Here is a 55,276-nt window from a genome sequence, read left to right as displayed (position 1 = left end):
TCCTTCATCATTTTTTTCAGAAGTTTTTCGTTTTCCTGCTGCATGCTTTTGGCAAGCCGGCCGGAGAACTCCGGATCGGCTATGATCTCGTTCCAAATCTTTTTCCCCTGCTCCGTAGTCAGCGTTTCGATAATCGTCTTCTTTACGGCAGGCTCATCCAGTACGATGGTGTTTCTCATCTCTTTGTCCTGAAGCAGTTCTTTGACCGTCCGTTTTCCTTCATTTGTCTTGAGCATATCAAGCACCATCTTCTTATTTTCCTGATAAGTCGGCTGTCCAGACTGAGAACCACAGCCTGCCGCAGCGACGAGCAACAGAAGCAGAACAAGCAGGATCGACCCCGTTTTCGCCACACTGATTCCTCCTCGATGACACATTTCTTTATTAATATGTGAGGTTCTGAACGAATTATTCAGTTTGGAAAAGAGCGGGCGGCCAGGGCAATACGACGATTTCTACCTTTGTTTTTACTGATTATACCGCTGGCGCATTTAAATCTTAGTTGGATTGATCTAACCAGCGGCGTTAGTTAAACCCATTTTACAATCATCTCAACAGTCGGAAGTCGTTTTTTTCACCAAATCGTAGAAAAAAGGACTGAAAAAGCTGGCTTCTATGTATTCATCACAGGAACACGCAGCCTGAGAACTGAAAGTAAAAGTGTGAATAATCAGAACTAAATTCGTAATTTTAAGCTGGCACTGCCCGCTAATTTCGGTGAAGCGGTATGATATTCTCTAGTTGTTGATTCGTTGTCAGAAAATCAGAACGCATTTTGCCAACTGCGATGGGTAAAAGGGATAATAAAAACCTCCGCATGATTACGGAGGCTCATCTGAAATCTGCTACCGGTTATTTCTGTAGTTTGTTAATCACTTTCTCTGCAATGCTGTCGTAAATGGCGGCAACCGGATCACCTTCGAAGTAGACACCTGGTGCAAATTCGCCTTCTTGTTCAACCGGCTGTCTGAGCGGCAGCTGTCCAAGCAGGTCGGTTTTCAGGAGGCCGCTCAATTTTTCTCCGCCGCCTTGTCCAAACACATACTCAATTTCTCCGGTTTTTGGGCTTTGATAATAAGCCATATTTTCAATGACACCAAGAATCTCGTGCTCCGTCTTGACGGCCATTTCTCCGGCGCGGGCCGCGACAAACGCGGCCGTCGGATGCGGGGTTGTCACGATAATTTCCTTGGAGTGCGGAATCTTGCCGTGCACATCCATGGCGATATCACCGGTGCCGGGCGGCAGGTCAAGAATCAGACAGTCCAGATTGCCCCAGTCGACATCGCTGAAGAAATTATTCAGCATTTTCCCAAGCATCGGTCCCCGCCAGATAACGGGCGAGTTATTTTCAACAAAAAAGCCCATGGAGATAACCTTGACCCCGAAGCGTTCAACCGGAATGATCCGGTCATTTTTCAACGTCGGTCTGTTCCCGATGCCCATCATATCCGGCACGCTGAACCCGTAAATATCGGCATCCAGAAGGCCGACTTTCTTGCCGAGCCGCGCCATCGCCAGGGCAAGATTGACGGATACAGTCGATTTGCCGACACCGCCTTTCCCGCTTGCCACGGCAATAAAAACGGTTCCGCTTTTCGGTGACAGAAGCGAGGTCTCCTCTTCGGGAAAACCGCCGAGCGCCTTTATTTCATCCGCACTAAGCAATGTAAACCGCATACCGACGGATTCGGCACCTTTTTCTTTCAGTTTTGAGGAAATCTCAACTTGAATCTGCATTTGCTTCACGCTGTCCTGCCTGGACAAAGCGAGTTTAAGGCTGACAAAATCTCCCTGAATTTTAAGGTCCCTGAGGGCGTGCGTTTCCATCAGATTTTTATGTAAAAAAGGATCTTGAACCGTTTTCAAAACTTCCGTCACTTTTCCCTGATCCATCATAACAGGCCTGCCTCTCCTCATATCGTTTTCCATTTTCAGTATAGCAAACCTTTCTGTGAAAAACCTGAAAAATGAATGGATGCAGGGAATGTTTTTCATGTTTGGGGAACTTTTTCATTCGTGAAGTAACGCATAATCCCTTGACTGATCGCGGCTGCCGCCTGTTTTTGATAATTTCTTTCAACCAGCAAAGCCCGTTCCTCGGGATTCGACAAGAAGCCGACTTCGACCAGTGCTGCCGGAGGATCAGCCTTTTTGAGCAGGTAAACATGACCGATTGGCTTTGCGTATCGGTCTGTATTGCCAAGGTTGATTTTCAATGAATCCTGAATAAACCTGGCCAATTTTTGGTTTTCTTCCGATTTCGGGTAATAAAAAGTCTGAGCACCATGCCATTGGGGCGACGGAATCGCATTCAGGTGGATACTGATAAAAGCATCGGGGTGCGTTTTTTTGACCAGATCGGCTCTGCGCAGCAGATCCTGTGCTTTGCGTCTTCCGTTGAAATCGGCATCGGCAAGGTCTTTGTCACTTTCACGAGTCATCACAACCAGCGCGCCGGATTCTTGCAAATAATGGCGAAGATCATCGGCGATCATTAAGGTGATTTTCTTTTCCTCAGTCTGTCCTCCGACAGCCCCGCCATCCGCACCGCCGTGTCCCGCGTCGACTACGATCACACGGCCGGAAAGCGGCAGATGCCAGGGCATACTGGCGTGCCGGCTGACGATTACCCATCGGACGGCGGCGATTGCCGAAAATACCGTAATAATAGCAAGAAAACCGAGCAGCCATTTTCTGATCATTATGTCTCTTCCCCCTAATCGCGAGCCTGTCTCTTGAACATGTATATGGACAGCCGTTTAAATTATGCAGGAAAAGAGAAGCACGTGATCAGTGCAGCTTCATCCTCCAGCGTCTGAGTGATGCTTCGAATCCTTCCTTCCACCACGTATAAAGGTAACGTTCGCAAGCTTCCTGCAGCCCTGTGGCCGCAGCAGGGTCGGATGCCGACCAGAACAGCCAGAAATCAAAAAAATCGCCGTGAAGCGCCTCAAACGGAAGCACGCTCCTTTGAAAAACATTTTCCGTATCCTCGCCATAAAAACCGAATCTGCCCATTGAAGAACCGAGCAGAAAGGCCTCCAGCGCATACTCCGCGCACATGTCCCTTGCCGTCTGTGCCGACGAAGGAACGAGTGCCATATAATGATCAAAGCGGTTGTGGATGGATGCCTCTATTTTCTCAAGCGACAAGTCCTGCAGCACCCGCCGCTCAAAGTCCAGCTGTTTGTGACGCTGCCTCTCCTGAAAGTCCATGACTATTCCCACCATGCTTCCCCCTTTTTCCTTTATCATCCGGCAAACAGACAGGAATCAATCGTAGCAGCTTTTTCCAAATCAGCCTGGATTTTCTCATGATTCGCGTATATAGCGTTGGAACGCAATTTTTATTCTAACCAAAAAGGCTCCCAACCAATAGGTTTGGGAGCCTTGAAACGTTGATAAATCAGCGTTTTGAGAACTGTGGAGCGCGGCGTGCGCCTTTGAGTCCGTATTTCTTACGTTCCTTCATACGCGGATCGCGGGTCAGAAAACCAGCCTGTTTCAGTGCTACGCGATATTCAGGATCAGCTTTCAGCAGTGCCCGGGCAACACCGTGGCGGATTGCACCGGCCTGACCGGTAAATCCGCCGCCGGATACGTTAACGAGGACATCGTAACGTCCTTCTGTCTCCGTAGAAACGAGCGGCTGCTTCAGGATCATGCGGAGCGTTTCGAGATTGAAATATTCATCGGCATTGCGGCCGTTAATGACAACGTTTCCGTCGCCGGGAACGAGCCTGACGCGGGCGATGGAACTTTTGCGGCGGCCGGTGCCGTAATATTGTACTTGTGCCATTCTTATTGTCCCTCCTTAATTATCCGCGGAGCGTGTAAGCTTCCGGTTTTTGTGCGGCATGCGGATGTTCTGCGCCTTCATAAACGTGCAGTTTCGTAAACATGTTACGTCCAAGACTATTGTGAGGTAGCATACCTTTGATCGTCAGTTCAAGCATTTCTCTAGCGCGGGTTTCCCGCATCTCAAGCGCTGAACGGGACTTGATGCCGCCCGGATAGCCGGAGTGATGTGTATATTTTTTATCCAGAAGTTTCTTCCCTGTCAGTTCAATCTTCTTCGCGTTGATGATAATCACGTTATCGCCGACATCGACATGCGGTGTGAAAGTCGGCTTGTTCTTGCCGCGCAGGATTGCAGCTACTTCGCTTGCGAGACGGCCCAGTACCTGGCCTTCGGCGTCAATAACAAGCCATTTGCGGTCAACCGTTTCCGGTTTAGCCATAAAGGTAGTACGCACGATGTTTCCTCCTAGATTCTAGAGTTCTATTTATCTCCGCGACCCACAGCCACTTCGATGTCTTTCGGAAAACGCAAACGATTTCGCCTTCCGATCCGTTTACAATTTCATTTATTTGAGCCAATATCGTTTGGGGCTAATAGTGGTCAAATCAGAAATGCCGAACTATATATTATAACATTGAGGGTCCATTGTCAAGCAGTCAGTAAACTTTGCCGGAACAATCAGAAAGGAGGGCCAGCATGGTGTCACAACAGCCTCGCTTACAGCCGAATCGTATCTGCGTCCGGAAAAAGATGCCGGGCGGAAGTCAGCCCCTAGTAAGTCACCTGCCAGAGCGTCAGTCCGCACGCGGGCGCCGTTTTCGGTGCGGCCTGGCGGTCTCTCCCCGCAATAATTTCGGAAAGTGCCGGCGGTGGAAGCACATGCGTCCCGACAGCGAGCAGCGTGCCGGTAATAATTCGAACCATCTGGTAAAGAAACCCGTTGCCGACAATACAGATGATCGTCTCATCCCCGCCTTCCTGATGGACATCCAGATGATAAACGGTCCTGACTTTGTCTTTGACATCTGTGTTCGCTGCGCAGAAACATGAAAAATCATGGGTTCCGACTATGGATCCGGCAGCTTCGTTCATTTTCTGTAAATCAAGAGGCGTTTTTATGTGGAGCGTGTAGAACCGGCGGAACAGATCCGGTTCCGGACGGGTCAGCAGCCGGTAGCGGTACTCCTTCATTTTCACATCAAAGCGTGCATGGAAGTCCGGGGACACAAGTTCCGTACGACAAATGTAGATATCGTCCGGAAGAAGGCTGTTCAGCGCCTTCGTCCAGTTTACGGGCGGGATACTGAGTGGGCTTTCAAAATGAAATACCTGCCCGGCAGCATGAACGCCTCGGTCCGTCCGTCCCGACGCCGTAATTTTTATTTCCCGGCCGTGATGAATCCTCGCCAGAGCCGTTTCAATTTCTCTCTGTACCGTACGTTTCCCGGGCTGCACCTGATACCCGAAAAAGCGGGAGCCGTCATAGGCCACCGTACATTTCAACTTTGTCATGCTTTCACCTGCAATCAGCTTCTTGTCATGATGAGTAAGGCCGTGAGGAAAGCAAACAGGATCATCAGCAGCGTATCACGCCACGTCCAAACTAGTCTACGCAGCCTCGTGCGCCCAGTATCGCCGTGATACCCTCTTGCTTCCATCGCCATCGCCAGATCTTCAGCACGTTTGAAAGCACCGACAAACAGCGGAACAAGAAGCGGAATAATGGCTTTAACACGGTTTTTCAGCGGCCCGCTTGTAAAATCCGATCCTCTCGCCGCCTGCGCCTTCATGATCTTTTCGGTTTCTTCAAGGAGAGTCGGAATGAATCTCAGTGAAATCGACATCATCAGTGCAAATTCGTGAACCGGCAGTTTAATTTTTTTTAAGGGAGCGAGCAGCGTTTCCATCCCGTCCGTGATTTCGATCGGGGATGTCGTCAACGTAAGCAGAGTCGTGACAACAATGATGACAAGGAGCCGGATTGAAATAAAAATAGATTGAATGAGTCCATTAAGATAAATATGCAGCCAACCCATACTGAAAAGAAGCGGGCCGCCCGCCGTGAAGAACAGGTTCAGAACAAAGGTCACCAGAACAATGAAAAGGACCGACCGAAGCCCTTGATAGACAAAATGAAGCGGTACCTTTGAGAAATAAATACCCGCCAGGCAAAAAATGATCATCAATCCGTAGGTTGGCCAATTGTCTGCCAGAAAAACAACGACAACAAAAAGAAAGACACCCGCAAGTTTTGAACGCGGGTCAAGTTTGTGAACAAAGGATTCGATCGGTACATACTGGCCGATAATCAAGTTAAACATTTTCCAAGCCTCCGTTCAAAAGCCTTATCACAGTGTCAGCCGTTTCCTGAATGGTAAAAACAGGCGATATCTGTCCGGCGCCGAACTTAGCAGTTAACTTGTCCAAAAACATCATGGTCTCCGGCACATCCAGACCAATCTTCCGCAACTCCTCTTCTCTGGCAAAAACTTTCTCCGGTTTGTCAGCCATAACCGGACGGCCGCCAGCCATGACGATGACCTGATCAGAGTACAGGGCTGCATCTCCCATGTTATGGGTCACCATAATCAGTGTTAGATTGAAATTCTTATGCAATTTATCAAATAGGTGAAGAATTTCCCTTTTCCCCTGCGGATCGAGACCCGCCGTCGGTTCATCCAGAATAATCACTTCCGGATGGACGGCGAGAACGCCGGCAATTGCCACACGCCGCATCTGACCGCCGCTCAAGTCAAATGGAGAACGGTGCCAGTATGATGAAGGCAGGCCGACAAGGCGCAAACTTTCTTCCGCCCGGGTTGTCGCCTCTGCAGCAGGCACGCCGAAATTCATCGGCCCGAAGCAAACGTCTTTAATGATCGTTTCTTCGAATAATTGATGCTCTGGATATTGAAAAACAAAACCGACCTTTTCTCTGAGTGCTTTTAAATTCGGCTTTTTTTCATTGGCATCAATCGTAATTTTTCCTGCGGTAACCCGGCCTTTTGATGGTTTCAAAAGCCCGTTAATATGCTGGACCAGCGTTGATTTTCCTGAACCTGTGTGTCCGATTATCGATGTATAAGATCCTGAAGGAATAAACAGATTCACGTCATCAAGGGCGAGCCGTTCGAAAGGCGTTCTTGGATTATAAACATGCGTTACATGTTCGAACGTAATGTCCATAGTTCATTCACCAACTCTTCCTGGGATAAAGCGGCATCGGTCAGAGGAACCCCTTTTTCATACAGAACGTGGCCCAGTTTGACGGCAAAGGGCAAATCAAGTCCTATCTTTTCCAGAAATTCCGGCGACTGAAAAATGTCGCGAGGGGTACCTTCACGGACAATTTCTCCCTGATTCATAACGATCATCCGATCAGCGTAGACAGCTTCACTCAGATCGTGTGTAATGGACAAAACGGTCAGGCGGCGCTCCCTGTTTAAGTAGCGCATCGTCCTGATCATGTCTCTCCGTCCTTCCGGATCAAGCATCGAAGTCGCCTCATCCAGAATAACGATCAAAGGCTGAAGGGCAATAATTCCCGCAATCGCAACACGCTGTTTTTGACCGCCGGAAAGCCGGTGCGGCTCGCTGCCGGCAAATTGCTCCATTTTAACAAACCGAAGCGCCTCCGGAAGCCGCCTGATCATTTCTTCGCGTGGAATGCCGTTATTTTCCATACCAAAGGCAACGTCGTCCCGGACCGTGGCACCGACAAATTGATTGTCCGGATTTTGAAACACCATGCCGACCATCCGGCGAACATCCCATATCGTCTTCTCGTTTTTTGTATCAAATCCACCAATGTGAACCGTACCTTTTTGAGGAAGAATCAGTCCGTTCAGACATTTCGCAAGTGTTGATTTTCCGGAACCGTTGTGCCCAATGATCGCCAGCCATTCGCCCTTGTTTACCGAAAAGCTAAGATCACGGAGCACCCATGGCTGATCTTCATTGTAGCGATAGGACAGTCCGCCGACTTCAATAATTCTCACCATGATTTTCCACCGCTCCTCTCAGGCCCACTCTTTAGCGCTCTCTATGTATACCGGAAAGATCGCTGTTTCCGGTGTCTCTGACGCTCCTTTTTTCCGTTTCGACGCGGAAATGAGTTTTACGAGCAAATTCATCCGTCCATTTTCCATGAATGGCTTTCAAGAATCGCTTTCTGATGCCGCGGGAAGCCCCGTCCGGTCAGACCCGCTGATGATGAAAACCCGCCTGTGTGAAAAAAGGCAGAAAACCGGCTCGTCAGAACCGTGCTTCTGCCCTTCATGAGAGATGCTTATTTTACCAATTCGATGATCGCCATTTCAGAGCCGTCGCCGCGGCGCGGGCCGACTTTCAGCACACGCGTATAACCGCCCTGACGATCTTCGTAGCGTTTAGCTACATCGTCAAACAGTTTTTGCAGTGCCATCTGACCGGACTCCTGATCAGCCACTTCATTGCGGATAAATGCAGCAGCTTGACGACGCGCGTGAAGATCGCCGCGTTTGGCCAGCGTGATCATCTTCTCTACGACAGGCCGAAGTGCCTTCGCTTTGGAATGCGTCGTCTGAATCCGTTCATTAATAATCAAATCGGTTGCCAGATCGCGGAACAGGGCTTTCCTTGCAGCCGAATCCCGACCCAGTTTAACATATGCCATGTACCTGTACCTCCTTTATTCTGTGCTGACTCTTTCTTTTTTGCGCAAAAAAGAAAAATGATCCATGTCCGTTTGCCTGTCTTACTCTTCGAGTCTCAGCCCCAGGCCGAGATCATTCAGCTTTTCTTCCACTTCTTCAAGAGACTTGCGGCCAAGATTTCTGACCTTCATCATGTCTTCTTCACTTTTCTGGGTGAGTTCCTGAACCGTATTGATCCCGGCACGCTTCAGGCAGTTGTAAGAACGAACCGACAGATCCAGTTCCTCAATCGTCATTTCAAGCACTTTTTCTTTCTGATCTTCTTCTTTTTCGATCATAATCTCCGCTTTTTGTGCCTGGTCGGTTAAACCGACAAAAATATTCAGGTGCTCCGTCAGAATCTTGGCACCGAGTGAAACGGCTTCTTCCGGACGAATACTGCCGTCGGTCCAAACGTCAAGTGTCAGTTTATCATAATTGGCCACCTGACCAACCCTCGTTTTCTCAACCTGGTAGTTTACACGGGAGATCGGCGTATAAATTGAGTCAATCGGAATGACACCGATCGGCAGATCATCAGACTTGTTTCCCTCGGCAGGAACGTACCCGCGTCCCTTTTTGGCCAGCATTCTCAGATGAAAATGAGCACCCTTGTCAAGAGTAGCGATTTCCAAATCCGGATTCAGAATATCTACATCGCTATCATGATTTATGTCGGCAGCTGTCACTTTTCCTTCTCTTTGAACGTCGATTTCAAGTGTCTTTTCCTCATCTGAATACAGCTTCAATGCCAGCTTCTTGATATTCAGTATAATCGCCGTTACATCTTCTACAACGCCTTCGATGGTGGAAAATTCATGAAGCACAGTATCAAATTGAACTGTCGTAACAGCCGCGCCTGGGAGGGAAGAAAGCAAAATTCGACGTAAAGAATTACCCAGAGTCGTGCCGTACCCACGTTCGAGCGGTTCAACAACAAACTTTCCGTAACTTCCGTCGTCTGCTAATTCAACCGTATCGATCTTTGGCTTTTCGATCTCAATCATCAAACAAGAACCCTCCTTCAAAACGTCAAAACTCCGGCCGACGCCGGCCAAAGTTTCCTGATTAATGCTCCTTAGGGCTTACGGCGTGCTTCTTGCATCGGTATCATCACGTTTATTAGTAGCATTATAAACAGATTGATTGCGAGCTATACGCACGCAGATCAGACACGACGGCGTTTCGGCGGACGGCAGCCATTATGGGGAACGGGGGTAACGTCACGGATCGTTGTGACTTCCAGCCCCACTGCCTGCAGAGCACGAATAGCAGCTTCACGGCCGGCGCCGGGTCCCTTGACAGAGACTTCGATCGTCTTCATGCCGTTATCCAGGGCGCTTTTCCCGGCTGCTTCAGCCGCAGTCTGTGCAGCAAACGGTGTCGATTTTCTCGAACCTTTAAATCCGAGACCGCCTGCACTCGCCCAGGAAATAGCGTTGCCATGCGGATCGGTAATCGTGACGATTGTATTATTAAATGTCGAACGGATATGAGCCACCCCGCTCTCGACATTTCTCTTGATACGGCGCTTGCGCGTACGTTGTTGTTTTGCCATAAATGCTTAACCCTCCTTACTTATTTCTTTTTATTTGCCATCGTGCGCTTAGGACCTTTACGCGTACGCGAATTATTTTTCGTATTCTGTCCGCGAACCGGCAGACCGCGGCGATGACGGATTCCTCTATATGAACCGATTTCGATAAGTCTCTTGATGTTCAGAGAAACTTCCCGGCGAAGATCTCCTTCTACACGATAGTGGTCGACCACTTCGCGAATACGTGTCTGTTCTTCTTCAGTCAGATCGCGGACACGTGTATCTTCAGAAACTTTTGCTTCCGCAAGGATCTTTTTGGCGGTCGTCAGTCCGATACCATAAATATAGGTCAGGGATATAACGACTCGTTTTTCTCTTGGAATGTCGATACCTGCAATACGGGCCATACGTCAAAACACCTCCTTCAACCTTGTCTCTGTTTATGTTTCGGATTTTCACAAATCACCATGACAACGCCTTTTCGACGGACAATCTTGCATTTTTCGCACATCTTTTTTACTGATGGTCTTACTTTCATTGTTGAACCCTCCTTATACACCGCAGAGCATCTCTTGCTTATTTATGCCTGAAAGTTATACGGCCCCGTGACACATCATACGGCGATAGTTCGACCGTTACTTTATCTCCGGGCAGAATGCGGATAAAGTGCATTCTGATTTTTCCGGACACATGAGCTAAAATTTTATGACCATTTTCCAATTCGACACGAAACATTGCATTCGGCAGTGGTTCGATAACGGTGCCTTCAACTTCAATGACATCTTCCTTAGCCATCGGCTGACTCACCCTTCCTCTTGTTACAGACTTCTTCATCTAAATAATGCGCGATGGCAAAGCGCAGTTTTCCATTCGTCACGCGTCCGGTTTCGCGCAAGCTTTTCTGAACTTCGGCAGACACATACGATTGAAGATCAAGATGGCTGATGTTCTTCTTCTTTGCATTGTCAAACCTGCGTCTGTCTCCATCCGCAATTTCAACGAAACGGCGATCGAGAAGCCGCACAATCACAAAATAAGAGCCGGTTTCTTTCCCTTTCAAAACACGAGCAAGTTGACCGGGGACAGGCAGCGGTGCCTGATCACTTCCCATCAATCATCACCTTCACCTATTGCTTTGTCAAGATCTCATTTCCATTTTCAGTAATCACCAAAGTATGTTCGAAATGAGCACACCTTTTTCCATCCTGTGTCAGAATGGTCCAGCCATCATCCTCGACAATATAGATGTTACGGCTTCCCTCATTGATGAGCGGTTCAATTGCAAGAACCATTCCAGGCCTAAGCATCGGACCGCAGCCGGGAATGCCGTAATTGGGTACATCAGGATCTTCGTGGAGCTCCCGACCGACACCGTGGCCGGTCAGCTCACGTACCACGGAAAATCCGTTCGACTCAGCACAATTTTGAATCGCATGTGAGATGTTCGTCAGACGGGCTTTCGGTCTTGCTTCTGCGATGCCCTGATACAACGCGTCTTTCGTCGCATTGAGCAGCCTGCGGACGGATCCGGATACTTCACCCACCGGATAAGTCCAGGCTGAGTCTGCGTGAAAGCCGTCATACTGTGCACCAATATCAATGCTGATGATGTCTCCGTCCTTCAGAACATAGGAACCGGGAATGCCGTGAGCCAACTGATTGTTAACAGATGTGCAAATACTGTTTGAAAACCCGTCATAGCCTTTAAAAGATGGCTTCGCTCCTGCGTTCCTTATCGAGCGCTCTGCCAGTGCATCGAGTTCAATCGTCGATACGCCCGGTTCAATAACCTGCCGCAGTTTTTCAAGCGTTTGGGCAACTATCTTACCCGCACGTCGAATTTTGGCGATTTCATTCTCGGTTTTCAACCTTATCATTCAGCGAAAGCTCCCAGCACCGCGGAAACATCCTGAAAAACCGTTTCAATCGGCTGATCGCCATTCACCGTTTTCAATAATCCTTTTTCCTGATAAAAATCGATGAGCGGCTGCTGCTGCTTTATATTGACCTGGAGCCGTTCATGCACCGTTTCTTCGCTGTCATCCGCCCGCTGCTTCAACGGACCGCCGCACCGGTCACAAATCCCTTCCTGTTTCGGAGGATTGAACGTCAGATGATAGGTGGCGCCGCAATTCGCGCATATCCGGCGTCCGGTCAGGCGCGCCAGCAATTTTTCCGGATCTACATGAATATAAAGAACAGCATCAATTTTATCTTCGATATCCGCCATTATGGCTTCAAGCGCTTCGGCCTGCTGTACTGTTCTCGGAAAACCGTCTAGTAGAAACCCGTTTTTGCAGTCCGCTTTTGCCAAACGCTCACGAACGATACCGATCGTCACTTCGTCCGGCACAAGTGCGCCTTTATCCATAAAGGCTTTCGCCTGCTTTCCGAGTGCCGTGCCGTCTTTAATCGCCTGACGAAACATGTCTCCCGTTGAGATATGCGGAAATCCGTAATGGTCAACAATACGTTCAGCTTGAGTTCCCTTTCCGGCTCCCGGAAGTCCCATTAAAATTAAATTCATGCTACTCCCTCCAGACTCTTTTGCCGTAATTCGATTATCTCTTAATGAAACCTTGATAATTTTTCTTCACCAACTGGCTTTCAATACGCTTCATAGTATCCAGTGCAACGCCGACAACGATCAGCAGACTGGTTCCGCCGATTCGGGCGCTCGCCGGCAAACCGCCAAGCTGGCCGAAAACAATCGGAAGCAATGAGATAGCTGCCAGAAAAATCGCTCCAAGGAAAGTGAGGCGGTACAAGATCTTGGTGATGTACTTTTCCGTGCTCTTACCGGGACGAATTCCCGGAATATAGCCGCCCTGTTCCCCAAGATTCTTTGCCATTTTTTCCGGATTGACCTGCACGAACGTATAGAAATAGGTGAAAGCGATGATCAGGGCTGCATAGATAATCATTCCATAGACCGTTGAGTAATCAAAAATGCGAACCACCCAATCTGTAAAAGCGTTGCTATGGAAGAAACGGGCAATAGTCGGCGGTGTAATCATAAGCGATATAGCAAAGATGACCGGAATGACTCCGGCCGCATTTACTTTGATTGGTAAATGCGTAGGTTCGACACTGTACGTTTTCGTTCCGATTGTTCTTTTCGCATACTGAATCGGAATTTTCCGCATCCCTTGCTGTACGAAAATCGTTCCAATGACGATCAACAGTACAACAGCAATCATGGCAAGCAAACTGAGAATTTCCATGAACGTGTTGGTTGAGGATGCAAAACGCTGGGCATAGATCTGATTGACCGCCGTCGGGATCCGTGCCACAATGCCGGCGAAAATAATAATTGAAATTCCGTTTCCTACGCCATAAGCCGTAATCTGATCACCGAGCCACATCAGAAACGCTGTGCCAGCGGTCAGTACCGATGCAATAATGAGGTAGGTCCAGATGTTCGGATTAACGACCAGCCCGGGAAAATTTTGATTAAACCCGTATGAGAGACCAATTGCTTCGATGAATCCAAGTACTATCGTTCCATATCGAGTCAGCTGATTCAGCTTCCTTCTTCCCATTTCCCCCTGTTTCGACCATTCGGTCAATTTGGGGACAACATCCATCTGTAAAAGCTGAACGATAATGGATGAAGTGATATAGGGCATGACGCCCATCGAAATGATCGAGAAGTTCTGCAGTGCGCCGCCGCCAAAGGTATTGAACAGGCCAAAAGCGCTGGAATCGCTAATGTTAATCAGACTGCTGTTGATGTCAGGAACGGGAATAAATGTCCCGATCCGAAACACAATAAGCATCAACAGAGTAAATATGATCTTTCGACGTATTTCAGCCTCTCGCCACATGCTGGAAAGTACTTGAAACATCAGATCACCTCAATGTTTCCGCCGGCAGCTTCAATTGCCTCTTTGGCAGAAGCAGAAAATTTTTGTGCCTTAACAATCAGTTTAGCCTCAAGTTTGCCCTCGCCCAGAACCTTGACACCATCATTCAGTTTCCTGATCACGCGTGTTTCAAGCAGGAGTTCCGGTGTAACTTCCGTTCCGTTTTCAAAGCGATTCAATTTATCAAGATTGACAATCGAATAAACTTTACGGGTCGGATTCTTGAATCCTCTTTTAGGCAATGTCTGAAGCAAAGGCAGCTGTCCGCCTTCAAACCCCGGACGGACATTGCCGCCTGAACGGGCCTTCTGTCCTTTTTGTCCTCGGCCGGATGTTTTGCCAAGTCCGGAACCATACCCGCGCCCTACCCTTTTTCTAGTAAAACGGGAACCTTCAGCCGGTTTTAATTCATGGAGTTTCATCTTGGCACCTCCTTATTCTCAGTATTTTTCCATTAATCGTTCAGTTCACGAACCGCCAGCAGATGGGAGACTTTTTGGATCATTCCGCGAATAGCGGGATTGTCTTCCTGGATGACCGTCTGATAGGTTTTTCTAAGACCAAGCGTTCTCACCGTTACCCGCTGTGATTCAGGGTGGCCGATCACGCTGTGTTTGAGGGTAATTTCCAGTTTATTTGCCATTTTGCTCCCTCCTTATCCCAACAGCTCTTCAACAGATTTTCCACGAAGTTTGGCAACATGCTCAACACGTTTCAGGCTTTTCAGGCCCTCAACAGTTGCTCGGACCATGTTGATCGGATTGTTCGATCCGAGTGATTTCGAAAGAATGTCGCCGAGTCCAGACAGTTCAAGCACGGCGCGGACAGGCCCGCCGGCAATTATTCCTGTACCTTCTGAAGCGGGTTTTAAGAGCACGCTTCCTGCTCCGGAATGTCCGACAACCTGATGCGGAATCGTCGTATTGACAATCGGTACGTTAAATACATTTTTCTTCGCGTCTTCAATCGCTTTGCGGATCGCTTCCGGCACTTCGTGAGCCTTTCCCTGTCCGAAACCGACGTTGCCTTTTTTATCACCGACAACGACCAGAGCTGCAAAACGGAAACGGCGTCCGCCTTTCACTACCTTCGCAACGCGGTTGATCGTCACGACGCGTTCTTCAAATTCTGATTTGTTGCGATCATTGTTAGCCATGGATTCCCCTCCTTGTAATTAGAATTTAAGTCCGGCTTCCCGAGCGCCATCGGCAAGAGCCTGAATACGTCCGTGATAAAGGTAGCCGCTCCGATCAAAAACGACAGCTTCAATACCCTTTTCCAGAGCGCGCTGGCCAATCAGTTCGCCGACTTTTTTCGCTGCTTCGATGTTGCTGCCTTTTTCAAGATCAAAAGCCTTGTCGATCGTTGAGGAAGAAACAACCGTAACACCCTTGGTGTCGTCGATCAACTGGGCATATATATTCTTGGATGATCGAAAAACATTTAAACGCGGGCGTTCTGCCGTCCCGACAATACGGTGGCGGACGTGCAGATGCCTTTTCTGACGAATGGCATTTTTATCCTTTTTGGTAATCATGCACTATCGCTCCTTTCTTCTTATCATTTATAGACCATAAAAATTAGCTGCGCGGTAAGCGAAATCAAACAGCTTCCGGAAAACGATGAAACTTACTTACCTGTTTTTCCTTCTTTGCGGCGGACATGTTCGCCTTCATAACGAATACCTTTGCCCTTATAGGGTTCAGGTGAGCGAACCGAGCGGATGTTTGCCGCAACCTCGCCGACGCGCTGCTTGTCAATGCCGCTTACTATTACCTTGTTGTTGCCTTCTACATTGATCTCAATACCCTGTTCCGGAACGATTTCCACAGGATGGGAATAGCCGACATTCAGGATCAGATTTTTGCCTTGTTTGCTTGCCCGATAACCGACACCGACAAGCTCAAGATTCTTTGTGAATCCCTTTGTTACCCCTTCAACCATGTTGCTGATCAGGCTGCTGGTTGTTCCGTGCAGAGCGCGATGCTGATTGGAATCATCAGGTCTGGCAACTCTGATTTCATTATCTTCATGCTTAATGATCATATCCGGGTGAAAGCTGCGTGATAATTCACCTTTAGGTCCTTTGACCGTCACCTTCTGGCCGTCAATCGTAACCGTCACGCTTTCAGGAACGACTGTTGGTCTTAAGCCAATACGAGACATGGGGACACCTCCATTCTTGTTTCCAGATTACCAAACGTAGGCAAGTACTTCTCCGCCAACCTGCTGCTGACGGGCTTCTTTATCCGTAATAATCCCTTTTGATGTCGAGACAATAGCAATTCCCAGACCGCCAAGGACCTTCGGAACTTCATCTGCTTTCGCATAAACCCGAAGCCCTGGTTTGCTGATTCTTTTCAGCCCTGAAATCACACGCTCTTTATTACCACCGTATTTCAGAAACAAACGGAGCACGCCCTGCTTGTTGTCTTCCACATATTCAACATCTTTTATAAACCCTTCACGTTTCAGAATTTCAGCGATTTCTCTTTTGACTCTGGAACCGGGCAGCTCAATTTGTTCGTGCCGAACAATATTTGCGTTACGAATACGGGTCAGCATATCTGCAATAGGATCTGTCATGACCATGCAAATCGACCTCCTTCCCTAATACCTAATATTTTACCAGCTGGATTTTTTAACGCCGGGAATCTGTCCTTTATACGCGAGCTCGCGGAAGCAAATTCTGCATAATTTGAATTTCCTGAGAACCGAATGAGGACGTCCGCAACGTTCACAGCGTGTGTATTCCTGCACTTTGAATTTTTTCGGCCGGTGTGCAGATACAAGCATTGATTTTTTTGCCAAGATTCATATCCTCCTTTTCGATTATTATTTTGCAAACGGCATACCGAGCAGCGTAAGCAGAGCCGCCGCTTCCTCATCGGTCTTCGCCGATGTGACGATCACAATATCCATGCCGCGTACTTTGTCGATTTTATCGTAATCAATTTCCGGAAAAATTAACTGTTCACGGATACCCAGCGTATAGTTTCCGCGACCGTCAAATGCTTTCTTCGAAATACCGCGGAAATCGCGAACCCGAGGCAGAGCAACGGAGATCAGTTTATCCAGAAAATCATACATACGCTCTTTTCTGAGTGTCACTTTTGCACCGATCGCAACACCTTCACGCAGCTTGAAAGCAGCAATTGACTTCTTTGCGCGTGTGATGACCGGCTTCTGCCCGGACAGTGCGGTCAGATCCTCGACTGCGCTGTCCAGAACTTTGGAATTGTGGACGGCCTCTCCAACACCCATGTTAATAACGACTTTCTTGATTTCAGGAACCTGCATTACCGATGTATACTTAAATTTATCAATTAAAGCAGGGACAACTTCTTTTTCATATTTTTCTTTGAAACGGCCCATGCGTTTACCTCCTTTCAGAGACGTTTTTATTTATCTATAACTTCGCCTGTTTTTTTTGAAACGCGTACTTTCTTTCCGTCTACTATTTTGTGGCCTACTCGTGTAGGTTCATTCGTTTTTGGATCAAGCAGCATAACATTTGATACGTGAATCGGCGCTTCGTGTTCAAGAATCCCGCCCTGGGGACTCGCCTGATTCGGTTTTGAGTGTTTCTTTACGATATTGACACCCTCGACAAGCACGCGCTCTTTTGCCGGGTAAGCAGCGAGAATCACGCCTTGCTTGCCTTTGTCCTTACCGGATATTACCTGAACCTTGTCGCCTTTTTTCACATGCAGTTTCGCCATGTTAAGTGCCACCTCCTTTTCCCTGACCATTCAGAATTACAATACTTCCGGTGCAAGAGATACAATTTTCATAAACTGGCCGTCGCGCAGTTCACGGGCAACCGGCCCGAAAATACGCGTCCCGCGTGGGCTCTTGTCCTCACGGATCAGAACAACGGCATTCTCATCGAAGCGGATGTAGGAACCGTCCGAACGCCTGACTCCTTGTCTTGTGCGGACAACGACTGCTTTAACCACTTCGCCTTTCTTAACAACGCCACCTGGTGTTGCTTGTTTGACCGAAGCAACAATGACATCACCGATATTCGCTGTCTTCCGACCGGATCCTCCCAGAACTTTAATGGTCAGGACTTCACGGGCACCTGAATTATCGGCAACTTTCAAACGGCTTTCCTGCTGAATCATTAAAATGCGACCTCCCTTCGATCCCCGGTATTAAGCCGAAAGATCAGATGATAACGGATTCCTCTACGATTTTCACAAGACGAAAACGTTTATCTTTCGAAAGCGGGCGAGTCTCCATGATTTCAACGATATCGCCGACTTTTGCCTGATTCTTTTCATCATGTGTCTTGAACTTTTTCGAATATTTCACGTGTTTGCCATAGAGCCGATGGTTCTTGTACGTTTCAACCAGAACTGTAATGGTTTTGTCCATTTTATCCGAGACTACGCGTCCGACCAGGACTTTGCGGTCATTATTGCGTGTTTCTTCTGCCATTCAGATAACCTCCTTCTCAGCCGTTTTGAACATTCAGTTCACGTTCACGCAAAATTGTTTTCGCACGGGCAATGGATTTCCGAACTTCACGAATGCGAGCGGGGTTTTCCAATTGTCCGGTAGCGAGCTGAAAACGCAGATTAAATAACTCTTCTTTCAAAGACTTAACGTTCTGTTCAACCTCAGCAGTGGTCAAATTACGAATTTCTTCAGCCTTCATTTGCGTCACCACCCACTTCTTCACGTTTCACGATCTTCGTTTTAATCGGCAGTTTATGGCCCGCAAGTCTCAGTGCCTCATTCGCTACTTCTTCAGAAATGCCGCCGACTTCAAACATCACACGTCCCGGTTTTACAACAGCCACCCATCCTTCAGGAGCACCTTTACCGGAACCCATACGGACATCAAGTGGTTTCTTTGTATATGATTTCTGAGGAAAAATGTTGATCCAGACTTTCCCGCCACGTTTCATAAAACGTGTCATGGCGATACGTGCGGCTTCGATCTGGCGGCTCGTAATCCAAGCGGATTCCAGAGCCTGCAATCCGTATTCACCAAAAGTCACCGTAGCGCCGCCCTTTGTCTTACCGCGCATTCTGCCGCGATGCTGTCTGCGATATTTTACACGTTTTGGCATTAACATAATTATTTGCCTCCTTCCTTATTGTTCGTTCCTTTCGTCGGAAGGACCTCTCCGCGATAAATCCATACTTTAACACCGATCTTGCCGTAAGTCGTATCTGCTTCTGCAGTTCCGTAGTCAATATCGGCCCGCAAAGTATGCAGCGGAACAGTGCCCTCGCTGTAGTCTTCCGTCCGGGCCATATCGGCTCCGCCTAAGCGTCCAGCAACCTGGGTCTTGATACCTTTTGCTCCGGCTCTCATTGCTCTCTGCAGCGTCTGTTTCTGAGCGCGTCTCCAGGAGATTCGGCCTTCCAGCTGACGGGCGATGTTTTCTGCCACCAGTTTGGCATCAAGATCGGCCTGTTTAATCTCGAAAATATTGACGTGAACACGTTTTCCGGTCAGGTTGTTCAGTGCTTTTCTCAGTTCCTCTACTTCGGATCCGCCTTTACCGATGACCATGCCCGGTTTTGCCGTCTTTATGGTGATGTTGATCCGATTGGCCGCACGTTCCAGTTCGATGGATGAGACCGCAGCGTCTTTCAGTCTGTTTTCAACATATTTGCGAATCTTGATATCTTCATGAAGATATTCCGCATAGTTTTTATCAGCATACCATTTGGATTCCCAATCCCGAATAATTCCGATCCTGAATCCTATTGGATTAATTTTCTGACCCACGCATTATCCCTCCTTTTTTTCCGATACGATAATCGTTATGTGGCTTGTGCGCTTGTTGATTTTGCTCGCCCGTCCCTGAGCGCGCGGACGGAAACGCTTGAGCGTTGCTCCTTCATCCACGAACGCTTTTTCAACATACAAGTCTTCCGTATCCATATCATAGTTATGTTCCGCATTGGCAATCGCGGATTTCAGTACTTTTTCAATAATCGGAGATGCGGCTCTTTGCGTGTTTTTAAGAACGGCCATCGCGTAGCCGACATCTTTGCCCCTGATAAGATCGATAACAAGACGCGCCTTACGGGGAGCAATACGAATTTGTTTAGCAACAGCTTTTGCTTGCATCATAGTTCCTCCTTTCGTTAGCGGGCGCTTGTTTTCTTATCGGAAGATACATGTCCGCGGTACGTTCTGGTCGGGGCAAATTCCCCAAGCTTATGTCCTACCATGTCTTCCGTAATGTAAACCGGCACGTGCTTGCGGCCGTCATATACGGCAATGGTATGACCGATGAATTCCGGGAAAATAGTTGAACGGCGCGACCAAGTCTTGATGACTCGTTTTTCGTCTTTTTCGTTTAAAGCAACAACTTTTGTCATCAGGTGATCATCGACAAAAGGTCCTTTTTTCAGGCTTCGGCTCATTGGTAGGCCTCCTTCCAAAATAATGTATCTATCCACAATTATTTTTTGCGATGTCTGATAATAAACTGTTCAGAAGCATTCTTCTTCTTGCGTGTTTTGTAGCCCATTGTCGGCTTGCCCCATGGCGACATCGGCGATTTGCGTCCGACAGGTGCCTTTCCTTCGCCACCACCGTGCGGGTGATCGTTCGGGTTCATGACGGATCCGCGGACAGTCGGGCGAACGCCCTTCCAGCGTGTGCGGCCGGCCTTGCCTACAGATACAAGTTCATGTTCCAGGTTGCCAACTTGGCCGATCGTAGCCCGGCACGTTTCCAGAATCATCCGTACTTCACCGGATACAAGGCGGACAAGAACATACTTGCCTTCCTTGCCCAGAATCTGGGCAGAAGTCCCTGCAGAGCGGACCAGCTGACCGCCCTTGCCCGGTTTCAGCTCGATGTTGTGAACCGTGGTACCTACAGGAATATTTTTCAGCGGAAGTGCATTTCCGGTCTTGATATCGGCTTCTGTACCGGACATGATTTCTGTCCCGACCTGAATGCCTTTCGGAGCAATGATGTACCGTTTTTCTCCATCTGCATAATGCACGAGCGCGATGTTTGCCGTACGGTTCGGATCATATTCAATCGTTGCAATCCGGCCCGGAACACCATCCTTGTTGCGCTTGAAATCAATGATACGGTACTGGCGCTTATGACCGCCGCCCTGGTGGCGCACCGTCAGTTTGCCTTGATTGTTGCGGCCGGCTTTTTTCGGCAATGCTTTAAGCAATGATTTTTCCGGCGTGTTTGTTGTAATTTCAGCGAAATCCAGCGAGCTCATATTTCTGCGGCCGTTGGACGTCGGTTTGTACTTTTTAAGTGGCACGGTTATTGACCTCCTTCTTTAATGATGCTCATTCGCCGTCGAAGAAATTAAGTTCTTTGCTTTCAGGCGTCAAAGTGACAATGGCTTTCTTTCGTCTTACGGTGTAGCCTGAATAGCGGCCGTAGCGTTTCGGCTTGCCCTTTACGTTTATCGTATTGACTTTAACGACTTTCACGTCGAAAATGGCTTCAACCGCGCGTCTGATTTCAGACTTGTTGGCCCGAAGATCAACGTCAAACGTATATTTTTTATCGGCCATCTGATCGGTCGTCCGTTCAGTCAGCACGGGGCGCTTAATGATATCGCGTGGATCCTTCATTATCCAAGCACCTCCTCAAGCTTTTCGGCAGCTTCCTTAGTGACAATCAGTTTGCCATGGGCGACAACATCCAGGACGTTAACCTCGGGAACCGTCAGAACTTTCACATCCGGTATATTGCGCGAGGATAAAGCTACCGTTTCGTCATAATCATTTGTAACAATCAATGCTTTTTCTGATACCGAAAGATTCTTTAATACGGAAACAAATTCTTTTGTTTTCGGCGCTTCAAAAGAGAGGCTGTCCAGTACGATCAGATCTTTGTCGCTGACTTTGCCGGACAATGCCGAACGGATTGCCAGACGGCGTACCTTCTTAGGAAGCTTATAGCTGTAGCTGCGCGGAGTCGGGCCGAATACGGTACCGCCGCCGACCCATTGAGGAGAACGTATTGAACCCTGACGGGCACGGCCGGTTCCTTTCTGGCGCCACGGTTTGCGACCGCCGCCGCGTACGGCCGAACGATTTTTTACAGCATGCGTGCCTTGACGCTGTGAAGCTTGCTGCATAACAATTGCCTGGTACAAAACATGTTCATTAGGTTCAATCCCGAAAACGGCATCGGCTAATTCCACATTTCCTACTTCAGCACCCTTTTGATTAAATACAGTTAATTTTGGCATGGAAGTATCCTCCCTTCTTATTTGGCTTCTACTGCTTTTTCAGCAGTTTTTATAGTAATATAGCTTTTCTTTGCGCCCGGCACATTACCCCGGATAAGAATAAGCTTGCGTTCCAAATCAACTTTGGCAATGACAAGATTTTGTACCGTAACCGTTTCTCCGCCCATACGGCCGGCCAAATGCTTACCCTTAAAGGTATGTGCAGGGTCGATAACACCCATTGAACCGGGACGGCGATGATAGCGGGAACCATGAGTCATCGGACCGCGCGACTGATTGTTGCGTTTGATCGGGCCCTGGAATCCTTTACCTTTTGAAGTTCCCGTAACGTCGACGATATCTCCAGATTTGAATGTGTCTGCTGTGATTTCCTGGCCGAGTTCATACTCGTCAAGATTTACATCACGGATTTCCTTAATGAAGCGCTTAGGTTCTGCCTTTGCTTTTTCCGCGTGGCCTTTTGCCGGCTTGGTAATCAGCGATGCTTTCGTGCTGTCAAAGCCAAGCTGTACGGCTTCGTATCCGTCCGTTTCAGCGGTCTTCTTTTGAAGAACAACGTTGCCGGACACGTCGACAACCGTTACAGGGATCACATCGCCATTTTCAGCGAAGATCTGTGTCATGCCGACTTTTTTGCCTAAGATTCCTTTGGTCATCCGTAACACCTCCTAATTGTAATGAATTTGATTTATAGCTTGATTTCAATGTCTACACCTGACGGAAGATCCAGTCTCATCAACGAATCAACCGTCTGCGGTGTTGGCTCAACAATATCAACTAAGCGTTTGTGTGTGCGCATTTCGAATTGTTCACGCGAATCTTTGTATTTGTGTACCGCTCGCAGAATCGTATAAACCGATTTTTCAGTAGGAAGCGGAATCGGTCCGGACACCTTTGCTCCCGAACGTTTTGCCGTTTCCACGATTTTCTCAGCGGACTGATCCAAAATACGGTGATCATATGCTTTTAAACGAATGCGAATCTTTTGCTTTGCCATGTTACATTCCCTCCTTTTTTCGTCCATTTTTCAAAAACAGACTTGCTCCGCGGAAATATCCGTCTAACCCGCCTTGGCAAAGGAGCCGGGTGTATCCGCAACCTTCCGCATCATTGCTGCAAACCAACCTCACTATTATACATGATTGAAAGACACAAGGCAAGGCGCATAACTTTGCTTTTTTATCAACAACTGTTTCATTATAGGAAGTTCCTGCAAAAAAATCAATATTTTACGGTTTTCTGTACTCAAAAAGGGGCGCCCTTTTCAGGACACCCCTTTTTATTACTTTAATCATTCAACGATTTCTGAAACAGATCCGGCACCGACGGTACGTCCGCCTTCGCGGATTGAGAACTTCGTACCTTGTTCAATAGCGATCGGAGCGAGCAGTTCAACGTCCATCGTAACGTTGTCACCAGGCATAACCATTTCAGTGCCTTCCGGCAGCGTGATCGTTCCTGTAACATCGGTTGTTCTGAAATAGAACTGTGGACGGTAGTTGGTGAAGAACGGAGTATGACGGCCGCCTTCTTCTTTCTTCAGAACGTAAACCTGAGCTTTGAATTTTTTGTGTGCAGTAACCGTACCCGGTTTAATCAGTACCTGGCCGCGTTCAACGCCTTCACGGTCAACACCGCGCAGCAGTGCGCCGATGTTGTCGCCTGCTTCAGCATAGTCCAGAGTCTTGCGGAACATTTCAACGCCTGTAACAATGCTTTTCTTAGGTGCATCAGTCAAACCGAGGATTTCAACTTCATCACCGATTTTAACCGTTCCGCGTTCAACACGTCCGGTTGCAACCGTACCACGGCCTGTGATTGAGAAAACGTCTTCGACCGGCATCATGAACGGCTTGTCGTTTTCACGAACAGGAGTCGGAATGTAGTCGTCAACTGCATCCATCAATTCAAGGATATGTTTTTCTTCTTCAGGATCGCCCTGCAATGCCTTCAGTGCCGAACCCTTAATAACCGGTACATCGTCGCCCGGATAATCATATTCAGTGAGAAGATCGCGAACTTCCATTTCAACCAGTTCAAGAAGTTCCGGATCATCCACCTGGTCCGTCTTGTTCAGGAAAACGATGATCGCAGGAACACCAACCTGATGAGCGAGCAGAATGTGTTCGCGTGTCTGAGGCATCGGGCCATCGACTGCAGATACAACAAGAATCGCACCGTCCATTTGAGCAGCGCCGGTGATCATGTTCTTGACATAGTCGGCGTGTCCTGGGCAGTCAACGTGTGCATAGTGACGGGTGTCCGTCTCATATTCAACGTGAGCCGTCGAAATCGTGATTCCGCGTTCCCGCTCTTCCGGAGCGCCGTCGATGGTATCATATGCACGGGCCTGTGCTTTGCCTTGCTTGGCCAGCACGGTTGTAATCGCAGCGGTCAAGGTTGTTTTGCCGTGGTCGACGTGACCAATTGTACCGATGTTAACATGCGGTTTTGTACGTTCATAATGTTCTTTAGCCATGGAATTTATATCCTCCTTTAAATTCAAAGCAAATTTTTTTAATTTATATGCAGTAAGGAATCCGGCAGGTACAAGCCGTCGTCCTTAGCTTACAATAAAACAAAAGTTGTGACAATGTGCCTATCGATGAATACCGGTTGTTATTCACCGGTATTCTTTTTAATAATCTCTTCACTGACGCTCTTCGGAACTTCTTCGTAATGATCGAACTGCATCGTAAATGTTCCACGTCCCTGAGTGGCCGAACGAAGAGTTGTCGCATAGCCGAACATTTCTGCCAGAGGCACATGGGCACTGACAACCTGAGCACCCGCACGCGCTTCCATCCCGTCCACACGTCCGCGCCGACTGGTTATGTCGCCCATAATATCGCCAAGGTATTCTTCAGGCATGCTGACTTCTACTTTCATGATCGGTTCCAGGATAACCGGTGCACAGATATTCTTGGATGCTTTCAGCGCCATCGAAGCAGCGATTTTGAACGCCATTTCACTTGAATCAACATCGTGATAGGATCCGTCAACCAGGCTTGCCTTGACATCGATAAGCTGATATCCGGCAAGAAGTCCGTTCTGCAGGGCTTCTTTCAAACCTGCCTCGACCGCAGGGATGTACTCGCGAGGAACGACGCCGCCGACGATTTTGTTTTCAAAAACAAATCCTTCGCCTTCTTTGAGCGGCTCGAATTCGATCCAGACGTGTCCGTACTGCCCGCGGCCACCGGACTGACGGATGAACTTGCCTTCCGCCCTGCCTGCTTTCGTGAGCGTTTCACGATAAGCAACCTGCGGAGCGCCGACGTTGGCGTCCACTTTGAATTCGCGGCGCAGGCGATCAACGATGATATCGAGGTGAAGCTCGCCCATACCGCCAATAATCGTTTGACCGGTTTCCTCATCCGTCTTCGTTTTGAAGGTTGGATCCTCTTCAGCAAGTTTTGCCAAAGCGATACCCATTTTATCCTGGTCTGCCTTCGACTTTGGTTCGATGGCAACATGAATGACCGGATCCGGAAATTCCATCGATTCGAGGACAATAAGACTGCCTTCATCACAAAGCGTATCACCGGTTGTTGTGTTCTTCAGCCCGACCGCTGCAGCGATATCTCCGGAGTAAACCTTTTTGATTTCGCTACGGTGATTGGCGTGCATCAGCAAAATACGGCCAAGGCGTTCACGTGAATCCTTTGTCGAGTTTTGAACATAAGATCCGGCTTCAGCCGTTCCGGAATAAACACGGAAGAATGTCAGCTTGCCGACAAAAGGATCGGTCATAACTTTGAATGCCAAAGCTGCAAATGGGGCGTTGTCATCTGCGGCGCGTTCAACTTCTTCTCCGGAATCCGGGAGTGTACCCTTAATTGGCGGTACATCGAGCGGAGACGGCAGGTAATCAATAACTGCGTCCAGTACGTGCTGAACGCCTTTATTCTTGAACGCTGTTCCACACAGAACAGGATAAAACTTGACGGCACAAGTTGCTTTGCGGATCGCTGCTTTCAGTTCTTCTTTGGTGATTTCATCGCCGTTAAGATACTTTTCCATGATGTCATCATCAACATCGGCAACCGCTTCAATCAGTTTGTCATGATATTCTTCGGCCTGATCCTTGTATTCATCAGGAATCTCTTCTGCTTCGACAATTGACCCCAGGTCATCTTCATAGATGAATGCCTGCATGCCGACCAGATCGATTTCGCCTTTATAATTGTCTTCAGCCCCCATCGGAAGCTGAATCGGATGGGCGTTTGCCTGCAGACGTTCATGCAACGTTTTGCATGAGTACAGGAAATCCGCACCGATTTTGTCCATTTTATTGACAAACACAATTCTCGGAACACCATAGGTCGTTGCTTGGCGCCAGACGGTTTCTGTCTGAGGTTCAACACCCGACTGAGCATCGAGAACCGTTACGGCTCCGTCAAGTACACGCAGTGAGCGTTCAACTTCAACGGTAAAGTCCACGTGCCCCGGGGTGTCGATAATGTTGATTCGATGATTTTTCCATTGAGCGGTTGTTGCGGCAGATGTGATCGTAATGCCACGCTCTTTTTCCTGATCCATCCAGTCCATTTGCGAAGCCCCTTCATGGGTCTCGCCAATTTTATGGATACGTCCGGAATAAAAAAGAATGCGTTCGGTCGTTGTCGTTTTACCGGCATCAATGTGTGCCATAATTCCGATATTGCGCGTTTTCTCCAAGGAGAAATCCCTCGCCATGGTTTTCACTCCTTCCTGCTATTTGTTGGTGTTACCAACGATAATGAGCAAAAGCCTTATTGGCTTCCGCCATCTTATGCATATCTTCGCGCTTCTTCACAGACGCGCCGGTGTTATTGGAAGCATCGATGATTTCATTGGCTAATCTTTCAATCATCGTTTTTTCGCCGCGCAGTCTTGAATAATTGACAAGATAACGCAGACCTAAAGTCGTCCGGCGTTCCGGGCGGACTTCAACCGGTACCTGATAGTTGGAACCCCCGACACGGCGTGCCTTGACTTCGAGAACCGGCATGACGTTCTTAAGCGCCTGTTCAAATACTTCCATAGGTTCCTGGTTCGTTCGTTCCTTGATTAAATCAAAGGATTGATAAAGGATGGTCTGAGCCTTTCCTCTTTTTCCATCTTTCATGATACGGTTGATCAGACGTGTGACCAACTTTGAATTATATAGTGGATCAGGTAAAACATCTCGTCTTTCGACTGGGCCTTTTCTAGGCATGGAAATTCCTCCTTCCTGTTTCAGTTCAATGATTATCCCTTAGGTTTCTTGGCACCGTATTTTGAACGGCCCTGTTTACGATCAACAACACTGGCCGTATCAAGTGCGCCGCGAATAATATGGTAGCGCACACCAGGAAGGTCCTTGACACGTCCTCCGCGAATCAGAACGACACTGTGTTCCTGCAGATTGTGTCCGATTCCCGGAATGTAGGCATTCACTTCAATGTTGTTCGACAGACGGACACGGGCATATTTGCGCAGGGCAGAGTTAGGTTTTTTAGGAGTCAGTGTGCCAACACGCGTGCACACTCCTCTTTTCTGCGGTGCAAAGTCATTGGTCAATGATTTCTTGAAACTGTTGTATCCCCTGTTCAGAGCAGGTGATGTTGACTTTTTGATTTTGGACTGGCGTCCTTGACGAATTAATTGATTAATTGTAGGCATTTACCTGTTCCTCCTTTCAAATTTCTAAACCCACTGATCCAGGCGGTTCCTTTTTCGCGCAAAAAAGTGTTTTTGCAAAAGATTTCTCTCTTGCAAAAACATTATCTTTTTATTGCAACGGCCGAGGCCCCGACTTCAATGCCGCAAGCCTGACCAAGTTTCTTCATAGAGTCCACGGTGCAAACCGGAACATCTAATTCTTCCGCAAGTGTCAGCACTTTACTGGTTACACGAAGATCTGCATCTTCAGCAATGACAACCTCTTTAACCCGGTTTTCTCTCATTGCCTTCAGCGCTTGTTTCGTACCAATAATAATTCCGTTTTTTGCTTGTGCCACTTTATCATAAGACATCGCAGCATCCTCCAAAGCAACAAGTGTTCAAGAACACTCAGCTATAATAGCACCAGGCGTTCCCTGTTGTCAACACCTTGTTTAACCTTCCTGGTTGATCAGCGCTTCGTCTCGCGGGGCGCTTTCAGTGTTCGTTCCCTCTTTGTCTTCGGTCTCAATAACGACGTTCCGGTACTTCGGCATACCCGTTCCGGCAGGAATCAGTTTGCCGATAATGACATTCTCTTTCAGGCCGAGCAGTTCATCCACTTTTCCTTTGATCGCCGCATCGGTCAGCACGCGAGTGGTTTCCTGGAATGAAGCTGCAGACAGGAACGAATCCGTTTCGAGAGCTGCCTTGGTAATACCGAGAAGCACCGGATGGCCGGTTGCCGGAGCCTTGCGATGAAGGAGCACTTCACGGTTGTCTTCTTTAAACCGATGAACGTCAACGAGCGCTCCCGGAAGAACGGAAGTATCTCCGCTTTCGACGACGCGAATCTTCCGCATCATCTGGCGCACCATAACTTCAACGTGCTTGTCGCCGATTTCCACACCCTGCATCCGGTAAACTTTCTGCACTTCACGCAGCAGGTAGTTCTGCACGCCTTGCAATCCCACAACATGAAGCAGCTCTTTCGGGTCAATCGAACCTTCGGTCAACGGTTCTCCGGCTTTAATCTCCGTTCCTTCCATCACTTTCATGCGCGCGCTCAGCGGAACCGTGTAATGCCTTGTTTCAAGATCACCCTTAACCGTTACTTCCCTCTTATCCTTCAATTCACTGACTACGGTCACGACACCGTTGATTTCCGATATGGCCGCCTGCCCCTTTGGATTCCGGGCTTCAAACAATTCTTGAATACGCGGAAGACCTTGAGTGATGTCGTCGCCGGCCACGCCTCCCGTATGGAATGTGCGCATGGTCAGCTGCGTACCCGGCTCACCGATGGACTGCGCGGCAATAATGCCGACAGCTTCGCCGACCTCAACTTCAGAACCGGTTGCCAGATTGCGGCCATAGCACTTCTTGCAGACACCGTGCCGCGTTTCGCAAGTAAAGACCGTGCGAATTTCGACTTCCTCAATGCCGGCGTCGACGATCTTCGCCGCAACATCTTCATTGATCAGCTCGCCTTTATTAACAAGCAGCTCGTCGGTTTCCGGATGGTAAACCGTCTGGTTTGCCGTACGGCCGACCAAACGGTCATACAGGCTTTCAATTTCTTCGCTGCCTTCGCGGATTGCCCGAACCACAATACCGCGGTCTGTACCGCAGTCCTCTTCTCTGACGATAACGTCCTGAGCGACATCGACCAGACGGCGAGTCAGATAACCTGAGTTCGCAGTTTTCAGAGCCGTGTCGGCCAGTCCCTTCCGGGCTCCGTGTGTTGAAATAAAGTATTCCAGAACCGTCAGCCCTTCACGGAAACTCGAAATGATCGGCAATTCAATGATTCGGCCGGATGGATCGGCCATCAGCCCGCGCATTCCTGCCAGCTGCGTAAAGTTCGACGCATTACCACGGGCTCCGGAGTCGCTCATCATGAAAATCGGATTGGTTTTCGCAAGAGAGTCCATCAGTTTGGATTGAATGGTATCCTTGGCATCGCTCCAGATACCGACGACCCGTTCATAACGCTCGTCCTCCGTGATCAAGCCCCTGCGGAACTGTTTCATTACTTTCTGTACATCTTCTTCCGCCTTGTCGAGGATTTCCTTTTTCTCAGGAAGCACGATAACGTCGGAAACGCCGACGGTAATTCCCGCCTTTGTCGAATATTGGAAGCCCAGGGCCTTCAGCCGGTCGAGAAACTTGGAAGTTTCCGTGACTTTATAGCGTTTAAATACTTCAGCAATGATGTGTCCGAGATAGCCCTTCTTAAACGGAGGGATCTCTTCACGTCCGGAAATCTCCTTCGCTATGTCTGAACCCATTGGTATGAAATATTTGTCCGGTGTGGCGAGCTGAAGGTTGTGATCCGTCGGTTCGTTAATATATGGAAAAGACGGAGGCAGAATGCGATTGAAAATCAGCTTGCCCACTGTCGTCAGCAGATACTGTTTATTTTGCTCTTCGGTAAAAGTATGGTTATGAACGGACAATGCCGGAATGGCGATCCGTGAATGCAGGTGAACAAAGCCGTTATGATAAGCCAGCATGACTTCATTCGCATCTTTGAATACTTTTCCTTCACCGACAGCGCCTTTTCTTTCAAGCGTCAGATAATAGTTGCCGAGCACCATGTCCTGGGAAGGGGTAACGATCGGCTTGCCGTCTTTTGGATTCAAAATGTTCTGCGCGCCGAGCATCAGCAGACGGGCTTCAGCCTGAGCTTCGGTTGAAAGCGGAACGTGAACAGCCATCTGGTCGCCATCGAAGTCGGCGTTGTATGCCGTACACACGAGCGGATGGAGGCGGATGGCACGACCTTCAACGATTCTCGGTTCGAAAGCCTGAATGCCCAGCCGGTGCAGCGTTGGCGCCCGGTTCAGAAGAACCGGATGCTCCTTGATGACATCTTCAAGAACACCCCATACATCCGGGTGAACTTTTTCAACCTTCCGTTTGGCGCTTTTGATGTTATTAGCAATCCCGCGGCTGACCAATTCTTTCATAACGAAAGGTTTGAACAGCTCAAGTGCCATTTCCTTCGGGAGTCCGCATTGGTACATCTGCAGACTTGGCCCTACAGCTATAACTGAACGGCCCGAATAGTCCACACGTTTGCCCAGCAGGTTCTGGCGGAAGCGTCCCTGCTTTCCCTTAAGCATATGGGAGAGGGACTTCAGCGGACGGTTGCCCGGCCCCGTGACAGGACGCCCGCGGCGGCCGTTATCGATCAGTGAATCTACTGCTTCCTGAAGCATTCGCTTTTCATTCTGCACAATAATGCTGGGCGCGCCTAGATCAAGCAGCCTTTTCAAGCGGTTGTTCCGGTTGATCACGCGGCGGTACAGGTCGTTCAGGTCGGAAGTAGCAAACCGGCCTCCGTCCAATTGGACCATTGGACGGAGTTCCGGAGGGATCACCGGGAGGACATCGAGCACCATCCATGATGGCTCGTTTCCTGATTCACGGAATGCCTCAATGACCTCGAGACGTTTCACAGCCCTTGTCCTGCGCTGTCCTTGAACGGTTTTCAGTTCTTCCTGCAGCAAGTTCGATTCTTTGTCCAAATCGACATCCTGCAGCAGTTTTTTGATGGACTCGGCGCCCATTCCTGCTTTAAAAGCACTGCCGTATTTTTCTCTGTAGTTGCGGTATTCTTTTTCGGAAAGAAGCTGTTTCTTCTCCAGCGGCGTATCGCCAGGTTCGGTCACGACATAAGATGCGAAGTAGATAACTTCTTCCAAAGCTCTCGGAGACATGTCGAGTAAAAGTCCCATCCGGCTTGGAATTCCTTTGAAATACCATATGTGGGACACCGGAGCTGCCAGCTCGATGTGGCCCATTCTTTCTCGGCGGACTTTTGCCCTTGTTACCTCAACGCCGCAGCGGTCACAGACGACACCTTTATATCTGACACGTTTGTATTTTCCGCAGTGGCATTCCCAGTCTTTTGTCGGTCCGAAAATCCGCTCGCAGAACAACCCGTCTTTTTCCGGCTTCAGGGTTCTGTAGTTAATCGTTTCCGGTTTCTTGACTTCACCATGCGACCATGACCGGATTTTGTCCGGCGACGCTAAACCAATCTTCATGAATTCAAATTTATTAACATCCAGCAAGGGGGCAACCTCCCTTTATTTTCAATGTTTTGGCAATCCTGCCACCGAGTTGTTTGACCAAGCTGTTGTTTTACTAGAAGAGGTTGATTCCGAATTTCAGACTTGTACGTTCAGACTGTCATCAAGCGTTTCTTCCTCGTCTTCGAGTTCCTTGATGACAATTTCCGAATGGTCGGCTGCCAAAACTTTGACGTCCATGCCAAGGCTTTGCAGTTCTTTAATCAAAACTTTAAATGATTCCGGTACGCCCGGTTCCGGAACATTTTCACCTTTGACAATCGATTCGTAAGTTTTCACACGTCCTACAACATCGTCGGATTTGACTGTCAGGATTTCCTGAAGTGTGTGTGCAGAGCCATAGGCTTCAAGCGCCCAGACTTCCATTTCACCAAAACGCTGACCGCCGAATTGAGCCTTGCCTCCCAGCGGCTGCTGAGTAACCAGTGAATACGGTCCTGTGGAACGGGCATGCAGTTTATCGTCAACCATGTGGGCCAGCTTGATCATGTACATCACGCCTACAGATACACGGTTGTCAAACGGTTCGCCTGTTCGGCCGTCGTAAAGAATGGTTTTCCCGTCTCTTGAGAGGCCGGCTTCTTCCAATGTGCTCCAGACATCTTCTTCTCTGGCTCCGTCAAAGACCGGTGTTGCCACATGAATGCCCAGTTCGCGCGCAGCCATGCCAAGATGAAGTTCAAGCACCTGGCCGATATTCATTCGGGAAGGCACACCGAGCGGATTCAGCATGATATCAAGCGGACGTCCGTTCGGCAGGAAAGGCATATCCTCTTCAGGCAAGATTTTGGAAATAACACCTTTGTTTCCGTGACGGCCGGCCATTTTGTCGCCTTCATGAATCTTTCTTTTTTGAACAATATAGACACGCACAAGTTCATTGACACCCGGCGGGAGTTCGTCGCCCGCTTCCCGGGTGAATATTTTAACGTCGTGAACAATACCGCCGCCGCCGTGCGGCACTTTCAAAGAGGTATCGCGCACTTCACGTGCTTTCTCGCCAAAAATCGCGTGAAGAAGGCGTTCCTCCGCCGTCAGTTCCGTAACGCCTTTTGGTGTTACTTTTCCGACAAGAATATCACCGTCACGAACTTCAGCGCCGATGCGAATGATGCCCCGGTCGTCCAGATTTTTCAAAGCGTCTTCGCCGACATTCGGAATGTCACGAGTGATATCCTCCGGTCCGAGCTTTGTATCGCGGGCGTCCGATTCGTATTCTTCAATATGAATAGACGTGTAAACGTCATTTTTGACAAGCTTCTCACTCATAATAACCGCATCTTCATAGTTATAGCCGTTCCAGGTCATGAAGCCGACAAGCACATTGCGTCCGAGTGCGAGTTCGCCCTGATCCATCGAAGGACCGTCGGCGATAATTTCTCCCATGTCGACAATCATCCCTTTGTCAACAATCGGCTTCTGATTGTAGCACATACCCTGGTTGGATCGCTCGAATTTTGACAGTTTATAAGCGACTACATCGCCTTCTGTTTCCCGGCCGTCAACCGTCTCAAGCGTGCGGATTCTAATTTGTTTTGCGGAAACATATTCAACGCGGCCGCGATGCTTTGAACGGATTGCAGCTCCCGAGTCACGGGCCGATACATATTCCATACCGGTTCCGACAATCGGCGCCTCAGGCTGCAGAAGCGGAACCGCCTGACGCTGCATGTTCGCACCCATCAGCGCACGGTTGGAGTCGTCGTTGGCAAGGAAAGGGATGCACGCCGATGCGACAGAGACAACCTGCTTCGGAGAAACGTCCATATAATCGACGCGGTCTCTGTGAACAACGAGATTTTCACTACGGAAACGTGCCAGTATATGATCGTCCTTAAACGAACCATCGTCGTTCAGTTCGGCGTTCGCCTGGGCAACGACGTAATTGTCTTCTTCGTCCGCCGTCAGATAATCAATGTGCTCCGTTACTTTGCCTGTATCGGGATCGACCCGGCGATACGGGGTTTCAATGAAACCGTACTTATTTACACGCGCATAGCTGGACAGCGAGTTGATCAGACCGATGTTCGGGCCTTCAGGGGTTTCAATAGGACACATGCGGCCGTAATGCGAATAGTGCACGTCGCGCACTTCCATTCCGGCACGTTCTCTAGTCAAACCGCCTGGTCCGAGTGCGGAAAGCCGCCGCTTATGTGTCAGCTCAGCCAGAGGATTTGTCTGATCCATGAACTGTGAAAGCTGCGAACTTCCGAAGAATTCCTTGATTGAAGCGATGACAGGCCGGATATTAATCAGCGCCTGAGGTGTGATGCTGTTGGTGTCCTGGATCGACATCCGTTCACGAATCACGCGTTCCATCCGCGACAAGCCGATACGGAACTGATTCTGCAGCAATTCACCAACAGATCTCAGCCGGCGGTTTCCGAGATGGTCGATGTCATCTGTATCGCCAATACCGTGAAGCAGATTAAAGAAATAGTTGATTGACGACAAAATATCCGCGGGGGTGATATGTTTGATAGACTTGTCAATGCCGCAGTTGCCCATGACCTTAATCACTTTGCCCCTGTCTTCATCGAGCGGCGAATAGACGCTGATTGCCTGCACTCTGACCGTCTGGCCGGCAATGACACCTTCGTGAGGCGTATATTCCACAAAGCCCAGTTTTTTCTCAATCGTCGGCAACAGCCTGTCAAGAGTCCGGCGGTCGAGCAGTGTGCCTTCGTTAGCGACAATTTCTCCCGTCTCAGGATCTACAAGTTTTTCAGCCAGCCGCTGATTGAAAAGCCTGTTCTTAATGTTCAGCTTCTTGTTCATTTTATAGCGGCCGACATTGGCCAAATCATAGCGTTTCGGGTCGAAAAAGCGAGCTTCAAGCAGACTCTTCGCGTTTTCCACGGTCGGCGGTTCGCCGGGGCGAAGACGTTCGTAAATTTCGACAAGCGCTTTATCTGTACTGTCCGTATTATCTTTTTCCAAAGTGTTTCTAAGAAACTCATCATCGCCCAGAAGATCGATAATCTCCTGATCTGTGCTGAATCCGAGGGAACGCAAAAGGACCGTCACAGGTACTTTTCTTGTGCGGTCTATTCTCACATAAGCCACGTCTTTAGCGTCGGTCTCATATTCAAGCCAGGCTCCCCGGTTTGGAATGACCGTCGCTCCAAAACCTTTTTTGCCGTTTTTATCGAATTTTTCATTGAAGTAAACACTTGGAGAACGTACCAGCTGTGAAACAATGACCCGTTCCGCACCATTAATGATAAACGTTCCCGCCTCTGTCATCAGAGGGAAATCGCCCATGAATACTTCCTGTTCCTTAACTTCACCCGTCTCTTTGTTAATCAGTCGAACTTTGACGCGCAACGGTGCAGCATAAGTCACATCGCGGGACTTTGCTTCGTCAACGGAATATTTGGGTTCTCCCAAACTATAGTCGACAAATTCCAGAATAAGATTTCCCGTAAAATCTTCCACCGGTGAAATATCCTGAAACATTTCCCGAATGCCCTCATCAAGAAACCACTGATAGGAGGCGGTTTGAATTTCAATAAGATTAGGGAGTTCCAGTACTTCTTTAATCCGAGCGTAGCTCCTGCGTTGGCGGTGGCGTCCGTATTGTACGAGTTGACCTGTCAACTATTTCACCCCTCAAATCAAGCATATTGAAAAAATCGGCAAACCAAACATCTGAGCTTACCGTAGTTCAAAAATTATTTGATTAGTTTTCCCAGAAAAAGGGAGTTCTATACCGACAACTACACCGATGTTAGCATTAAAACATAATATCACAGTAGTATTTTAAAGTCAATTCTTTTTTGCACAAAAAACAAAATAGCCCTTCTTTTTCGCGACAACGTTGACTGTTTCAAAGATTGACTGAAGGGCCTTCAGTGCCGAAGGAGCCCCTTGCTTCTTTTGAATAACCGTCCATAATTCCCCCTTGCTCTCGAGAAAATCATACCCATCGGAAAAAATCTGATGGACAATTTTTTTTCCAGCGCGAATCGGTGGGTTGGTGACAATTGCGGCGAACGGTCCATCGATCTGTTCGAATAAATTACTCTGGCACACCTTTGCCCTGGCCTGGTTGACCCGGACGTTTTCTTCGGCAAGCGCAACTGCCCGCTCATTTATGTCAGCCATCATTACCTGACGTCCCGGAAAGGATTTTGAAAGAGCAATCCCGATCGGCCCGTATCCGCAGCCCATATCCAGAATATCGCCGGGTATCTCGGGCTCCCTGAAGGTGTCAATCAGCAATCCAGAGCCAAAATCAATGCCTCTTTTCGAAAAAACCCCGGCGTCTGTAACAAAAGTAAGCGTTCTGCCTCTCAATTGCAGGGTCACGCTTTGGCGGTGGCTCGCTGCCTGAGGGTGCTGTGAATAATAGTGTTCGCTCATAGATAACTCACCTTAAAAAGAATAGTAAAAAACGAAGGGCATCCGAACGAAGCGGGTGTGCTCTCCGTTCGGGCAGCGGTTTTGTTCATGTCTGTAAAATTGTTTACCTGTTTCAAGAAAAATAAAAAGCCCGCGCAAGCGCGGGCTTGAATCCGAACTTATTTCAGTTCGACCTTTGCGCCAACTTCTTCAAGCTTGCCTTTGATTTCCTCGGCTTCTTCTTTAGCAGCGCCTTCTTTGACAGCCTTAGGTGCGCCGTCAACCAATGCCTTTGCGTCCTTCAGACCAAGGCCTGTGATTTCACGGACAACTTTGATAACCTTGATTTTCTGCGCACCGGCTTCAGCAAGAATAACGTCGAATTCCGTTTTTTCTTCTTCTACTGCGGCACCTGCACCGGCCGGAGCAGCAACCTGAGCAGCAGCAGTTACACCAAACTCGTCTTCAATTGCTTTTACGAGATCGTTCAGTTCAAGAACAGACATCTCTTTAATAGCGCCAATGATATCTTCTTTAGTCATTGAAAATAATCCTCCTTAAATTCGTTTGCTTTTTTATCGTAAACCATTTTTTCCAGGACCGGCCAGGCCGACGAATCAGGCTTCTTTCTGTTCGGCAACCGCCTTGAGTCCGATCGCAAAATTGCGGATCGGCGCCTGAAGAACGTTGGCCAGCATCGACAGAAGTCCCTCTCTTGAAGGAAGTTCTGCGAGCGCCTTGATTTCCTCAACCGTTGCCGCTTTTCCTTCGATCACACCGGCCTTGATTTCCAGCGCCTCATGATCTTTTGAAAAATTGTAAAGCACCTTTGCCGGAGCAATCACGTCGTCCTTACTGAACGAGACTGCCGTCGGGCCTTCAAGTGCGCCGTCGAGTTCGGTCAGATCCGTCAGCGCGGTCGCACGGCGTACAAAGGTATTCTTGTAAACCTTGTAATCAACGTTGGCTTCACGCAGCTGTTTACGGAGTTCCGTGACTTCCGCAACAGAAAGTCCGCGATAATTCACAACAATTGTCGCAACACTTTCCTTTAATTTTCCGGCGATCTCATCAACAACCTGTTTCTTTGCTTCAAGTATTTTTTCGTTGCTCATTGTTCCTGATACACCTCCCTGTCCCCGTTTTCCGTATCCAGAAGTTTTGTTTCACCGCTATAGGTTCAATAAAAAACCCTCAAGCCGATTGACATGAGGGTACGCATCTATCCAACGCAAAAAGGGTTATCAAGAATTTGCAAACCTCGGCTGGGAAAAATTAAGCATTGAACATGCCCCTGCTGTCTACGGTAATCAATGATTTAATTATAATGAACATCAGTCATTATATTGAGTTTCTGTCCTGCTGTCAACCTTGCAAGGAACGCGTCTTCACAGACCGATTATCTGGCTGCAGCCGTCGAAACCTTGACGCCGGGTCCCATCGTCGATGAGATCGCGATGTTTTTCAGGTAGGTTCCCTTTGCGGCGGCCGGTTTTGCCTTGACCAGCGTTTCAATCAGGACCTTAAAGTTTTCAACCAGTTTGTTGTCCTCAAAAGAAACCTTGCCGATCGGAACATGAACGTTGCCGTCTTTCTGGGCACGATATTCCACTTTACCGGCTTTGATTTCTTTGACTGCCTTATCGACATCAAAAGTAACCGTTCCGGTTTTCGGGTTCGGCATCAGGCCTTTCGGACCGAGTACCCGGCCGAGACGGCCGACCTGGGCCATCATGTCCGGAGTAGCAACAACGACATCAAAATCAAACCAGCCTCCGCTGATTTTTTCAACGTATTCCTGCTCGCCGACATAATCCGCTCCTGCGGCTTCCGCTTCTTTGGCTTTATCGCCCTTCGCAAAGACGAGCACACGCTGCGTTTTTCCCGTGCCGTTCGGCAGCACGACCGCGCCGCGGACCTGCTGATCGTTCTTTCTCGTGTCCACGCCAAGCCGGACGGCTACGTCCACCGATTCATCAAAGCCGGCTGAAGCGACTTTTTTCACAAGGCTGACGGCTTCTTCAATATCGTAAGCTTTCGAACGGTCGATTGCTTTTGCAGCTTCAAGATATTTTTTTCCTTTTTTGGCCATTGTAATTCCTCCTTCGTGGTAATAGCGGTTTGTATTAGACCTCCCACCGATCTTAAAAAACGTTTCAGCCGCCTGCTGCATCCGTATTATACTGTAATCCGCCTAGACAGAGGGCTTTCTTAAAGTATAAAACAGAAAGATGCGGACAGAAACCGCAAGCTTCTTGGCGAAATCAGTCTTCGACAACAATGCCCATGCTGCGGGCTGTTCCTTCAACCATGCGCATTGCCGCTTCAACGTCGGCCGCATTCAGGTCCGGCATTTTCAGTTCAGCAATCGCGCGCACTTTGTCCCGCTTGATTGTCGCGACTTTTTTCGTATTCGGCGTACCCGAACCTGATTCGATACCCGTTTCTTTTTTCAGAAGAACAGCCGCAGGCGGCGTTTTCGTAATAAAAGTAAACGACCGGTCTTCGAATACGGTGATTTCAACCGGAATGATCAAACCCGCCTGATCGGATGTACGCGCATTGAACTCCTTGCAAAAACCCATAATGTTAACGCCCGCCTGGCCCAGTGCCGGACCAACCGGCGGAGCCGGATTTGCTTTACCTGCCGGAATCTGCAATTTTACTAACTTGACTACTTTTTTTGCCATGAGAGCACCTCCCTGCAACAATTTGTGGTACGGGATATTCCCTCCCACTCTTTCATAAAGCCTCTATGGCCGTTTTCAATCTTCGTACCCTACGATGGTGAGATCGTTTCAAATCATACAAACATCAAGATTATACATTCGTCGGCGGCAAATTGCAAGATCAGGAAAAAATCACCTGTCTCTTCCATGCCTCGCCGGTCACCGTTCGTCAATCAATTTTTTTAACTTGATCAAAATCCAGTTCAACCGGTGTCTCCCGCCCGAACATATTGACATGCACCTTAAGCTTGCTTTTTTCCTGATCAATACTTTCGACACTGCCGATGAAGTCCGCAAACGGACCCTCCTTAACCTTGACTTGTTCTTTAAGTTCGAAGTTAACATCCGCAATACGTTCTTTAAGACCCATCTGCTTCAGAATTGCGTCCACTTCCTCCGGGAGGAGAGGGATCGGTTTAGAGCCCGCTCCTGTTGAACCGACAAAACCCGTTACCCCCGGGGTATTGCGGACCACATACCATGAATCATCAGTCATGATCATTTCCGTCAGCACATAGCCGGGAAAAACCTTTCTCATGGCCGTTTTTTTCTGTCCGTTTTTCATTTCCGTTTCTTCTTCCATAGGAACGAGAATCCGGAATATTTTATCGGCCATACCCATTGACTCAACTCTTTTTTCCAGGTTAGTCTTGACCTTGTTTTCGTAGCCCGAGTATGTGTGAATAACATACCAGTTCTTTTCCATAACTTTCTTCCTCCAAATTATTGGTCCGTCAAACGATACGGCGAACAGTCATCGATTTGTGATCAGGTGCATCAGCTGCGAAATGCCTAAATCAACAACAACGAAAAAAACGGATAAAAACACCACTGTGACGATAACCGTGACCGTGTATTTAAAAAGTTCAATGCGCGTCGGCCAGCTTATTTTCTTTGTTTCGGTGATGATACTGCGAAAAAATTTCCCGGTCCCTTTGATGATGCCTGACATCCTCTGCAATACCTCCGTCTAAAATTCTACTTCGTTTCCCGGTGCAATGTGTACGCATTGCAGGTTTTACAATATTTATTCAATTCAGCCCGATCTGTATTTTTGTCCGCTTTTTCCGTTATCGTATAGTTTCTTGAATGGCAGACTGAGCAGGCAAGAACGATCTTTTTTCTCAAGGCATGCACCTGATTCTACAGTTAAATAAGTTCAGGCGGTTTGTCTCCCGCTCCGCTTTCTTTCTTCGATCATGCTTATGCGTCCCCACATTAAAAAGAAAGGCGTTCAACAGCCTCTCTGATCAATGAATTTATACTGGGTTGAATATAGCACATGACTCCGGGCCTGTCAATAAAGCGCATGCAGAGCTGCGATCTCTCGATGCCCTGTCCTGTTATAACGGTTATAAGCTCAGTTCCTTCAGTTGCATGCAGTGTTCCAGTTTTCTCTTCACACGCTGAAGCGCATTATCAATCGATTTCACATGGCGTTTCAAATCGGCGGATATTTCCTGATAGGAACGCCCGTCGAGATACTGGTTCAGCACTTTACGTTCCAGATCGCTCAAGATCCGGGAGAGTTTTTCTTCTATATTGTCGTACTCTTCCCGGCTGATCAGCAGCTCTTCCGGATCACTCGACTGAGTTTCGCAGACGACGTCGAGCAGTGTACGGTCCGACTCTTCATCATAAATTGGCTTGTCAAGCGAAACATAAGAATTTAAAGGAATGTGTTTCTGCCGTGTTGCCGTCTTGACCGCAGTAATCATCTGACGGGTGATACAGAGTTCTGCAAACGCTTTAAATGAAGCCGGCTTGTCCCCTCTGTAATCGCGGATGGCCTTGAAGAGACCGATCATCCCTTCCTGAATAATATCCTCACGTTCGGCACCGACGAGAAAATAAGCTTTCGCTTTCGCACGCACAAAATTCTTATATTTAAAAATGAGATACTCCAAGGCTTCTCCATTACCATCATGAACCACTTTCAGTATTTTTTCATCATCAAGTGAGCGAAACACTGCCATATCAGCCCTTACCGGATCGTAACTCATTTTTTTCCCCCCGAGCTCATGATGCCTTTTGTAGAAATATTATACAGTAACAAAATTCAAATCGTCAAGAAAATTCAAAAACCTCTTCTCATCTTTTCCAGCTTCGCCCGTGTCTCTTCGTCAATCTGGATGACTGACCGCTTGCCCTGTGGCTGATCGTTCATTGTCGTTTTGCCAATCTGGCGATCTATTTTTCTGATTTCTTCGATCAGCTCCCTTGACGGTTTCCGAAGGGCGCCCTGAGAAAACACCGCCCACTGCTCCGCCATATCTGAAGTCGCGACGTGAATACGCGTCTTCACATTCTGTAACTTTCTGATCAGACCTTCTATTTTTTGATCCGCCTTTTCGTTTTTTTTTGTATAGATGACCTCGACCGTTGACTGCTTTGTTTTCGTCTCCTTGCCGGGTATCAGATAGGCATCAAAAATAATGATGACACGGTAGCCTGTCACCGCCTGATACTCTGCCATCTTATTGATCAGCAGATCCCTTGCGCTCTCGAAATCCTTTTCCCGCAATTCCTTCAGTTCATTCCATGCACCGATCACATTATAGCCGTCGACAATCAGGATCTCGTTCATCGTGTTCACCTTTGCTGCCCGCGGTGCCTGAGCACTTCATACATGAGCAGGCCCGCTGCAACCGAAGCATTCAGCGATGTGACTTTTCCCCTCATCGGAATGTTGATCAGAAAATCGCACTTTTTTCTCACCAGCTGCGACATGCCGCTTCCTTCATTGCCAATAACCAGGCAAAGCGGCAGGGAGTAGTCTGCCTGACGGTAATCCTCACTGCCGTCCGCAGCCGTCCCGGCGAACCAGACCCCCTGTTTTTTCATGGCGTCCATTGTATTAGCCAAGTTGGACACGCGCACAACCGGAACGTACTCAATCGCGCCCGTTGACGCTTTGGCTACAACCGAAGTCAATCCGACCGAACGACGTTTCGGAATGATGACACCGTGGCAGCCGGAAGCATCCGCCGTTCTCAATATGGAACCCAGGTTGTGCGGATCCTCAACATTATCCAGCATCAGAAAAAAGGGGGATTCCCCGCGCTGCTTCGCAAGATCGAACAAATCGGACAGCTCTGAATAGCGGTAGGCGGCAACTGAAGCCACAATACCCTGATGCTGGGCGGACCGGGACATCTGATCGAGCTTTTGTTTCGGAACAAACTGCACGGCGATTCCATTTTCTTTGATCAGTTCAAGAAGCTCGCTAAATCCCCGCCCTTCTTTATTCAGCCACACTTTATTGATTTCTCTACCGGATCTGATTGCCTCCGACACGGGATGGCGCCCGACGATCAATTCATCGTTCATGGATTCTCTCCCCCTTCAACCGGGTGATTGACAAACATCTTTTTCATGATTTCCTCAATTCTATCTTTGCCCCCGGTAAAATAAAGATAACCGATCAGCGCTTCAAATCCCGTGCTGAAATTGTAAGTCTGTACATCCGTATTCCTCGGGACGGAATGCGATTTGGCGTTCCGTCCGCGCCTGACGATGCTCAGCTCATCCTCAGTCAGAAAACCTTCTTCCATCAATTCATGGAGAAACCTCGACTGTGCCCGCGCGGATACATAATCCACAGCCAGAGCGTGCAGCAGATGTGGCTTTGCAGCGCCGCCGCTAATCACGGCCTCACGGACATAGACTTCAATGATTGCGTCACCCATATAAGCCAGCGCGAGACTGCTCATCTGATCCGGGGCCGCCTGTTTTTTGGCCATGCTCATTCCCGTCCTCTTTTCCAGCGTACGCCCTGCGGCGTGTCCTCCAGCACAATGCCGGCTTTTTTCAGTTGGTCCCTTATCACATCGGCCAGTGCAAATTGTTTGTCCCGCCGTGCCGCCTCACGTTTCTCAATCATGGCTTCCACATCGCTGTCCAGAATACTTTCGGTTTGATCTTCAAGTTTCAGCCCGAGGACATCAGAAAGTTCAAAGAGTATCTGCCGGTATGAAAAAAGCAGTGCCGGTTTTGTGTCCGCGCTCTGCAGAGCAATATTAGCGTCCTTTGCGATATCAAAAAGAACGGAAATGGCATTCGCCGTATTAAAGTCGTCGTCCATCGCTTCAATGAAGCGCACTCGGTAACTCTCCATCTTCTCATCGAAGCCATCCGTCTGTCCGGCAAAATCTTTCAGGCGATGATCAAGATTGTAAAACACGGTCTTCAGCCGCCCGAATGCCTGAACCGCGTCATTCAGCAATTCGTCGCTGAAGTTAATAGGGTGGCGGTACTGAACGGTCAAAATAAAGAAGCGGACAACAAGCGGATCGTACTTTTTGATCAGGTCGTGAACAAGAATGACATTGCCGATGGATTTCGACATTTTCTCGTTGTTAATCTGGATATGACCGTTATGCAGCCAGTAATGGGCCATTGCGCAGTGATGCAGCGCTTCAGACTGCGCAATTTCATTTTCATGATGCGGAAAAACGAGATCGGTTCCGCCCGCGTGAATATCGATTGTTTCACCCAGATATTTCTCAACCATGGCCGAACATTCGATGTGCCAGCCCGGACGTCCTTCCCCCCAGGGGCTCGCCCATTTAATCTCTCCCGGTTTGGCCGCCTTCCATAAGGCAAAGTCGAGCGGGTCTTCCTTGTTTTCCCCAATTTCAATCCGGGCGCCCGATTTCAAATCGTCGACGGATTGGTGCGAGAGCTTTCCGTAATCTTTGAATTTTCTTGTCCTGTAGTAAACATCCCCGTCAGCGGCGTAGGCAAAACCCGTATCGATCAGCTTACCGATAAACGCGATGATTTCAGGCATGGTTTCTGTCGCACGAGGATTGATCGTCGCTTTCTTGACATTTAAGGCGCCCACATCAGCGAGAAAAGCTTTAATAAACTGATTGGCAATTTCCGGCACAGATTGATGACGCTCCTGTGACGCATGAATCAGCCGATCATCGACATCCGTAAAATTGGATACATAGTTCACATTATACCCGCGGAATTCAAAATAACGGCGAGCCGTGTCGAAAACTACGGCAGGACGCGCGTTTCCGATGTGAATGTAATTGTAAACCGTCGGTCCACAGACATACATCCTGACCTTACCTTTTTCTATTGGAACGAATACCTCTTTTTTTCTTGTCAGTGTGTTATAGACCTTCAGAGTCATTCTGTTTCACTCTCCTTCTGACTTGGTTCTTTCAATTTCTGAATTTCCTGGCGCAGCCGTTCGATTTCTTCCTCCAGCTGTTCGATTTTGTCGGCGACGGGATCCGGCAGATCCGTGTGATTCAGATCGTGATGGTGCACTTTTCTGCCGTTCTGCCTGACGACACGGCCGGGAATGCCGACCACTGTCGAATCCGCCGGAACATCGTGCAGCACGACCGAACCTGCGCCAATCTTGGAATGGTCTCCGATGGTAATGGATCCGAGCACCCTCGCTCCAGTGGAGATCAGAACATCGTTGCCAACCGTCGGATGCCTTTTTCCTTTTTCTTTGCCTGTTCCGCCAAGAGTCACCCCTTGAAAAAGTGTGACGTCATTACCAATCTCGCATGTCTCTCCGATAACAATGCCCATGCCGTGATCCATGAAAAAGCGACGGCCGATCTTTGCTCCCGGATGAATTTCAATGCCTGTCAGAAAACGGGTAAATTGCGAGAGCACACGGGCGAAAAAGTAGAACTTTTTCTGCCATAGCCAGTGAGCGACCCGATGCGCCCATATCGCGTGCAGACCGGAATACGTCCAGATCACTTCCCATCTGCTTCTTGCAGCAGGATCCTGATCAAACACATTGTTCAGATCTTCGGCAATTATATTCCGCACAGCGGATTCACCTCCAAATCATGATTATCCATTCAGGACAGATTAAAAAGGCGTCTTTGTGTCGTCCGACACAAAGACGCCTTAATGACGCGGTTCCACTTTGTTTGAGAGTAGTCCTCTCCACTTAAACCGATAACGGCTGCCGCCGTTTCCGCCTACTGAACCGTTCAGCGGAAAACTCAGAGGGGCAATTCAGCGATTTTCCTGTCTGAACGGTTTTCAGCCGGATGACCGTTCTCTCTGTCCAAGAAGGAAAAATCCTTACTCAACCTCTTCAACGCTTTTTCTGTTTTCTTTTACACGTTATGCGGAATCATGGATAATCGCCATTCTCCGCAAACTGCAAGGGAAGCTTTCAGACTGTTTTCTGCATGTTCAGATAGTGTTCCATCCGCTCGATAACAATGTCCCTGCCGAGCAATTCCAGTGCCTCCGGCAATTCAGGACCGTGCGCCGAACCTGTTGCAATCACACGTATCGGCATGTACAATTTCCAGCCGCGCTGCTTGGTTTCTTTCTGTGTCACTTTGATCTTCGGGTTAATGGCCTCTGCCGTCCATTCCGTCAGGCTTTTAAGTTCCCGATTGAACACTGTGATCACTTCATTGACCTGTTCGCCTGCAAGAATTTTCTCCTCATCTTTACTCAGATTGTCCAATTCTACTTCTTTGTTAAAGAACATTTCGGTCAGGTTGACAATTTCCGCACCGTAATGGAGCTGTTCCTGATAAAGGAGAACAACGCGCTTTGCCCATTCCTCCTGTTCAGGGGTCATCTGTTCCGGAACAAGTCCGGCTTCGATCAAATACGGAACAGTGAGCTTCACATAATCTTCTGCCGAAATTTTATTGATGTACTGTCCGTTCATCCATTCAAGCTTGGACTTATCGAACATTGCAGGGGACTTGCTCAGCCGGTTTGCGTCAAACAGCTTGATAAAGTCTTCGCGTGAAAAGACCTCTTCTTCACCCTTCGGCGACCAACCGAGCAGCGTGATAAAATTGAACAGCGCTTCAGGCAGAAATCCCATGTTTTTATACTGTTCAATAAACTGGACAATACTGTTGTCCCGCTTGCTTAATTTCTTATGATTTTCGTTGACAATCAGCGTCATATGTCCATAGGTAGGTGCCTCCCAGCCGAATGACTGAAAAAGCATAATCTGCTTCGGCGTATTGGAGATGTGTTCTTCTCCGCGGAGGATATGAGTCATCTTCATTAAATGGTCATCGATAACAACGGCAAAATTGTATGTCGGTACGCCATTCTGTTTAACAATGACAAAGTCGCTGACATCGTTTGTGTTGAACGATACATGGCCCTTTACAATGTCGTCAAAATCAATTTTCCGGTCTGCCGGCACCCGGAAACGGATCGTCGGTTTTCTGCCTTCTGCTTCAAGCTGCGCTCTTTGCTCTTCAGTCAGATGACGGCACTTTCCTGAGTAACCCGGCGTCTGGCCGTGAGCCATCTGTGATTCGCGTTCAGCCTTAAGCTCTTCTGCCGTACAGTAGCATTTATAGGCCAGACCTTTATCCAGCAGTTCCTGCCAATATTTTTTATAAATATCCAGCCTCTCCATCTGCCGATAAGGACCGTATTCACCGCCCACATCAACACTTTCATCCCATTCAAGCCCAAGCCACTTCAGATATTTCAGCTGGCTTTCTTCCCCGCCTTCAACATTTCGTTTCTGGTCGGTATCCTCAATACGAATGACAAACTTGCCCCCTGCATGGCGGGCAAACAGATAATTAAAAATTGCGGTACGCGCATTGCCAATATGTAGGAATCCGGTCGGACTCGGCGCGTAGCGTACCCTGACTTCATTGGTCACTGATTTCACCACTTTCCGTTATTCTTCTACATTTTAACACGGATAACGCTTGCCGGCTCAACTTCATTCAACTTTTTCCAGAAGGCAGACAGCTTCAGCGGCAATTCCTTCTCCTCGTCCTGTAAAACCCAGTTTTTCAGTAGTCGTCGCCTTAACATTTATTCTATCTTGATCTGTTTTCAAAACGTCGGCAATCGTCCGGCGCATCTCCTGTATATAAGGGGCGAATTTTGGTTTCTGCGCAATCACAACACTGTCAATGTTCCCGACATCATACCCTTTGGCACGGACAATGGACATCACTTCCGCCAGAAGCACTTTTGAATCGGCGTTTTTGTAGGATTCGTCCGTATCGGGAAAATGTCTGCCGATGTCTCCTTCACAGACGGCTCCGAGGAGCGCGTCGCTGATTGCATGAAGCAGAACATCCGCATCGGAATGACCTGCAAGCCCCAAATTATAGGGAATGACAACGCCCCCTACAATCAGTTTTCTATTACCCGCAAATTGGTGAACATCAAACCCGTGGCCTATTCGCATCTGCCTTCTCCTCTTCCTGAACAAACTTTTCCGCAATGATCATGTCTTCCGGTGTGGTCAGCTTGATGTTGCGATAGCTGCCTTCAACAACTTCCACCGTCTGACCCAGCTGTTCAACGAGTGAAGCGTCATCCGTTACCTTAAAATGCCGCACTCTGCCTTCACGATGCGCCTGCATAATCACGGACATGCGAAAAGCCTGCGGGGTCTGTGCCGCCCACAAGCTCTCGCGTTCCAATGTTTTACTCACACTGTGACATGCTACCTGTTTTATTGTATCTTTCACACGGACAGCCAGAAGTGCCGCACCGCAACGGTCTGCGGCTTCGGCGACTCTCGCAATCTGATTCCTAGTGACAAACGGACGGGCACCGTCATGAACCATGACAATCGTTTCCTGAGAGTCCCCTAGTTTAGCCAATCCATTGTAAACACTTTCCTGGCGTTCTCTTCCGCCTTCCGCCAGTTCGGTCACTTTGTTTATGTGGTATCTGCGGATCAATTCACAAAAAGTTTTCCTCTCGGATTCTTTGATCACGAGAACAACACCCGTACAGTCGGGATCTTGTTCAAAAACGCGAAGGGTATAAATAATAACGGGAATTCCGTGTAAAGTAAGCAGGACTTTATTCATCTCCGCTCCCATACGCGTACCCTGCCCTGCCGCAACAATCACCACTTGATAATTCATCTGCTAAGCCCCCGGATACAAGCCGCCCTGTTTCCATTCGATGAAAATCAAAGCGCTTTTTCAAGCAATTTGGGTTTGGCAAAGATCATTCTTCCTGCCGACGTCTGCAGCACACTGGTTATGATCACTTCAATGGTTTTGCCAATATACCTATGTCCTTCTTCTACCACAATCATTGTACCGTCGTCAAGATACCCGACACCCTGATTCTGTTCTTTCCCGTCTTTAATGACCTGTACCCGCAGTTCTTCCCCGGGGAGAACAACCGGCTTTACTGCATTTGCCAGGTCGTTGATATTCAGAACGGGAACACCTTGAAACTCGCAGACTTTATTTAGATTAAAATCGTTGGTTACGACAATACCGTTCACTTCTTTTGCCAGCCGGACGAGTTTACTGTCCACTTCCGTGATGTCGTCATAGTCGCCTTCATAAAGGTCGACGTGAATCGAATGGTCTTTCTGAATTTTATTCAGAATATCCAGTCCCCGCCGCCCGCGGTTTCTTTTCAGAACATCTGACGAGTCTGCGATATGCTGCAGCTCTTCAAGAACGAAGTGCGGAATGACCATTGTTCCTTCCAGAAATCCTGTCTGACAAATATCTGCAATTCTTCCGTCGATGATCACACTGGTGTCAAAAATTTTGTAAGGACTGATTCCGTTCGGCCTTTGCAATTCCGGACGAGCATCTTTCTTTCGGTCCCTTGACCGGGTCGGCAAGTGAAAAAGGTTCAGCAGTTCGTCACGCTTCTTAAAGCCGACCTGGAAAAAGAAATAGCCTAAAAAAACATACACAAAGATCGGAAGCACCGTGCTGATCCCGGGAATGTTCAAACTTTCCAGAGGAAGCTGTATCAGAAAAGCGATCACGAGTCCAAAGACAAGACCGATCGTGCCAAATACAACATCGGTTACCGGAGCCTTTATTATTCTGTCTTCAAACGATTTAATCAAATCTGCCAATGAGTCCACAAACCAAAAAGTTAAGAGAGCTAAAATCACAGCACCGATGACCATCCCTGTAAATGGAGAACCGATCCAGTTCGGAATACCGCTTCCAAGATTTAATAGCAGAATTATTTTTGGTATATAGACAAACCCCAAAGTACCACCTAATAGAATAAAAAATAGCTGAATCAAACGTTTCAACATATTCAATCACCTCCTCTAAGCATTATAGACAAAATGACAAAATCAAAACTTGGTTCTGCCATTATGTTTGCTTGAAAATATTATCCGTTTCAAAACCAATGGTCTCTTTGAAAACTCATCCGCCATGTTTAATAATCGGACGGAAAGAATTCAGATTCAGGTACGATGCCTTGCGGACCGCCCAGTGCAAGATCGATGGCCTGGGAGAGCGAGGCAACACCGACGAGGCTCATTCCCTTCGGTGGGGACCACCCGTCCTGATTTTTCTCCGGAATATAGGCTCTTGAAAAACCTAGTTTATATGCCTCGTTCACCCTCTGCTCAATGCGCGAGACACGCCTCACTTCACCGGTCAGACCCACTTCGCCGATAAAAATATCCGTAATCTTTGTAGGCTTGTTGCTGAAACTTGAGGCTATGCTGATCGCTGCTGCCAGATCGGTTGCCGGTTCATCCAGCTTGATTCCGCCAGCGACGTTAATATAAGCATCCTGATTCTGAAGCAGCAGACCGACCCGCTTTTCCAAAACGGCCATCAGCAGTGAAATGCGGTGGTTGTCCATACCCGCCGCCATTCGGCGCGGATTACCGAAACTGGTTGGTGTAACCAGGGCCTGAACTTCGACGAGCACAGGACGGGTCCCTTCTATCGCAGCAACTACCGCGGACCCCGCTGCACCCTTTGTCCGCTCCTGCAGAAAGATTTCAGAAGGATTGGCGACTTCACTCAGCCCCGATTCTTTCATTTCGAAAACACCCATTTCATTCGTTGAACCGAAGCGGTTTTTAACCGCCCTTAGGATACGAAATGTATGATGGCGTTCTCCTTCAAAATATAAAACGGTATCCACCATATGTTCCAATGTCCTCGGTCCGGCAAGCGCGCCGTTTTTGGTGACATGCCCGACAATGAAAACCGCTATGCCGCTTGTTTTTGCTAGCCGCATCAATTCCCCGGTACATTCTTTAATTTGTGAAATGCTTCCGGGGGCCGAAGACATCTCAGAATTATAAATGGTTTGGATCGAATCAATGATCATAATTTCCGGTTGGACATCCTGAAGATGCGCCTCGATCCGGTGAATATCGGTTTCCGCGAGCACATACAGGCAGTCCGAAACGATCCCCAGCCGCTGGGCCCTCATCTTTGTCTGGCGCAGCGACTCTTCGCCTGATATATAGAGGACCTTGCGCCCGCTTCGCGCCAGCTGATCGGAAGCCTGCAGGAGAAGGGTTGATTTGCCTATGCCAGGGTCTCCGCCGACAAGCGTGAGTGAGGCAGGCACCACTCCGCCCCCCATCACGCGGTTGAATTCTTTCATGCCGGTCAGTATTCTTGGTTCTTCTTCTAATACCACATCCGTGAGCAGAGAAGGTTTGCTGTCCTGTGTCCGCAAAGAACCTGCCGCAGGTGCGGCAGGCCGTACCGTTTCCTCAATCAGAGTATTCCAGTTCTGGCAGCCCGGACAGCGCCCCATCCATTTCGGACTCTCATAGCCGCATTCCTGGCAGACAAAAACCGTTTTTGTTTTTGCCATTTAATAATCACCTTTTCAGTCCCGTTAGGGTAAGAATAATCTGGCTTTTTTTATAACACACAAAGAAGCCAAGGCTTATAGATCACTTTGGCTTCTTCTCAGCGCGGCAGATCCTGAACACCCACGAAGATCATGCCTCAGGATTTTGCCACGGCTTCTTCTTTCTTGCTTACCGCATATTCTCCGTCTTTGTAATCGATAACGACATTTGTCCCCTTTGCAATATTACCTTTCAGCAGCTCTTCGGACAACTTGTCTTCGACGCGCCGCTGAAGTGCACGTCGAAGCGGCCTTGCCCCATATTCCGGATCGTAGCCTTCTTCGACAATTTGCGCTTTCGCCGCATCGGTCAGTTCGATAACAATCCCCTGGCTTGACAGACGGTGTTTCAGATGTTCTGCCAGCAAAGAGACAATTTCCAACAACTGAGGTTTCGTCAATTCATGGAAGACGATAATCTCATCGATTCGGTTGAGAAACTCCGGCCTGAAAGCACGTTTTAAGGCACTCGTGACTTTATCTTTCATTTCTTTGTACTCATGATTTTCCCCGCCTACCGAGAAGCCGACATACTTATTCCGCTTCAGCTCACTCGCACCCACATTGGATGTCATAATAATTGCCGTGTTTCGGAAATCAACCGTTCTCCCTTTGGAATCCGTGAGGCGTCCGTCGTCCAGCACCTGAAGCAAAATATTGAAGACATCGGGATGCGCTTTTTCAATTTCATCGAAAAGAATAACCGAATAAGGTTTCTGGCGGACTTTTTCCGTCAGCTGCCCTCCCTCTTCATGGCCGACATATCCCGGAGGAGAGCCGACGAGCCTTGATGTTGTGTGTTTTTCCATGTACTCGGACATGTCGATACGGATGATCGCTTCTTCATCGCCAAACAGCGTTTCGGCAACCGCCCGCGCCAGCTCGGTTTTGCCGACGCCTGTTGGCCCGAGGAAAATGAACGAGCCGATCGGCCGCTTCGGATCTTTCAGGCCGGCCCTTGCTCTCCTGATCGCGTGGGAGATTGCTTTAATGGCTTCATCCTGCCCCACAACGCGCTTGTGAAGGATATTTTCCATCTGGAGCAAACGCTCGCTCTCTTTTTGTTCAAGCCGTACAACCGGAATGCCGGTCCAATTGGCTACGACAAGAGCCACGTCGTCAGGCAGAACCTGGGTATTCTCCTTCCCCTGCTTCTCTTTCCATTCCTTCTCGCTGACCTCTACCTGTTCCTTCAGCTTCTGCTCACTGTCGCGCAATGAAGCGGCTTTCTCAAACTCCTGGCTCTGTACGGCTGCATCTTTCTCTTTTCTGACCGCTTCGAGCCTCTGCTCCAGTTCCTTGAGATTCGGCGGAGCCGTGTATGATCGGAGACGGACTTTCGAAGAAGCTTCATCAATCAGGTCGATCGCTTTATCGGGAAGATACCGGTCAGAAATATAACGGTCGGAAAGCCGGACGGCTGCAGTAATGGCTTCATCGGTAATTTTGACCCGATGGTGCGCCTCATAGCGGTCGCGCAATCCCTTCAGTATCTGAATGGACTGTTCTTTGGTCGGCTCCTTGACCTTGATCGGCTGAAAGCGTCTTTCCAGTGCGGCATCTTTTTCAATATACTTGCGGTATTCGTCAAGCGTTGTCGCTCCGATACACTGCAGTTCTCCGCGCGAAAGCGACGGTTTTAATATGTTCGACGCATCAATGGCACCTTCAGCACCCCCGGCACCGATCAGCGTATGCAGCTCGTCGATAAATAAAATAATATTCCCGGCTTGACGGATTTCATCCATAACCTTTTTCAAACGATCCTCAAATTCGCCCCGATATTTTGTTCCGGCAACAACTGTGCCCATATCAAGCGTCATAACACGTTTGTCACGGAGAATTTCCGGTACTTCATTATTAACAATTTCCTGTGCCAGTCCCTCTGCAACCGCTGTTTTACCAACCCCCGGTTCACCAATCAGGACAGGATTGTTTTTCGTCCGGCGGCTCAGTACCTCAATTACACGCTCAATCTCCTTGCTGCGGCCGATTACAGGATCCAGACTCCCTTCACCGGCCATCGCGGTCAGATCCCGGGCCAGGCTGTCGAGCGTCGGGGTGCTGGCATGTGCCGTGGTTCGCCCCTGTGCCCCGCCGGACGTCGCCTCGTGGCTTCCAAGCAGCTGCAGAACCTGCTGTCTGGCCTTATTCAGGCTGACGCCAAGGTTGTTCAGCACACGGGCAGCCACTCCCTCGCCTTCACGAATAAGGCCCAGCAAAATATGTTCTGTTCCTACGTACGAATGGCCGATTTTTCTCGCCTCATCCATTGACAACTCGATGACCCTTTTCGCTCTCGGCGTATAGTGAGGTGTTTGAACCGTTTCGTTCCCGCGGCCGATTAAGGCTTCTACTTCTTTCTGAATTTTTTCAGGACTGAGATTCAATGCCAGAAGAGCTTTAGCAGCAATTCCGTCACCTTCACGGACAAGACCGAGCAATATGTGCTCAGTGCCGATATTGTTGTGCCCCAGCCGCATGGCCTCTTCCTGAGAAAGCGCCAGCACCTTTTGAGCGCGTTCCGTAAATCGTCCAAACATCATAATTGTGGCCTCCTTTTAATCGTACTCTCGGTTCACCGACCCGCGGCAATAATAGGCCCGCGGTGTCTTTCAAAATTCTCTCTTACCTATAAATTATTCAGTTGAGTGTCTCTTTGATAGTGGCGACAGGCCGGTCACACTGCCCCCAGAGGCAATATTCACTCAATTGCTCCTGTTTTGTCTATTGTAGTGAACCTATTATAAATCTTCAACTTTTATCGCTTAATCATCCGTTTGATAAAATTTTTTGGGGCCCTACTCTAATAGGACTCTCTTTCCGATCACGACGGACAATAAAGGCGCGATTCAGATTCCAAATGTACCGGAACCCTTTTGTACGAACAACGGAGCATTCGGCACATATCACTATTTCGCCGTACAGCTCATGAATTCCTCTTTCTTGCGGTGAAACGGGCAATCATCCAAAAACAGGCAGCGTGTTCCTTCTCGCGCTCTGACACTGCATGGAGCCGTTCATGACGTTTAATTCGCCGTGCCGAACGTTTACTTTGTATCAACGGACCGTGCAGAGTCTTTATTATTGCCGATCCATATGCTTTTTACTAAATCAGTCCCCGGTGTCCTGCCGACAGGACAGCAAAAAACATTTTTGAAAGTTTCCGGATTTTTTTATGGCAGGTCGCCATTTCAACGCTTATACGTCAGCGACTGAAGCATGGCTTTTAAAATATTCGCACGCATTTCGTCTCTTAAAGGGACACCCAGATCAGGAATTGTCTGGTCGACGGCGCTGATCATCAGTCTTGCTTCACGTTCACTGATTACCTGCTCTTCAAGCAAATGGATGATAATCGATTCACCCATATTTTCCGCCAGTCTGTAGCCGATCAGGCCAATCATCTCGTCAATTAACTCCGCATCCGTAACCGGCCGCACTTTAATGACCTGAATGTATCCGCCTCCTCCGCGTTTACTTTCGACTACATAACCTCTTTCGATAGAGAAACGCGTCTTCAATACATAATTTATCTGCGAAGGAACGCATTGAAATTTTTCTGCCAGTTCGCTTCTCCTCAACTTGATAATGTCACTCGAATCCAGAATTTCTTTTATATATTTTTCAATTATATCAGATATGTTCCTCATCGGAGGCATCTCCTCCCTGACTTTGACTAACTTTGACTATAATTTAATTATGCATGATATCCGCCAAATAATCAACCTTCCTATTTGACGGGCCCGGCACAGCAGTGAAGGGCGGAGACGTTTCAATACGCGTTTCATCCTGTGCCGTTTTGAAACCCGGTCCGGTTGTCAGAAAAACCCGCTCCTGCCCTTGACCAGACGTGGGTTGAACCTGTGCCATTTTGGGATGAATTTTTTGACACTTCAATAATAAAAAAACACGGTGCCCTCAAAACTAAAAGGCACCGTTCTCCTGAGCTCAGCCGCGGATGATCTGATCCGCCTGTTTGTCAGAATTCCTATTCAAGTGGAGCCTAGGGGGATCGAACCCCTGACCTCCTGCGTGCAAAGCAGGCGCTCTCCCAGCTGAGCTAAGGCCCCATTAAAAAAAAGCAAAAAAATGATCGGGAAGACAGGATTTGAACCTGCGACCCCCACGTCCCGAACGTGGTGCTCTACCAAGCTGAGCCACTTCCCGATATGGTGCGCCCTAGAGAACTCGAATCCCCAACCTTCTGATCCGTAGTCAGACGCTCTATCCAATTGAGCTAAGGGCGCAAAAAACAGAATAAGTGGTGCCGAGAGCCGGACTCGAACCGGCACGGTAGTCACCTACCGCAGGATTTTAAGTCCTGTGCGTCTGCCAATTTCGCCACCCCGGCGTAGCACAAATCAAAATAAATGGAGCGGAAGACGGGATTCGAACCCGCGACCCCCACCATGGCAAGGTGATGTTCTACCACTGAACTACTTCCGCATCATGGTACAATTGATAAATGGTGAGCCACGAAGGATTTGAACCTTCGACCCTCTGATTAAAAGTCAGATGCTCTACCCCTGAGCTAGTGGCTCGCAAATTAATTAAAATAAAAATGCCGGTCAGAGGACTTGAACCCCCAACCTACTGATTACGATTCAGTTGCTCTACCAATTGAGCTAGACCGGCATAAAAATGGAGGATATAGGGCTCGAACCTATGACCCTCTGCTTGTAAGGCAGACGCTCTCCCAGCTGAGCTAATCCTCCATATTGCCTGGCAGTGACCTACTCTCACAGGGGGACAGCCCCCCACTACCATCGGCACAGAAGAGCTT

The 55,276-nt window shown here is 48.5% G+C and carries 69 protein-coding genes, 8 tRNA genes and 2 other annotated features (1 of these 79 cut by a window edge); all 77 genes read right to left on the bottom strand.

Going from position 1 to position 55,276, the window contains the following annotated elements:
* Positions 1-353: the 5' portion of a spore germination lipoprotein GerD gene (gene gerD, locus IEX81_RS15000; RefSeq protein WP_229727638.1), read on the bottom strand. The gene continues 202 nt to the left of window position 1, outside the view; 353 of the gene's 555 nt are visible here — the first part of the coding sequence; it begins with the start codon at positions 351-353; the stop codon falls past the left edge of the window.
* Between the two features lie 499 nt (positions 354-852).
* Positions 853-1,899 (bottom strand): iron-sulfur carrier protein/transcriptional regulator SalA, encoded by a 1,047-nt coding sequence (gene salA, locus IEX81_RS14995; RefSeq protein WP_188804770.1) that lies wholly within the window; start codon positions 1,897-1,899, stop codon positions 853-855.
* A 95-nt stretch (positions 1,900-1,994) separates the two neighbouring features.
* Positions 1,995-2,705 carry an N-acetylmuramoyl-L-alanine amidase CwlD gene (gene cwlD / locus IEX81_RS14990; protein WP_188804768.1) on the bottom strand — a complete coding sequence of 237 codons (711 nt, stop codon included), beginning with the start codon at positions 2,703-2,705 and terminating at the stop codon, positions 1,995-1,997.
* A gap of 88 nt (positions 2,706-2,793) precedes the next feature.
* Positions 2,794-3,234, bottom strand: a complete 441-nt coding sequence (locus IEX81_RS14985) for a DUF2521 family protein (protein WP_229727637.1) — start codon at positions 3,232-3,234, stop codon at positions 2,794-2,796.
* Positions 3,235-3,409: 175 nt separating this feature from the next.
* Complete coding sequence (gene rpsI / locus IEX81_RS14980) at positions 3,410-3,802, bottom strand: 30S ribosomal protein S9 (protein WP_188804764.1); 393 nt, start codon at positions 3,800-3,802, stop codon at positions 3,410-3,412.
* A gap of 19 nt (positions 3,803-3,821) precedes the next feature.
* On the bottom strand, positions 3,822-4,259 hold the full coding sequence (gene rplM / locus IEX81_RS14975) for a 50S ribosomal protein L13 (RefSeq protein ID WP_188804762.1): 438 nt from the start codon (positions 4,257-4,259) through the stop codon (positions 3,822-3,824).
* A 317-nt stretch (positions 4,260-4,576) separates the two neighbouring features.
* On the bottom strand, positions 4,577-5,317 hold the full coding sequence (gene truA / locus IEX81_RS14970; protein ID WP_188804760.1) for a tRNA pseudouridine(38-40) synthase TruA: 741 nt from the start codon (positions 5,315-5,317) through the stop codon (positions 4,577-4,579).
* A 14-nt stretch (positions 5,318-5,331) separates the two neighbouring features.
* A complete protein-coding gene (locus IEX81_RS14965) occupies positions 5,332-6,126 on the bottom strand; it encodes an energy-coupling factor transporter transmembrane component T family protein (protein WP_188804758.1) in 795 nt (264 codons plus the stop codon).
* Entirely contained in the window at positions 6,119-6,991 is an 873-nt protein-coding gene (locus IEX81_RS14960; protein ID WP_188804756.1) for an energy-coupling factor transporter ATPase, read from the bottom strand. Before IEX81_RS14960 ends, IEX81_RS14965 begins: the two co-directional genes overlap by 8 nt.
* Positions 6,967-7,806, bottom strand: a complete 840-nt coding sequence (locus IEX81_RS14955) for an energy-coupling factor ABC transporter ATP-binding protein (protein WP_373292391.1) — start codon at positions 7,804-7,806, stop codon at positions 6,967-6,969. The genes IEX81_RS14960 and IEX81_RS14955 overlap by 25 nt, the downstream gene beginning before the upstream one ends.
* Before the next feature lie 287 nt (positions 7,807-8,093).
* Positions 8,094-8,459 (bottom strand): 50S ribosomal protein L17, encoded by a 366-nt coding sequence (gene rplQ / locus IEX81_RS14950; protein ID WP_188804754.1) that lies wholly within the window; start codon positions 8,457-8,459, stop codon positions 8,094-8,096.
* An 81-nt stretch (positions 8,460-8,540) separates the two neighbouring features.
* Positions 8,541-9,485: a DNA-directed RNA polymerase subunit alpha gene (locus tag IEX81_RS14945; RefSeq protein WP_188804752.1), complete on the bottom strand. Its 945-nt coding sequence runs from the start codon at positions 9,483-9,485 to the stop codon at positions 8,541-8,543.
* 161 nt (positions 9,486-9,646) lie between these two features.
* Entirely contained in the window at positions 9,647-10,036 is a 390-nt protein-coding gene (gene rpsK, locus IEX81_RS14940) for a 30S ribosomal protein S11 (protein WP_188804749.1), read from the bottom strand.
* A gap of 20 nt (positions 10,037-10,056) precedes the next feature.
* Positions 10,057-10,422, bottom strand: coding sequence for a 30S ribosomal protein S13 (rpsM, locus tag IEX81_RS14935; protein ID WP_135349423.1), 366 nt, complete (start codon positions 10,420-10,422; stop codon positions 10,057-10,059).
* Positions 10,423-10,439: 17 nt separating this feature from the next.
* Positions 10,440-10,553 (bottom strand): 50S ribosomal protein L36, encoded by a 114-nt coding sequence (gene rpmJ / locus IEX81_RS14930; RefSeq protein ID WP_010024581.1) that lies wholly within the window; start codon positions 10,551-10,553, stop codon positions 10,440-10,442.
* Positions 10,554-10,591: 38 nt separating this feature from the next.
* Complete coding sequence (infA, locus tag IEX81_RS14925) at positions 10,592-10,810, bottom strand: translation initiation factor IF-1 (RefSeq protein WP_010024579.1); 219 nt, start codon at positions 10,808-10,810, stop codon at positions 10,592-10,594.
* Entirely contained in the window at positions 10,803-11,126 is a 324-nt protein-coding gene (locus tag IEX81_RS14920; RefSeq protein WP_188804747.1) for a KOW domain-containing RNA-binding protein, read from the bottom strand. Before IEX81_RS14920 ends, infA begins: the two co-directional genes overlap by 8 nt.
* A 16-nt stretch (positions 11,127-11,142) precedes the next feature.
* A complete protein-coding gene (gene map / locus IEX81_RS14915; RefSeq protein WP_188804745.1) occupies positions 11,143-11,892 on the bottom strand; it encodes a type I methionyl aminopeptidase in 750 nt (249 codons plus the stop codon).
* The gene (locus IEX81_RS14910) at positions 11,889-12,542 is read right to left on the bottom strand and encodes an adenylate kinase (RefSeq protein WP_188804743.1); all 654 of its coding nucleotides are present in this window, start codon (positions 12,540-12,542) and stop codon (positions 11,889-11,891) included. Before IEX81_RS14910 ends, map begins: the two co-directional genes overlap by 4 nt.
* Before the next feature lie 34 nt (positions 12,543-12,576).
* On the bottom strand, positions 12,577-13,863 hold the full coding sequence (gene secY / locus IEX81_RS14905; RefSeq protein ID WP_188804741.1) for a preprotein translocase subunit SecY: 1,287 nt from the start codon (positions 13,861-13,863) through the stop codon (positions 12,577-12,579).
* Positions 13,863-14,303 carry a 50S ribosomal protein L15 gene (gene rplO, locus IEX81_RS14900; protein ID WP_188804739.1) on the bottom strand — a complete coding sequence of 147 codons (441 nt, stop codon included), beginning with the start codon at positions 14,301-14,303 and terminating at the stop codon, positions 13,863-13,865. Before rplO ends, secY begins: the two co-directional genes overlap by 1 nt.
* 32 nt (positions 14,304-14,335) lie before the next feature.
* Complete coding sequence (gene rpmD / locus IEX81_RS14895; protein WP_188804736.1) at positions 14,336-14,524, bottom strand: 50S ribosomal protein L30; 189 nt, start codon at positions 14,522-14,524, stop codon at positions 14,336-14,338.
* A gap of 12 nt (positions 14,525-14,536) precedes the next feature.
* A complete protein-coding gene (gene rpsE, locus IEX81_RS14890; protein ID WP_188804734.1) occupies positions 14,537-15,037 on the bottom strand; it encodes a 30S ribosomal protein S5 in 501 nt (166 codons plus the stop codon).
* Between the two features lie 18 nt (positions 15,038-15,055).
* Entirely contained in the window at positions 15,056-15,418 is a 363-nt protein-coding gene (rplR, locus tag IEX81_RS14885) for a 50S ribosomal protein L18 (protein ID WP_188804732.1), read from the bottom strand.
* A 92-nt stretch (positions 15,419-15,510) separates the two neighbouring features.
* Entirely contained in the window at positions 15,511-16,047 is a 537-nt protein-coding gene (rplF, locus tag IEX81_RS14880) for a 50S ribosomal protein L6 (protein WP_188804730.1), read from the bottom strand.
* A 27-nt stretch (positions 16,048-16,074) separates the two neighbouring features.
* A complete protein-coding gene (gene rpsH, locus IEX81_RS14875) occupies positions 16,075-16,473 on the bottom strand; it encodes a 30S ribosomal protein S8 (RefSeq protein ID WP_188804729.1) in 399 nt (132 codons plus the stop codon).
* A gap of 33 nt (positions 16,474-16,506) precedes the next feature.
* Entirely contained in the window at positions 16,507-16,692 is a 186-nt protein-coding gene (locus tag IEX81_RS14870; protein ID WP_130032512.1) for a type Z 30S ribosomal protein S14, read from the bottom strand.
* 24 nt (positions 16,693-16,716) lie between these two features.
* The gene (gene rplE / locus IEX81_RS14865) at positions 16,717-17,256 is read right to left on the bottom strand and encodes a 50S ribosomal protein L5 (protein WP_188804727.1); all 540 of its coding nucleotides are present in this window, start codon (positions 17,254-17,256) and stop codon (positions 16,717-16,719) included.
* Positions 17,257-17,282: 26 nt separating this feature from the next.
* Positions 17,283-17,594 carry a 50S ribosomal protein L24 gene (rplX, locus tag IEX81_RS14860; protein WP_188804779.1) on the bottom strand — a complete coding sequence of 104 codons (312 nt, stop codon included), beginning with the start codon at positions 17,592-17,594 and terminating at the stop codon, positions 17,283-17,285.
* A gap of 45 nt (positions 17,595-17,639) precedes the next feature.
* A complete protein-coding gene (gene rplN, locus IEX81_RS14855) occupies positions 17,640-18,008 on the bottom strand; it encodes a 50S ribosomal protein L14 (protein ID WP_188804725.1) in 369 nt (122 codons plus the stop codon).
* A gap of 43 nt (positions 18,009-18,051) precedes the next feature.
* A complete protein-coding gene (rpsQ, locus tag IEX81_RS14850; RefSeq protein ID WP_188804723.1) occupies positions 18,052-18,324 on the bottom strand; it encodes a 30S ribosomal protein S17 in 273 nt (90 codons plus the stop codon).
* Positions 18,325-18,340: 16 nt separating this feature from the next.
* A complete protein-coding gene (gene rpmC, locus IEX81_RS14845; RefSeq protein WP_188804720.1) occupies positions 18,341-18,544 on the bottom strand; it encodes a 50S ribosomal protein L29 in 204 nt (67 codons plus the stop codon).
* The gene (rplP, locus tag IEX81_RS14840) at positions 18,534-18,968 is read right to left on the bottom strand and encodes a 50S ribosomal protein L16 (RefSeq protein WP_188804718.1); all 435 of its coding nucleotides are present in this window, start codon (positions 18,966-18,968) and stop codon (positions 18,534-18,536) included. Before rplP ends, rpmC begins: the two co-directional genes overlap by 11 nt.
* Before the next feature lie 2 nt (positions 18,969-18,970).
* Complete coding sequence (gene rpsC / locus IEX81_RS14835; protein WP_188804716.1) at positions 18,971-19,630, bottom strand: 30S ribosomal protein S3; 660 nt, start codon at positions 19,628-19,630, stop codon at positions 18,971-18,973.
* 3 nt (positions 19,631-19,633) lie between these two features.
* On the bottom strand, positions 19,634-19,975 hold the full coding sequence (gene rplV, locus IEX81_RS14830) for a 50S ribosomal protein L22 (protein ID WP_188804713.1): 342 nt from the start codon (positions 19,973-19,975) through the stop codon (positions 19,634-19,636).
* A 17-nt stretch (positions 19,976-19,992) separates the two neighbouring features.
* Complete coding sequence (gene rpsS, locus IEX81_RS14825) at positions 19,993-20,274, bottom strand: 30S ribosomal protein S19 (RefSeq protein ID WP_188804711.1); 282 nt, start codon at positions 20,272-20,274, stop codon at positions 19,993-19,995.
* 38 nt (positions 20,275-20,312) lie between these two features.
* Positions 20,313-21,143: a 50S ribosomal protein L2 gene (rplB, locus tag IEX81_RS14820; protein WP_188804709.1), complete on the bottom strand. Its 831-nt coding sequence runs from the start codon at positions 21,141-21,143 to the stop codon at positions 20,313-20,315.
* 28 nt (positions 21,144-21,171) lie between these two features.
* Positions 21,172-21,462: a 50S ribosomal protein L23 gene (gene rplW / locus IEX81_RS14815; protein ID WP_188804707.1), complete on the bottom strand. Its 291-nt coding sequence runs from the start codon at positions 21,460-21,462 to the stop codon at positions 21,172-21,174.
* Positions 21,462-22,085, bottom strand: a complete 624-nt coding sequence (gene rplD, locus IEX81_RS14810; RefSeq protein WP_188804705.1) for a 50S ribosomal protein L4 — start codon at positions 22,083-22,085, stop codon at positions 21,462-21,464. The genes rplW and rplD overlap by 1 nt, the downstream gene beginning before the upstream one ends.
* 17 nt (positions 22,086-22,102) lie before the next feature.
* Positions 22,103-22,741, bottom strand: coding sequence for a 50S ribosomal protein L3 (rplC, locus tag IEX81_RS14805; RefSeq protein ID WP_188804703.1), 639 nt, complete (start codon positions 22,739-22,741; stop codon positions 22,103-22,105).
* A gap of 32 nt (positions 22,742-22,773) precedes the next feature.
* Positions 22,774-23,082, bottom strand: a complete 309-nt coding sequence (gene rpsJ / locus IEX81_RS14800) for a 30S ribosomal protein S10 (RefSeq protein WP_188804701.1) — start codon at positions 23,080-23,082, stop codon at positions 22,774-22,776.
* Positions 23,083-23,376: 294 nt separating this feature from the next.
* Complete coding sequence (gene tuf, locus IEX81_RS14795; RefSeq protein WP_188804699.1) at positions 23,377-24,564, bottom strand: elongation factor Tu; 1,188 nt, start codon at positions 24,562-24,564, stop codon at positions 23,377-23,379.
* A gap of 140 nt (positions 24,565-24,704) precedes the next feature.
* Complete coding sequence (fusA, locus tag IEX81_RS14790) at positions 24,705-26,783, bottom strand: elongation factor G (protein ID WP_188804697.1); 2,079 nt, start codon at positions 26,781-26,783, stop codon at positions 24,705-24,707.
* A 31-nt stretch (positions 26,784-26,814) separates the two neighbouring features.
* The gene (rpsG, locus tag IEX81_RS14785) at positions 26,815-27,285 is read right to left on the bottom strand and encodes a 30S ribosomal protein S7 (protein ID WP_188804695.1); all 471 of its coding nucleotides are present in this window, start codon (positions 27,283-27,285) and stop codon (positions 26,815-26,817) included.
* Positions 27,286-27,317: 32 nt separating this feature from the next.
* On the bottom strand, positions 27,318-27,731 hold the full coding sequence (gene rpsL / locus IEX81_RS14780) for a 30S ribosomal protein S12 (RefSeq protein WP_188804693.1): 414 nt from the start codon (positions 27,729-27,731) through the stop codon (positions 27,318-27,320).
* Positions 27,732-27,832: 101 nt separating this feature from the next.
* On the bottom strand, positions 27,833-28,084 hold the full coding sequence (locus tag IEX81_RS14775; RefSeq protein WP_188804691.1) for a 50S ribosomal protein L7ae-like protein: 252 nt from the start codon (positions 28,082-28,084) through the stop codon (positions 27,833-27,835).
* An 81-nt stretch (positions 28,085-28,165) separates the two neighbouring features.
* Complete coding sequence (gene rpoC, locus IEX81_RS14770) at positions 28,166-31,792, bottom strand: DNA-directed RNA polymerase subunit beta' (protein ID WP_188804689.1); 3,627 nt, start codon at positions 31,790-31,792, stop codon at positions 28,166-28,168.
* Between the two features lie 96 nt (positions 31,793-31,888).
* Entirely contained in the window at positions 31,889-35,410 is a 3,522-nt protein-coding gene (gene rpoB / locus IEX81_RS14765) for a DNA-directed RNA polymerase subunit beta (protein WP_188804687.1), read from the bottom strand.
* Positions 35,411-35,578: 168 nt separating this feature from the next.
* Entirely contained in the window at positions 35,579-36,175 is a 597-nt protein-coding gene (locus tag IEX81_RS14760; protein ID WP_188804685.1) for a class I SAM-dependent methyltransferase, read from the bottom strand.
* Between the two features lie 158 nt (positions 36,176-36,333).
* Positions 36,334-36,696 carry a 50S ribosomal protein L7/L12 gene (rplL, locus tag IEX81_RS14755; protein ID WP_188804683.1) on the bottom strand — a complete coding sequence of 121 codons (363 nt, stop codon included), beginning with the start codon at positions 36,694-36,696 and terminating at the stop codon, positions 36,334-36,336.
* Between the two features lie 75 nt (positions 36,697-36,771).
* Positions 36,772-37,269, bottom strand: coding sequence for a 50S ribosomal protein L10 (gene rplJ, locus IEX81_RS14750; RefSeq protein WP_188804681.1), 498 nt, complete (start codon positions 37,267-37,269; stop codon positions 36,772-36,774).
* Positions 37,270-37,330: 61 nt separating this feature from the next.
* Positions 37,331-37,479, bottom strand: a sequence feature (ribosomal protein L10 leader region).
* A 74-nt stretch (positions 37,480-37,553) separates the two neighbouring features.
* Positions 37,554-38,246 (bottom strand): 50S ribosomal protein L1, encoded by a 693-nt coding sequence (rplA, locus tag IEX81_RS14745; protein WP_188804678.1) that lies wholly within the window; start codon positions 38,244-38,246, stop codon positions 37,554-37,556.
* A 172-nt stretch (positions 38,247-38,418) separates the two neighbouring features.
* Entirely contained in the window at positions 38,419-38,844 is a 426-nt protein-coding gene (rplK, locus tag IEX81_RS14740; RefSeq protein ID WP_188804676.1) for a 50S ribosomal protein L11, read from the bottom strand.
* A 208-nt stretch (positions 38,845-39,052) separates the two neighbouring features.
* Positions 39,053-39,589 (bottom strand): transcription termination/antitermination protein NusG, encoded by a 537-nt coding sequence (gene nusG, locus IEX81_RS14735; protein ID WP_188804674.1) that lies wholly within the window; start codon positions 39,587-39,589, stop codon positions 39,053-39,055.
* A 48-nt stretch (positions 39,590-39,637) separates the two neighbouring features.
* Entirely contained in the window at positions 39,638-39,835 is a 198-nt protein-coding gene (gene secE / locus IEX81_RS14730) for a preprotein translocase subunit SecE (protein WP_188804673.1), read from the bottom strand.
* Positions 39,836-39,861: 26 nt separating this feature from the next.
* Positions 39,862-40,020, bottom strand: a complete 159-nt coding sequence (gene rpmG / locus IEX81_RS14725) for a 50S ribosomal protein L33 (RefSeq protein WP_373292390.1) — start codon at positions 40,018-40,020, stop codon at positions 39,862-39,864.
* Positions 40,021-40,235: 215 nt separating this feature from the next.
* On the bottom strand, positions 40,236-40,886 hold the full coding sequence (gene sigH, locus IEX81_RS14720; RefSeq protein WP_188804670.1) for an RNA polymerase sporulation sigma factor SigH: 651 nt from the start codon (positions 40,884-40,886) through the stop codon (positions 40,236-40,238).
* Between the two features lie 74 nt (positions 40,887-40,960).
* The gene (locus IEX81_RS14715; protein WP_188804667.1) at positions 40,961-41,470 is read right to left on the bottom strand and encodes an NYN domain-containing protein; all 510 of its coding nucleotides are present in this window, start codon (positions 41,468-41,470) and stop codon (positions 40,961-40,963) included.
* Between the two features lie 5 nt (positions 41,471-41,475).
* Positions 41,476-42,213 (bottom strand): 23S rRNA (guanosine(2251)-2'-O)-methyltransferase RlmB, encoded by a 738-nt coding sequence (rlmB, locus tag IEX81_RS14710; protein ID WP_188804665.1) that lies wholly within the window; start codon positions 42,211-42,213, stop codon positions 41,476-41,478.
* A complete protein-coding gene (locus IEX81_RS14705) occupies positions 42,210-42,632 on the bottom strand; it encodes a Mini-ribonuclease 3 (RefSeq protein ID WP_188804663.1) in 423 nt (140 codons plus the stop codon). The genes rlmB and IEX81_RS14705 overlap by 4 nt, the downstream gene beginning before the upstream one ends.
* Positions 42,629-44,029, bottom strand: a complete 1,401-nt coding sequence (gene cysS, locus IEX81_RS14700; RefSeq protein ID WP_188804661.1) for a cysteine--tRNA ligase — start codon at positions 44,027-44,029, stop codon at positions 42,629-42,631. The genes IEX81_RS14705 and cysS overlap by 4 nt, the downstream gene beginning before the upstream one ends.
* Entirely contained in the window at positions 44,026-44,691 is a 666-nt protein-coding gene (gene cysE, locus IEX81_RS14695; protein WP_188804659.1) for a serine O-acetyltransferase, read from the bottom strand. The genes cysS and cysE overlap by 4 nt, the downstream gene beginning before the upstream one ends.
* Before the next feature lie 69 nt (positions 44,692-44,760).
* Positions 44,761-44,978, bottom strand: a binding site (T-box leader).
* A 68-nt stretch (positions 44,979-45,046) separates the two neighbouring features.
* A complete protein-coding gene (gltX, locus tag IEX81_RS14690; protein ID WP_188804777.1) occupies positions 45,047-46,528 on the bottom strand; it encodes a glutamate--tRNA ligase in 1,482 nt (493 codons plus the stop codon).
* A 63-nt stretch (positions 46,529-46,591) separates the two neighbouring features.
* Positions 46,592-47,068, bottom strand: a complete 477-nt coding sequence (ispF, locus tag IEX81_RS14685; protein ID WP_188804657.1) for a 2-C-methyl-D-erythritol 2,4-cyclodiphosphate synthase — start codon at positions 47,066-47,068, stop codon at positions 46,592-46,594.
* A complete protein-coding gene (gene ispD / locus IEX81_RS14680; RefSeq protein WP_188804655.1) occupies positions 47,046-47,759 on the bottom strand; it encodes a 2-C-methyl-D-erythritol 4-phosphate cytidylyltransferase in 714 nt (237 codons plus the stop codon). The genes ispF and ispD overlap by 23 nt, the downstream gene beginning before the upstream one ends.
* A 47-nt stretch (positions 47,760-47,806) precedes the next feature.
* Positions 47,807-48,913, bottom strand: a complete 1,107-nt coding sequence (locus IEX81_RS14675; protein WP_188804653.1) for a PIN/TRAM domain-containing protein — start codon at positions 48,911-48,913, stop codon at positions 47,807-47,809.
* Between the two features lie 128 nt (positions 48,914-49,041).
* A complete protein-coding gene (gene radA, locus IEX81_RS14670; protein WP_188804651.1) occupies positions 49,042-50,451 on the bottom strand; it encodes a DNA repair protein RadA in 1,410 nt (469 codons plus the stop codon).
* Between the two features lie 137 nt (positions 50,452-50,588).
* On the bottom strand, positions 50,589-53,036 hold the full coding sequence (gene clpC, locus IEX81_RS14665; protein WP_188804649.1) for an ATP-dependent protease ATP-binding subunit ClpC: 2,448 nt from the start codon (positions 53,034-53,036) through the stop codon (positions 50,589-50,591).
* 648 nt (positions 53,037-53,684) lie between these two features.
* Entirely contained in the window at positions 53,685-54,143 is a 459-nt protein-coding gene (locus IEX81_RS14660) for a CtsR family transcriptional regulator (protein WP_188804647.1), read from the bottom strand.
* 347 nt (positions 54,144-54,490) lie between these two features.
* Positions 54,491-54,563, bottom strand: a tRNA-Ala gene (locus tag IEX81_RS14655).
* 23 nt (positions 54,564-54,586) lie between these two features.
* Positions 54,587-54,660 (bottom strand) — tRNA-Pro (locus IEX81_RS14650).
* Positions 54,661-54,663: 3 nt separating this feature from the next.
* A tRNA-Arg gene (locus tag IEX81_RS14645) sits at positions 54,664-54,740 on the bottom strand.
* Positions 54,741-54,755: 15 nt separating this feature from the next.
* A tRNA-Leu gene (locus IEX81_RS14640) sits at positions 54,756-54,844 on the bottom strand.
* 20 nt (positions 54,845-54,864) lie between these two features.
* Positions 54,865-54,939: transfer RNA gene (locus IEX81_RS14635), tRNA-Gly, on the bottom strand.
* A gap of 20 nt (positions 54,940-54,959) precedes the next feature.
* Positions 54,960-55,034 (bottom strand) — tRNA-Lys (locus IEX81_RS14630).
* 21 nt (positions 55,035-55,055) lie between these two features.
* Positions 55,056-55,128 (bottom strand) — tRNA-Thr (locus IEX81_RS14625).
* Between the two features lie 7 nt (positions 55,129-55,135).
* A tRNA-Val gene (locus tag IEX81_RS14620) sits at positions 55,136-55,208 on the bottom strand.
* Positions 55,209-55,276: the final 68 nt, after the last annotated feature.

It is taken from the genome of Sporolactobacillus putidus (assembly GCF_014647035.1).
GTDB classification, from domain to species: Bacteria; Bacillota; Bacilli; order Bacillales; family Sporolactobacillaceae; genus Sporolactobacillus; species Sporolactobacillus putidus.
The sequence above is the reverse complement of the archived record's forward strand: the minus strand, read 5'-3'. Positions and strand labels throughout refer to the sequence as shown.

Coding starts and splice junctions, on each gene's coding strand:
- salA (WP_188804770.1), bottom strand. CDS start 1,899: ATGATGGATCAGGGAAAAGTGACGGAAGTTTTGAAAACGGTTCAAGAT.
- cwlD (WP_188804768.1), bottom strand. CDS start 2,705: ATGATCAGAAAATGGCTGCTCGGTTTTCTTGCTATTATTACGGTATTT.
- IEX81_RS14985 (WP_229727637.1), bottom strand. CDS start 3,234: ATGGTGGGAATAGTCATGGACTTTCAGGAGAGGCAGCGTCACAAACAG.
- rpsI (WP_188804764.1), bottom strand. CDS start 3,802: ATGGCACAAGTACAATATTACGGCACCGGCCGCCGCAAAAGTTCCATC.
- truA (WP_188804760.1), bottom strand. CDS start 5,317: ATGACAAAGTTGAAATGTACGGTGGCCTATGACGGCTCCCGCTTTTTC.
- IEX81_RS14965 (WP_188804758.1), bottom strand. CDS start 6,126: ATGTTTAACTTGATTATCGGCCAGTATGTACCGATCGAATCCTTTGTT.
- IEX81_RS14960 (WP_188804756.1), bottom strand. CDS start 6,991: ATGGACATTACGTTCGAACATGTAACGCATGTTTATAATCCAAGAACG.
- IEX81_RS14955 (WP_373292391.1), bottom strand. CDS start 7,806: ATGGTGAGAATTATTGAAGTCGGCGGACTGTCCTATCGCTACAATGAA.
- rplQ (WP_188804754.1), bottom strand. CDS start 8,459: ATGGCATATGTTAAACTGGGTCGGGATTCGGCTGCAAGGAAAGCCCTG.
- IEX81_RS14945 (WP_188804752.1), bottom strand. CDS start 9,485: ATGATTGAGATCGAAAAGCCAAAGATCGATACGGTTGAATTAGCAGAC.
- rpsK (WP_188804749.1), bottom strand. CDS start 10,036: ATGGCAAAACAACAACGTACGCGCAAGCGCCGTATCAAGAGAAATGTC.
- rpsM (WP_135349423.1), bottom strand. CDS start 10,422: ATGGCCCGTATTGCAGGTATCGACATTCCAAGAGAAAAACGAGTCGTT.
- rpmJ (WP_010024581.1), bottom strand. CDS start 10,553: ATGAAAGTAAGACCATCAGTAAAAAAGATGTGCGAAAAATGCAAGATT.
- infA (WP_010024579.1), bottom strand. CDS start 10,810: ATGGCTAAGGAAGATGTCATTGAAGTTGAAGGCACCGTTATCGAACCA.
- IEX81_RS14920 (WP_188804747.1), bottom strand. CDS start 11,126: ATGGGAAGTGATCAGGCACCGCTGCCTGTCCCCGGTCAACTTGCTCGT.
- map (WP_188804745.1), bottom strand. CDS start 11,892: ATGATAAGGTTGAAAACCGAGAATGAAATCGCCAAAATTCGACGTGCG.
- IEX81_RS14910 (WP_188804743.1), bottom strand. CDS start 12,542: ATGAATTTAATTTTAATGGGACTTCCGGGAGCCGGAAAGGGAACTCAA.
- secY (WP_188804741.1), bottom strand. CDS start 13,863: ATGTTTCAAGTACTTTCCAGCATGTGGCGAGAGGCTGAAATACGTCGA.
- rplO (WP_188804739.1), bottom strand. CDS start 14,303: ATGAAACTCCATGAATTAAAACCGGCTGAAGGTTCCCGTTTTACTAGA.
- rpmD (WP_188804736.1), bottom strand. CDS start 14,524: ATGGCAAATAAACTGGAAATTACCCTCAAACACAGCGTGATCGGCCAC.
- rpsE (WP_188804734.1), bottom strand. CDS start 15,037: ATGGCTAACAATGATCGCAACAAATCAGAATTTGAAGAACGCGTCGTG.
- rplR (WP_188804732.1), bottom strand. CDS start 15,418: ATGATTACCAAAAAGGATAAAAATGCCATTCGTCAGAAAAGGCATCTG.
- rplF (WP_188804730.1), bottom strand. CDS start 16,047: ATGTCTCGTATTGGCTTAAGACCAACAGTCGTTCCTGAAAGCGTGACG.
- rpsH (WP_188804729.1), bottom strand. CDS start 16,473: ATGGTCATGACAGATCCTATTGCAGATATGCTGACCCGTATTCGTAAC.
- rplE (WP_188804727.1), bottom strand. CDS start 17,256: ATGGGCCGTTTCAAAGAAAAATATGAAAAAGAAGTTGTCCCTGCTTTA.
- rplN (WP_188804725.1), bottom strand. CDS start 18,008: ATGATTCAGCAGGAAAGCCGTTTGAAAGTTGCCGATAATTCAGGTGCC.
- rpsQ (WP_188804723.1), bottom strand. CDS start 18,324: ATGGCAGAAGAAACACGCAATAATGACCGCAAAGTCCTGGTCGGACGC.
- rpmC (WP_188804720.1), bottom strand. CDS start 18,544: ATGAAGGCTGAAGAAATTCGTAATTTGACCACTGCTGAGGTTGAACAG.
- rplP (WP_188804718.1), bottom strand. CDS start 18,968: ATGTTAATGCCAAAACGTGTAAAATATCGCAGACAGCATCGCGGCAGA.
- rplV (WP_188804713.1), bottom strand. CDS start 19,975: ATGCAAGCAAAAGCTGTTGCTAAACAAATTCGTATTGCTCCCCGTAAG.
- rpsS (WP_188804711.1), bottom strand. CDS start 20,274: ATGAGCCGAAGCCTGAAAAAAGGACCTTTTGTCGATGATCACCTGATG.
- rplW (WP_188804707.1), bottom strand. CDS start 21,462: ATGAAGGATCCACGCGATATCATTAAGCGCCCCGTGCTGACTGAACGG.
- rplD (WP_188804705.1), bottom strand. CDS start 22,085: ATGCCAAAATTAACTGTATTTAATCAAAAGGGTGCTGAAGTAGGAAAT.
- rplC (WP_188804703.1), bottom strand. CDS start 22,741: ATGACCAAAGGAATCTTAGGCAAAAAAGTCGGCATGACACAGATCTTC.
- rpsJ (WP_188804701.1), bottom strand. CDS start 23,082: ATGGCAAAGCAAAAGATTCGCATTCGTTTAAAAGCATATGATCACCGT.
- tuf (WP_188804699.1), bottom strand. CDS start 24,564: ATGGCTAAAGAACATTATGAACGTACAAAACCGCATGTTAACATCGGT.
- fusA (WP_188804697.1), bottom strand. CDS start 26,783: ATGGCGAGGGATTTCTCCTTGGAGAAAACGCGCAATATCGGAATTATG.
- rpsG (WP_188804695.1), bottom strand. CDS start 27,285: ATGCCTAGAAAAGGCCCAGTCGAAAGACGAGATGTTTTACCTGATCCA.
- rpsL (WP_188804693.1), bottom strand. CDS start 27,731: ATGCCTACAATTAATCAATTAATTCGTCAAGGACGCCAGTCCAAAATC.
- IEX81_RS14775 (WP_188804691.1), bottom strand. CDS start 28,084: ATGTCTTATGATAAAGTGGCACAAGCAAAAAACGGAATTATTATTGGT.
- IEX81_RS14760 (WP_188804685.1), bottom strand. CDS start 36,175: ATGAGCGAACACTATTATTCACAGCACCCTCAGGCAGCGAGCCACCGC.
- rplL (WP_188804683.1), bottom strand. CDS start 36,696: ATGACTAAAGAAGATATCATTGGCGCTATTAAAGAGATGTCTGTTCTT.
- rplJ (WP_188804681.1), bottom strand. CDS start 37,269: ATGAGCAACGAAAAAATACTTGAAGCAAAGAAACAGGTTGTTGATGAG.
- rplA (WP_188804678.1), bottom strand. CDS start 38,246: ATGGCCAAAAAAGGAAAAAAATATCTTGAAGCTGCAAAAGCAATCGAC.
- rplK (WP_188804676.1), bottom strand. CDS start 38,844: ATGGCAAAAAAAGTAGTCAAGTTAGTAAAATTGCAGATTCCGGCAGGT.
- nusG (WP_188804674.1), bottom strand. CDS start 39,589: ATGGAAAAGAACTGGTATGTTATTCACACATACTCGGGCTACGAAAAC.
- secE (WP_188804673.1), bottom strand. CDS start 39,835: ATGTCAGGCATCATCAAAGGGACCGGGAAATTTTTTCGCAGTATCATC.
- sigH (WP_188804670.1), bottom strand. CDS start 40,886: ATGAGTTACGATCCGGTAAGGGCTGATATGGCAGTGTTTCGCTCACTT.
- IEX81_RS14715 (WP_188804667.1), bottom strand. CDS start 41,470: ATGAACGAGATCCTGATTGTCGACGGCTATAATGTGATCGGTGCATGG.
- rlmB (WP_188804665.1), bottom strand. CDS start 42,213: ATGAACGATGAATTGATCGTCGGGCGCCATCCCGTGTCGGAGGCAATC.
- IEX81_RS14705 (WP_188804663.1), bottom strand. CDS start 42,632: ATGAGCATGGCCAAAAAACAGGCGGCCCCGGATCAGATGAGCAGTCTC.
- cysS (WP_188804661.1), bottom strand. CDS start 44,029: ATGACTCTGAAGGTCTATAACACACTGACAAGAAAAAAAGAGGTATTC.
- ispF (WP_188804657.1), bottom strand. CDS start 47,068: ATGCGAATAGGCCACGGGTTTGATGTTCACCAATTTGCGGGTAATAGA.
- ispD (WP_188804655.1), bottom strand. CDS start 47,759: ATGAATTATCAAGTGGTGATTGTTGCGGCAGGGCAGGGTACGCGTATG.
- IEX81_RS14675 (WP_188804653.1), bottom strand. CDS start 48,913: ATGTTGAAACGTTTGATTCAGCTATTTTTTATTCTATTAGGTGGTACT.
- radA (WP_188804651.1), bottom strand. CDS start 50,451: ATGGCAAAAACAAAAACGGTTTTTGTCTGCCAGGAATGCGGCTATGAG.
- clpC (WP_188804649.1), bottom strand. CDS start 53,036: ATGATGTTTGGACGATTTACGGAACGCGCTCAAAAGGTGCTGGCGCTT.
- IEX81_RS14660 (WP_188804647.1), bottom strand. CDS start 54,143: ATGAGGAACATATCTGATATAATTGAAAAATATATAAAAGAAATTCTG.